The organism is Staphylococcus sp. acrmy (assembly GCF_022690565.1).
Taxonomy (GTDB): Bacteria; Bacillota; Bacilli; order Staphylococcales; family Staphylococcaceae; genus Staphylococcus; species Staphylococcus caledonicus.
In genome coordinates this window covers 1-57,671 of sequence record NZ_JALCVE010000011.1, presented here as the reverse complement: position 1 = coordinate 57,671, position 57,671 = coordinate 1, and the positions used below count along the sequence as shown (strand labels likewise).

64 protein-coding genes, 2 tRNA genes and 1 riboswitch (1 of these 67 running past the window's edge) are annotated in these 57,671 nt (G+C 33.6%); of the genes, 60 read left to right on the top strand and 6 right to left on the bottom strand.

The features are described 5' to 3' along the window. Both ldmS and FH144_RS10590 read left to right on the top strand, forming a co-directional pair. Positions 1-412, top strand: partial view of an L-aspartate--L-methionine ligase LdmS gene (gene ldmS, locus FH144_RS10595; protein ID WP_242315745.1) — the end only. 779 nt of this gene lie to the left of the window's left edge; the window shows 412 of its 1,191 coding nt (coding positions 780-1,191); the start codon falls outside the window, past its left edge; its stop codon occupies positions 410-412. A gap of 253 nt (positions 413-665) precedes the next feature. Next, positions 666-1,331 carry a DUF2750 domain-containing protein gene (locus FH144_RS10590; RefSeq protein ID WP_107508489.1) on the top strand — a complete coding sequence of 222 codons (666 nt, stop codon included), beginning with the start codon at positions 666-668 and terminating at the stop codon, positions 1,329-1,331. Between the two features lie 131 nt (positions 1,332-1,462). Here the strand turns inward: FH144_RS10590 and coaW are convergent, their stop codons facing one another. Continuing rightward, complete coding sequence (coaW, locus tag FH144_RS10585) at positions 1,463-2,263, bottom strand: type II pantothenate kinase (RefSeq protein WP_242315743.1); 801 nt, start codon at positions 2,261-2,263, stop codon at positions 1,463-1,465. Between the two features lie 190 nt (positions 2,264-2,453). On the opposite strand from coaW, the gene FH144_RS10580 reads away from it, so the two are divergent. The 3 genes from FH144_RS10580 to FH144_RS10570 all read left to right on the top strand — a co-directional run bounded on the left by FH144_RS10580 (position 2,454) and on the right by FH144_RS10570 (position 5,770). Continuing rightward, positions 2,454-3,314 (top strand): GNAT family N-acetyltransferase, encoded by an 861-nt coding sequence (locus FH144_RS10580; protein WP_198612438.1) that lies wholly within the window; start codon positions 2,454-2,456, stop codon positions 3,312-3,314. Positions 3,315-3,428: 114 nt separating this feature from the next. Further along, the gene (rpoE, locus tag FH144_RS10575; protein ID WP_242315741.1) at positions 3,429-3,965 is read left to right on the top strand and encodes a DNA-directed RNA polymerase subunit delta; all 537 of its coding nucleotides are present in this window, start codon (positions 3,429-3,431) and stop codon (positions 3,963-3,965) included. Between the two features lie 197 nt (positions 3,966-4,162). Continuing rightward, the gene (locus FH144_RS10570; RefSeq protein ID WP_242315739.1) at positions 4,163-5,770 is read left to right on the top strand and encodes a CTP synthase; all 1,608 of its coding nucleotides are present in this window, start codon (positions 4,163-4,165) and stop codon (positions 5,768-5,770) included. A gap of 74 nt (positions 5,771-5,844) precedes the next feature. Here the strand turns inward: FH144_RS10570 and FH144_RS10565 are convergent, their stop codons facing one another. Continuing rightward, on the bottom strand, positions 5,845-6,366 hold the full coding sequence (locus tag FH144_RS10565; RefSeq protein ID WP_107508007.1) for a DUF2529 family protein: 522 nt from the start codon (positions 6,364-6,366) through the stop codon (positions 5,845-5,847). A gap of 204 nt (positions 6,367-6,570) precedes the next feature. On the opposite strand from FH144_RS10565, the gene fdaB reads away from it, so the two are divergent. The 27 genes from fdaB (at position 6,571) to fabZ (ending at position 30,486) form a co-directional block, all read left to right on the top strand. Then, positions 6,571-7,428 (top strand): class IIb fructose-bisphosphate aldolase FdaB, encoded by an 858-nt coding sequence (fdaB, locus tag FH144_RS10560; RefSeq protein WP_242315737.1) that lies wholly within the window; start codon positions 6,571-6,573, stop codon positions 7,426-7,428. Positions 7,429-7,806: 378 nt separating this feature from the next. After that, complete coding sequence (locus tag FH144_RS10555) at positions 7,807-9,078, top strand: UDP-N-acetylglucosamine 1-carboxyvinyltransferase (RefSeq protein WP_107508006.1); 1,272 nt, start codon at positions 7,807-7,809, stop codon at positions 9,076-9,078. Positions 9,079-9,206: 128 nt separating this feature from the next. Further along, on the top strand, positions 9,207-9,542 hold the full coding sequence (locus FH144_RS10550) for a winged helix-turn-helix transcriptional regulator (RefSeq protein WP_107508005.1): 336 nt from the start codon (positions 9,207-9,209) through the stop codon (positions 9,540-9,542). Positions 9,543-9,762: 220 nt separating this feature from the next. Beyond that, positions 9,763-11,190 carry an aldehyde dehydrogenase family protein gene (locus FH144_RS10545; protein WP_242315736.1) on the top strand — a complete coding sequence of 476 codons (1,428 nt, stop codon included), beginning with the start codon at positions 9,763-9,765 and terminating at the stop codon, positions 11,188-11,190. Positions 11,191-11,454: 264 nt separating this feature from the next. After that, complete coding sequence (gene rho, locus FH144_RS10540; RefSeq protein WP_103166224.1) at positions 11,455-12,771, top strand: transcription termination factor Rho; 1,317 nt, start codon at positions 11,455-11,457, stop codon at positions 12,769-12,771. Positions 12,772-12,891: 120 nt separating this feature from the next. Next, the gene (locus tag FH144_RS10535) at positions 12,892-13,149 is read left to right on the top strand and encodes a type B 50S ribosomal protein L31 (RefSeq protein ID WP_103166223.1); all 258 of its coding nucleotides are present in this window, start codon (positions 12,892-12,894) and stop codon (positions 13,147-13,149) included. A gap of 232 nt (positions 13,150-13,381) precedes the next feature. Continuing rightward, a complete protein-coding gene (locus FH144_RS10530) occupies positions 13,382-13,981 on the top strand; it encodes a thymidine kinase (protein WP_242315734.1) in 600 nt (199 codons plus the stop codon). After that, positions 13,981-15,057: a peptide chain release factor 1 gene (gene prfA / locus FH144_RS10525; RefSeq protein WP_242315732.1), complete on the top strand. Its 1,077-nt coding sequence runs from the start codon at positions 13,981-13,983 to the stop codon at positions 15,055-15,057. The genes FH144_RS10530 and prfA overlap by 1 nt, the downstream gene beginning before the upstream one ends. Next, complete coding sequence (gene prmC / locus FH144_RS10520) at positions 15,044-15,880, top strand: peptide chain release factor N(5)-glutamine methyltransferase (protein ID WP_242315730.1); 837 nt, start codon at positions 15,044-15,046, stop codon at positions 15,878-15,880. Before prfA ends, prmC begins: the two co-directional genes overlap by 14 nt. A 91-nt stretch (positions 15,881-15,971) precedes the next feature. Continuing rightward, positions 15,972-17,015: an L-threonylcarbamoyladenylate synthase gene (locus tag FH144_RS10515; RefSeq protein WP_242315728.1), complete on the top strand. Its 1,044-nt coding sequence runs from the start codon at positions 15,972-15,974 to the stop codon at positions 17,013-17,015. After that, complete coding sequence (locus FH144_RS10510) at positions 17,012-17,428, top strand: low molecular weight protein arginine phosphatase (RefSeq protein ID WP_107507999.1); 417 nt, start codon at positions 17,012-17,014, stop codon at positions 17,426-17,428. Before FH144_RS10515 ends, FH144_RS10510 begins: the two co-directional genes overlap by 4 nt. 109 nt (positions 17,429-17,537) lie before the next feature. Next, positions 17,538-18,062, top strand: coding sequence for a TIGR01440 family protein (locus FH144_RS10505; protein ID WP_107507998.1), 525 nt, complete (start codon positions 17,538-17,540; stop codon positions 18,060-18,062). 24 nt (positions 18,063-18,086) lie between these two features. Beyond that, the gene (glyA, locus tag FH144_RS10500; RefSeq protein WP_242315726.1) at positions 18,087-19,325 is read left to right on the top strand and encodes a serine hydroxymethyltransferase; all 1,239 of its coding nucleotides are present in this window, start codon (positions 18,087-18,089) and stop codon (positions 19,323-19,325) included. Positions 19,326-19,353: 28 nt separating this feature from the next. Continuing rightward, the gene (upp, locus tag FH144_RS10495; RefSeq protein WP_242315724.1) at positions 19,354-19,983 is read left to right on the top strand and encodes a uracil phosphoribosyltransferase; all 630 of its coding nucleotides are present in this window, start codon (positions 19,354-19,356) and stop codon (positions 19,981-19,983) included. An 18-nt stretch (positions 19,984-20,001) separates the two neighbouring features. Further along, on the top strand, positions 20,002-21,135 hold the full coding sequence (wecB, locus tag FH144_RS10490) for a non-hydrolyzing UDP-N-acetylglucosamine 2-epimerase (RefSeq protein ID WP_242315722.1): 1,134 nt from the start codon (positions 20,002-20,004) through the stop codon (positions 21,133-21,135). A 158-nt stretch (positions 21,136-21,293) separates the two neighbouring features. Continuing rightward, positions 21,294-21,644 (top strand): ATP synthase subunit I, encoded by a 351-nt coding sequence (locus tag FH144_RS10485; protein WP_107507994.1) that lies wholly within the window; start codon positions 21,294-21,296, stop codon positions 21,642-21,644. A gap of 26 nt (positions 21,645-21,670) precedes the next feature. Then, a complete protein-coding gene (gene atpB, locus FH144_RS10480; RefSeq protein ID WP_242315720.1) occupies positions 21,671-22,393 on the top strand; it encodes a F0F1 ATP synthase subunit A in 723 nt (240 codons plus the stop codon). 29 nt (positions 22,394-22,422) lie between these two features. Further along, a complete protein-coding gene (gene atpE, locus FH144_RS10475) occupies positions 22,423-22,635 on the top strand; it encodes a F0F1 ATP synthase subunit C (RefSeq protein WP_011275238.1) in 213 nt (70 codons plus the stop codon). Positions 22,636-22,721: 86 nt separating this feature from the next. Next, positions 22,722-23,252 carry a F0F1 ATP synthase subunit B gene (locus tag FH144_RS10470; RefSeq protein ID WP_242315780.1) on the top strand — a complete coding sequence of 177 codons (531 nt, stop codon included), beginning with the start codon at positions 22,722-22,724 and terminating at the stop codon, positions 23,250-23,252. Continuing rightward, on the top strand, positions 23,252-23,791 hold the full coding sequence (locus FH144_RS10465; RefSeq protein ID WP_242315718.1) for a F0F1 ATP synthase subunit delta: 540 nt from the start codon (positions 23,252-23,254) through the stop codon (positions 23,789-23,791). Before FH144_RS10470 ends, FH144_RS10465 begins: the two co-directional genes overlap by 1 nt. A gap of 21 nt (positions 23,792-23,812) precedes the next feature. Then, entirely contained in the window at positions 23,813-25,321 is a 1,509-nt protein-coding gene (gene atpA, locus FH144_RS10460; RefSeq protein WP_107507991.1) for a F0F1 ATP synthase subunit alpha, read from the top strand. A 31-nt stretch (positions 25,322-25,352) separates the two neighbouring features. Next, positions 25,353-26,219, top strand: a complete 867-nt coding sequence (atpG, locus tag FH144_RS10455; protein WP_198612450.1) for an ATP synthase F1 subunit gamma — start codon at positions 25,353-25,355, stop codon at positions 26,217-26,219. Positions 26,220-26,239: 20 nt separating this feature from the next. Then, positions 26,240-27,652 (top strand): F0F1 ATP synthase subunit beta, encoded by a 1,413-nt coding sequence (gene atpD / locus FH144_RS10450; protein ID WP_242315716.1) that lies wholly within the window; start codon positions 26,240-26,242, stop codon positions 27,650-27,652. Positions 27,653-27,673: 21 nt separating this feature from the next. Next, a complete protein-coding gene (locus tag FH144_RS10445; protein WP_242315714.1) occupies positions 27,674-28,075 on the top strand; it encodes a F0F1 ATP synthase subunit epsilon in 402 nt (133 codons plus the stop codon). A gap of 263 nt (positions 28,076-28,338) precedes the next feature. Then, positions 28,339-28,569 carry a DUF1146 family protein gene (locus FH144_RS10440; RefSeq protein WP_103166205.1) on the top strand — a complete coding sequence of 77 codons (231 nt, stop codon included), beginning with the start codon at positions 28,339-28,341 and terminating at the stop codon, positions 28,567-28,569. A gap of 98 nt (positions 28,570-28,667) precedes the next feature. Further along, positions 28,668-29,933 (top strand): UDP-N-acetylglucosamine 1-carboxyvinyltransferase, encoded by a 1,266-nt coding sequence (gene murA / locus FH144_RS10435; protein ID WP_107507987.1) that lies wholly within the window; start codon positions 28,668-28,670, stop codon positions 29,931-29,933. A gap of 115 nt (positions 29,934-30,048) precedes the next feature. Then, positions 30,049-30,486, top strand: coding sequence for a 3-hydroxyacyl-ACP dehydratase FabZ (gene fabZ, locus FH144_RS10430; RefSeq protein WP_242315712.1), 438 nt, complete (start codon positions 30,049-30,051; stop codon positions 30,484-30,486). Positions 30,487-30,586: 100 nt separating this feature from the next. Here fabZ and FH144_RS10425 read toward each other — a convergent pair whose 3' ends face one another. Beyond that, positions 30,587-31,030, bottom strand: a complete 444-nt coding sequence (locus tag FH144_RS10425) for a YwpF-like family protein (RefSeq protein WP_107507986.1) — start codon at positions 31,028-31,030, stop codon at positions 30,587-30,589. 187 nt (positions 31,031-31,217) lie between these two features. On the opposite strand from FH144_RS10425, the gene FH144_RS10420 reads away from it, so the two are divergent. The 7 genes from FH144_RS10420 (at position 31,218) to yidC (ending at position 36,886) form a co-directional block, all read left to right on the top strand. Next, positions 31,218-31,616 carry a single-stranded DNA-binding protein gene (locus FH144_RS10420; RefSeq protein WP_242315711.1) on the top strand — a complete coding sequence of 133 codons (399 nt, stop codon included), beginning with the start codon at positions 31,218-31,220 and terminating at the stop codon, positions 31,614-31,616. A gap of 355 nt (positions 31,617-31,971) precedes the next feature. Continuing rightward, complete coding sequence (locus tag FH144_RS10415; protein WP_242315709.1) at positions 31,972-32,721, top strand: transglycosylase family protein; 750 nt, start codon at positions 31,972-31,974, stop codon at positions 32,719-32,721. 100 nt (positions 32,722-32,821) lie between these two features. After that, positions 32,822-32,923, top strand: a riboswitch (TPP riboswitch). Between the two features lie 75 nt (positions 32,924-32,998). Continuing rightward, a complete protein-coding gene (tenA, locus tag FH144_RS10410) occupies positions 32,999-33,688 on the top strand; it encodes a thiaminase II (RefSeq protein WP_107507983.1) in 690 nt (229 codons plus the stop codon). Further along, a complete protein-coding gene (gene thiD, locus FH144_RS10405) occupies positions 33,681-34,502 on the top strand; it encodes a bifunctional hydroxymethylpyrimidine kinase/phosphomethylpyrimidine kinase (protein ID WP_198612453.1) in 822 nt (273 codons plus the stop codon). The genes tenA and thiD overlap by 8 nt, the downstream gene beginning before the upstream one ends. Further along, entirely contained in the window at positions 34,495-35,286 is a 792-nt protein-coding gene (gene thiM / locus FH144_RS10400) for a hydroxyethylthiazole kinase (protein WP_242315707.1), read from the top strand. Before thiD ends, thiM begins: the two co-directional genes overlap by 8 nt. Before the next feature lies 1 nt (position 35,287). Next, on the top strand, positions 35,288-35,926 hold the full coding sequence (thiE, locus tag FH144_RS10395) for a thiamine phosphate synthase (RefSeq protein ID WP_242315705.1): 639 nt from the start codon (positions 35,288-35,290) through the stop codon (positions 35,924-35,926). 87 nt (positions 35,927-36,013) lie between these two features. Continuing rightward, positions 36,014-36,886 (top strand): membrane protein insertase YidC, encoded by an 873-nt coding sequence (gene yidC / locus FH144_RS10390; RefSeq protein WP_198612456.1) that lies wholly within the window; start codon positions 36,014-36,016, stop codon positions 36,884-36,886. Between the two features lie 69 nt (positions 36,887-36,955). On the opposite strand, the gene FH144_RS10385 is transcribed toward yidC, so the two are convergent. Both FH144_RS10385 and cls read right to left on the bottom strand, forming a co-directional pair. Next, a complete protein-coding gene (locus FH144_RS10385; protein WP_242315703.1) occupies positions 36,956-37,597 on the bottom strand; it encodes an HD domain-containing protein in 642 nt (213 codons plus the stop codon). Between the two features lie 132 nt (positions 37,598-37,729). Further along, a complete protein-coding gene (gene cls, locus FH144_RS10380) occupies positions 37,730-39,214 on the bottom strand; it encodes a cardiolipin synthase (RefSeq protein WP_242315701.1) in 1,485 nt (494 codons plus the stop codon). 186 nt (positions 39,215-39,400) lie between these two features. Here cls and csoR point away from each other — a divergent pair, with 186 nt between their 5' ends. The 3 genes from csoR to FH144_RS10365 all read left to right on the top strand — a co-directional run bounded on the left by csoR (position 39,401) and on the right by FH144_RS10365 (position 40,139). Beyond that, a complete protein-coding gene (gene csoR / locus FH144_RS10375; RefSeq protein WP_107507977.1) occupies positions 39,401-39,694 on the top strand; it encodes a copper-sensing transcriptional repressor CsoR in 294 nt (97 codons plus the stop codon). 12 nt (positions 39,695-39,706) lie between these two features. Next, positions 39,707-39,913, top strand: a complete 207-nt coding sequence (gene csoZ / locus FH144_RS10370) for a putative copper chaperone CsoZ (protein WP_242315700.1) — start codon at positions 39,707-39,709, stop codon at positions 39,911-39,913. A gap of 88 nt (positions 39,914-40,001) precedes the next feature. After that, positions 40,002-40,139, top strand: a complete 138-nt coding sequence (locus tag FH144_RS10365) for an Lmo0850 family protein (protein WP_107507975.1) — start codon at positions 40,002-40,004, stop codon at positions 40,137-40,139. Between the two features lie 179 nt (positions 40,140-40,318). Here the strand turns inward: FH144_RS10365 and FH144_RS10360 are convergent, their stop codons facing one another. Next, positions 40,319-41,509 carry an FtsW/RodA/SpoVE family cell cycle protein gene (locus tag FH144_RS10360; RefSeq protein WP_107507974.1) on the bottom strand — a complete coding sequence of 397 codons (1,191 nt, stop codon included), beginning with the start codon at positions 41,507-41,509 and terminating at the stop codon, positions 40,319-40,321. Positions 41,510-42,183: 674 nt separating this feature from the next. Here FH144_RS10360 and FH144_RS10355 point away from each other — a divergent pair. The 18 genes from FH144_RS10355 (at position 42,184) to FH144_RS10270 (ending at position 57,670) form a co-directional block, all read left to right on the top strand. Next, entirely contained in the window at positions 42,184-43,254 is a 1,071-nt protein-coding gene (locus FH144_RS10355) for a D-alanine--D-alanine ligase (protein WP_198612461.1), read from the top strand. A 15-nt stretch (positions 43,255-43,269) separates the two neighbouring features. After that, positions 43,270-44,625, top strand: a complete 1,356-nt coding sequence (locus FH144_RS10350; protein ID WP_242315698.1) for a UDP-N-acetylmuramoyl-tripeptide--D-alanyl-D-alanine ligase — start codon at positions 43,270-43,272, stop codon at positions 44,623-44,625. A gap of 261 nt (positions 44,626-44,886) precedes the next feature. After that, on the top strand, positions 44,887-46,401 hold the full coding sequence (gene cshA, locus FH144_RS10345; RefSeq protein ID WP_242315696.1) for a degradosome RNA helicase CshA: 1,515 nt from the start codon (positions 44,887-44,889) through the stop codon (positions 46,399-46,401). A 183-nt stretch (positions 46,402-46,584) separates the two neighbouring features. Further along, positions 46,585-47,064, top strand: coding sequence for a PH domain-containing protein (locus FH144_RS10340; RefSeq protein WP_242315694.1), 480 nt, complete (start codon positions 46,585-46,587; stop codon positions 47,062-47,064). Next, a complete protein-coding gene (locus tag FH144_RS10335; RefSeq protein ID WP_242315691.1) occupies positions 47,057-48,580 on the top strand; it encodes a PH domain-containing protein in 1,524 nt (507 codons plus the stop codon). Before FH144_RS10340 ends, FH144_RS10335 begins: the two co-directional genes overlap by 8 nt. Next, entirely contained in the window at positions 48,573-49,088 is a 516-nt protein-coding gene (locus tag FH144_RS10330) for a PH domain-containing protein (RefSeq protein ID WP_242315689.1), read from the top strand. The genes FH144_RS10335 and FH144_RS10330 overlap by 8 nt, the downstream gene beginning before the upstream one ends. A gap of 22 nt (positions 49,089-49,110) precedes the next feature. Further along, complete coding sequence (acpS, locus tag FH144_RS10325; protein WP_107507967.1) at positions 49,111-49,470, top strand: holo-ACP synthase; 360 nt, start codon at positions 49,111-49,113, stop codon at positions 49,468-49,470. A gap of 109 nt (positions 49,471-49,579) precedes the next feature. Beyond that, positions 49,580-50,728, top strand: coding sequence for an alanine racemase (gene alr / locus FH144_RS10320; RefSeq protein WP_242315687.1), 1,149 nt, complete (start codon positions 49,580-49,582; stop codon positions 50,726-50,728). Positions 50,729-50,814: 86 nt separating this feature from the next. After that, positions 50,815-50,985 carry a type II toxin-antitoxin system antitoxin MazE gene (gene mazE, locus FH144_RS10315; protein WP_107507965.1) on the top strand — a complete coding sequence of 57 codons (171 nt, stop codon included), beginning with the start codon at positions 50,815-50,817 and terminating at the stop codon, positions 50,983-50,985. Then, a complete protein-coding gene (locus FH144_RS10310) occupies positions 50,982-51,347 on the top strand; it encodes a type II toxin-antitoxin system PemK/MazF family toxin (RefSeq protein ID WP_107507964.1) in 366 nt (121 codons plus the stop codon). The genes mazE and FH144_RS10310 overlap by 4 nt, the downstream gene beginning before the upstream one ends. A 270-nt stretch (positions 51,348-51,617) precedes the next feature. Continuing rightward, on the top strand, positions 51,618-52,619 hold the full coding sequence (locus tag FH144_RS10305) for a SpoIIE family protein phosphatase (RefSeq protein WP_107507963.1): 1,002 nt from the start codon (positions 51,618-51,620) through the stop codon (positions 52,617-52,619). Positions 52,620-52,713: 94 nt separating this feature from the next. Then, a complete protein-coding gene (locus FH144_RS10300; RefSeq protein ID WP_107507962.1) occupies positions 52,714-53,040 on the top strand; it encodes an anti-sigma factor antagonist in 327 nt (108 codons plus the stop codon). A gap of 28 nt (positions 53,041-53,068) precedes the next feature. Further along, positions 53,069-53,521: an anti-sigma B factor RsbW gene (gene rsbW, locus FH144_RS10295; protein ID WP_232806184.1), complete on the top strand. Its 453-nt coding sequence runs from the start codon at positions 53,069-53,071 to the stop codon at positions 53,519-53,521. Beyond that, positions 53,496-54,266, top strand: a complete 771-nt coding sequence (gene sigB, locus FH144_RS10290; protein ID WP_242315685.1) for an RNA polymerase sigma factor SigB — start codon at positions 53,496-53,498, stop codon at positions 54,264-54,266. Before rsbW ends, sigB begins: the two co-directional genes overlap by 26 nt. Positions 54,267-54,419: 153 nt before the next feature. Next, positions 54,420-56,567 (top strand): Tex family protein, encoded by a 2,148-nt coding sequence (locus FH144_RS10285; RefSeq protein WP_242315683.1) that lies wholly within the window; start codon positions 54,420-54,422, stop codon positions 56,565-56,567. Then, positions 56,560-57,015 (top strand): SprT family protein, encoded by a 456-nt coding sequence (locus tag FH144_RS10280; RefSeq protein ID WP_242315681.1) that lies wholly within the window; start codon positions 56,560-56,562, stop codon positions 57,013-57,015. The genes FH144_RS10285 and FH144_RS10280 overlap by 8 nt, the downstream gene beginning before the upstream one ends. A gap of 473 nt (positions 57,016-57,488) precedes the next feature. Then, a tRNA-Leu gene (locus FH144_RS10275) sits at positions 57,489-57,574 on the top strand. 22 nt (positions 57,575-57,596) lie between these two features. Further along, positions 57,597-57,670, top strand: a tRNA-Gly gene (locus tag FH144_RS10270). The last annotated feature ends 1 nt before the right edge of the window (position 57,671 follow it).

The window sequence follows — 57,671 nt, the reverse complement described above, 5'->3', positions numbered from 1 at the left end:
TGTTCCTCAACAAGTGATAGATGCTGGCAGAGAAATTATGGAAAATGGGGTAAAATTGGGATTCTTCGGTGTCGCAGGTTTTGATTTACTTTTAGATGAACACGGAGACGTGTTTGCAATTGATTTAAACTTTAGACAAAATGGTTCAACTAGTATGTTGCTCCTACAAGATGAACTAAATCCAAATTATCAAAAGTTTTATAGCTACTTTTCAAAAGGAGATAATGAAAAGTTCTTTAATACCATTCTAAAATACGTAAAACAGGGAGTACTTTATCCACTTTCTTATTATGACGGTGATTGGTATGGTAAGAATGAAGTTAACTCTCGTTTCGGTTGTATCTGGCATGCTAATTCGAAAGAAGAGGTTGAACAGTTAGAACAAGCATTTATTTCCGAACTTGAAAAATAAGAGTGAGCCATTAATAAAAAAATGGTTTAGCCTATAGTTATGGCAGTAGTTGGCTGAAATGAAGATGCGTTCGAGCCTCACTTTCTTCATTCCTAGTCAACCTTGCCGGGGCGGGACTACGAAATCTTTGAAATTACATTAGATTTCTGCCCCGCTCCCTTAATATTTCGCTATCCTGTATAATTCATTTGACGATAAATAGTTATTAATTTAGTATTTTAAGTGATAAAAATACAGGAATAGAGGGTTGAACATGTCTTATAAAAATACTGACTACTTTAGAGATATATTAATCAATGAGGTCATTTATGTAGCGAGTAAGAATAAAAAGTTAGTACGTCTTCAAGTAGAGGATAATGAATATATCGCCGTTTGGACACAAAAAGAACAAGCAGAAAGCTATTTGAAGAATTCAGAGATTTCTTATGATCGAGTTATTGAAATCGACATAGACACTTTTGTAACCTATGAATTAGACGATATATTTGATGAAAATGATCAAGTGATTATTAATTCAACATCTGAAGAAAATGGAACGCTTGTCAACGTAGTGGATATGAGTAATCAATTGATGTCTGAACTTGATAAAATTCGTACTAAAGAATTTGTAAAAGATGTAGCTAAAGATGACCAAGTATTCGGTTTAACGCGTCAAGGAGAGAAACACTTCATTTTAATTAGTGACGATAAACATCAAAAACCTCATATCATGCCAGTTTGGAGCTTGAAAAGTCGTGCCCGTAAAGTACGCGATGAAGACTTCGAAGAATGTGATTTAATTGAAATTGAAGGTAGTGTATTTAGTGACTGGCTTGATAAATTGCGTGACAATGATCAAGCTGTAGCTATTGATTTAAAACCTGGAGTTGTAGGAACAGTGATTTCAGCTCAAAGACTTTCCGATGAACTTACTTTTTAAAAGCATATGATTAATAAAACCTGGAGCATTCACAATGAAATGCTCCAGGTTATTTTAGTTCGTAATAGATTATGAAATAGATGTTACTTAATCCTACTTAACTAGCTATTTATGCTAACGGTAGTTTGTAATTAACTTAAATAAATAGCACCTAATGCACCAGAAAATGCGCCATTTTCAATACAGAATGGTTTGAATCCTCTTAAAACGGTATAATCTTCAATTACTTCACGGAGTAACGGGTTATTGTTGAAAGATGAACCAATGTATACAACGTTCTCAGTGTGATTTTCGCGGGCTACTGTAATAGCCATAGTCGTAATAACTTCTCCGACTACGCCAACAACAGATGCTAATTTATTGGCAGGTGTAAAATCAACATCTAAATGATGAAGTACATTACCAAAGTTAGCTGCAGTTAGTTCGCCAGGAATAGGGGGTTCAGTATCTTTGTATATGTGTTTTACTTTTAAATCAATGGTATCTCTATCACCAGATTGCGCTAAGTTTGTTAAGTCTTCGTAGTTTGAAATTTGTGTGAGTAGGAAACCAAGTCCTTGAATCATGCCGCCACCAGTGCCAATCCCTCCGACACGACGTTGTTGCTCACCATCAAAGAAGTGTAAAGAAGTGCCTGTCCCTACATTTGCAAAGATATATTCAGTAATGTCATGTCCTTGCTCTTTAAGTAATATACTTAAACCTTTCGATGAAGCATCAAATTCAACAAATGTTTGAGTGGTTGTGTTAAGATTTTCAGCAATAACGCCTGCATTTCCTCCTGTTAAGCTGATAGATTCAAAAGAATCTTCATTCAACCATTGAATTACTTTATGTATATCAGTCGTTAATTCAGTATGGTACGTACGTTCATTTTTAGATTCTTGCACGATTTTGATTAAAGTGCCTCCCGCGTCAATACCGACTTTCATTCTTATTCACCTCTAGATTTTATATGTCATATTTATAGTAAAGGAAATTGATTGAATTACAATAGATTAATTTTAAAAAGCAGAAAATTTTTCACGCAAGATTAATTATGAGTGAATTATAATTTGATAAGTGTAAAAAAACAATTATAATATTAACTAAATAACTTTAAAAGTATAGGGGATAACTTTTATGACTGTAAAACAACAATATGATAATATTACTATTCAAGAATTTGAAGAACAATATAGACAAGATGTTTTAAATTTTCAATTAAGTGAGCGTCAACAAATCTATTCTTCATTACCTAAATCTGTTTTAGAGGAAGCACTTAATGATGAGGATAGAATTGCTAATATTGCAATTAATGAAGAGGGGGACGTAGTAGGGTTCTTTGTACTACATCAATATTATCAACATGAAGGCTATGATACACCTGAAAATGTCGTTTATGTAAGATCATTATCTATTAATGAGAAGTTTCAAGGGAATGGCTATGGCACTACGATGATGATGCATTTACCACAATATGTACAAGAAGTCTTTCCAACATTCAATCATCTATATTTAGTAGTAGATGCTGAAAATAAAGGTGCCTGGAATGTATATGAACGTGCAGGTTTTATGCATGCAGCTACAAAAGAAGAAGGACCGATAGGTAAAGAACGCTTATACTATTTAGATTTAGACTTAAAGCACGTATCTTCATTGCAATTAGTTGAGAATTCGCCTTCTAGTATTGCATCATACAATATTGTAGATTTGTTAAAAGACAATAACAAAGTAGGCTTTATAGCACTTGAACAACATAGCAATAAAGTTAATATAGCAGCAATTGAAGTTTATAAAGAACAACGAAAAGAAGGTATCGCTGAAAGTGCATTAAGACAATTAGCAACCTATGTACGTAAACATTTTAAACAAGTCAACACATTAAGAATTACGTTATTTGGTGAAAATAATGAACTTAAATCATTATGCATTAATAGTGGATTTGTAGAAATTGATCAATCAGATGATTTAATTATTTTCGAAAAATATCTAAATTACTAATGTAATAGCAATTGCGAAATCACCTATTGTCCTTTATAATTTATCTTTGTTATTATTAATTAATGAAATTTAGCGATATATTAAGAAAATCCTTTGAAAGGAAGTATAAATATAATGAAGATCCAAGATTATACTAAAGAAATGGTCGATGAGAAATCATTTATCGACATGGCTTATACTTTATTAAATGATAAAGGCACTACTATGAATTTATACGATATTATCGATGAATTTAGAAACCTTGGTCATTATGAATACGAAGAAATTGAAAACCGTGTGGTTCAATTCTACACAGACTTAAATACTGATGGACGTTTTTTAAATGTTGGAGAGAACCAATGGGGATTACGTGATTGGTATTCAGTTGATGATATTGAAGAAAAAATCGCACCAACTATCCAAAAGTTTGATATTCTTGATGACGAAGATGAAGAAGATAAAAACCTTAAATTATTAGGCGAAGATGAGATGGATGATGATACTGATATTCCAGCTCAAACAGATGATCAAGAAACGTTAGATGATAGTGAAGATGATCAAGTAGAAGATGAAATTGCTGAATCTGATCTTGTTATTCAAGAAGACGACGAAGATCTCGATGATGACGAAGATGAACTTGACGAAGAAGAAGATAAAGATTTTAATAACTAAAATTTAGTTTTGATTGACTTTTATTAAAAAGATGATAGAATTTTATTTGGGCTCCTTTAAATAGGACACGTGTATAAATTCTATACGCTCCCCTTACAGTTATGTGAGAGGGAGCGATTTTTTTATTTAATAAATCTTAAAAATATAAATAATTGTTGAGCAAGGAAGCATCCCTTTATAAACTAGGAGGTCAAGAAATGACAAAATTTATTTTTGTAACAGGTGGAGTAGTGTCGTCATTAGGTAAAGGTATTACTGCCGCTTCTCTAGGAAGATTATTAAAAGATAGAGGTCTTAAAGTAACAATTCAAAAATTCGACCCATATTTAAACGTTGATCCAGGTACGATGAGTCCATATCAACATGGTGAAGTATTTGTTACAGACGATGGCGCTGAAACTGATTTAGACTTAGGACATTATGAACGTTTTATCGATATTAATTTAAATAAATACTCTAATGTGACAGCTGGTAAAGTGTACTCACATGTTTTAAAGAAAGAACGTCGTGGCGATTATTTAGGTGGAACAGTGCAAGTTATCCCACACATTACTAATGAAATTAAAGAGCGTTTATTATTAGCTGGTGAAAGTACAAATGCCGACGTGGTTATCACTGAAATTGGTGGGACAACTGGAGATATTGAATCTTTACCGTTCATAGAAGCGATTCGTCAAATTAGAAGTGACCTTGGTCGTGAAAATGTGATGTATGTACACTGTACATTATTACCATACATAAAAGCGGCTGGTGAAATGAAGACTAAACCAACACAACACAGTGTTAAAGAATTACGTGGCTTAGGTATTCAACCAGATTTAATTGTTGTACGTACAGAATATGAAATGACTCAAGACTTAAAAGATAAAATTGCGTTATTCTGTGATATTAAAAAAGAAAGTGTTATTGAGTGTAGAGATGCATCTTCTTTATATGAAATTCCATTACAATTAAGCGCTCAAGACATGGATGACATTGTTATTCGACGTTTAGATTTAGATGCCAAATATGATACGCAATTAGATGAATGGCAATACTTATTAGACACAGTGAATTCATTAGATGGCACGATTACTATTGGTTTAGTAGGTAAATACGTCAGCTTGCAAGATGCGTATTTATCAGTAGTTGAATCATTAAAACACGCTGGTTATCCATTGAAAAAAGATGTAGTTGTAAAATGGATTGATTCAAGTGAAGTGACTGATGAAAATGTCGCTGAATACTTAAGCGATGTTGATGGTATTTTAGTGCCAGGTGGTTTTGGCTTTAGAGCAAGTGAAGGTAAAATTTCTGCGATAAAATATGCTCGTGAAAATAATGTACCTTACTTCGGTATTTGTTTAGGTATGCAATTAGCAACGGTTGAATTTGCACGTAATGTATTAGGTTTAGAAGGTGCACATTCAGCAGAATTAGATTCAAATACACCGTATCCAATTATAGATTTACTTCCTGAACAGAAAGACATCGAAGATTTAGGTGGTACGTTACGTCTTGGATTATATCCATGTGCCATTAAAGAGGGTACGTTAGCACATCGAATTTATGGCGAAACAAGCATTGAAGAAAGACACCGTCATCGTTATGAATTTAATAACGAATTTAGAGAACAATTAGAAGAGAATGGTATGGTCTTCTCAGGTACTAGCCCAGATGGTCGATTGATTGAAATGGTAGAAATTCCTGAAAATGATTTCTATCTAGCTTGTCAATTCCACCCAGAATTCTTATCAAGACCTAATAGAGCACAACCTATTTTCAAAGCATTTGTAGAAGCAGCTTATAAACATCAAAATAAATAAAATATAAGAGGTTGGAACAAAACGTTTATGATTTGTACATAAACGGCTAATGTTCCAACCTCTATTTTGTTATGTTATAAATCTAAATCACGCGTCATTTCTATCATCTGTGTATATATCTCATAGTAAATATAATTAAATGCCATTGTATGAGGTTGCACAATTTTATCATAGTCTTCCGTATAAACAATCGGACGTGGCGTTGATAAATTAACGAAATGCATAAATTGCTCAGGAAAATCATCTTCCTTAGGATGATTACATATTAATACAAAATCTATGTCATTAGCGATTAACGCTTTGACATCTTGAGCAACGTCATCCGTATAAAATGGTGAAAATAGAAAAACACGATCAGTTGAATCAATCTCACTAAAAGACTGAAGTGATGATAATTGCTTACTAGATTTGAGTTTTTCTTCGCTCTCTAAAATAAACGATTCAAAGAATTTTAAATCACCATAACCTTTAACATAGACATAGCCTTCGCCACCAATCGCTTGCATTAAACACTGACCGGCCATTTGTATATCAAGTGCTTGATTTTCTAAACGGTTAAAGACACCGATAAGTTGAGTATGTAATATTTTAGACATGATTATCCTCCATTTCATAAGTATTGTAATGAAACATGACATTTAATGCAATGTCCTACTATTACCTAAATAATTAATATTTTTGCCTAATACGCTCTATATAACTTAAGTTTAATTTTTTAAATGGGTATAAACATGCAATTAAAAAAATTTTCTGATATAATGATTTAAAAATCGTGCACTTGCACACAAGGAGGAACTTTCATGCCATTAGTTTCAATGAAAGAAATGTTAATCGACGCGAAAGAAAATGGTTATGCGGTTGGTCAATACAATTTAAATAACTTAGAATTTACACAAGCTATTTTAGAAGCTTCTCAAGAAGAGAACGCTCCAGTTATCTTAGGTGTATCTGAAGGTGCTGCACGTTATATGAGTGGCTTCTACACAGTAGTTAAAATGGTTGAAGGTTTAATGCATGACTTAAACATTACTGTACCAGTAGCTATTCATTTAGATCATGGTTCAAGCTTTGACAAATGTAAAGAAGCTATCGATGCTGGTTTCACATCAGTAATGATTGACGCTTCACATAGTCCATTTGAAGAAAATATTGAAATTACTTCAAAAGTAGTTGAATATGCACATCAACATGGCGTATCTGTAGAAGCTGAATTAGGAACAGTAGGCGGACAAGAAGATGACGTAGTTGGCGGTATTATTTACGCTGATCCAAAAGAATGCCAAGAATTAGTTGAAAGAACTGGTATCGACACATTAGCACCTGCTTTAGGTTCAGTTCATGGTCCATACAAAGGCGAACCTAAATTAGGATTTAAAGAAATGGAAGAAATCGGTGCATCAACTGGTTTACCATTAGTATTACACGGTGGTACTGGTATCCCAACTAAAGATATCCAAAAAGCTATTCCTTATGGTACAGCTAAAATCAACGTCAACACTGAAAACCAAATTGCTTCTGCTAAAGCAGTAAGAGACATTTTAAATAACGATCAAGATGTATACGATCCACGTAAATATTTAGGACCTGCTCGTGAAGCAATCAAAGAAACAGTTAAAGGTAAAATTAGAGAATTTGGTACTTCAAACCGCGCTAAATAAGTATCATTAAATAAATCTTTTAGTATTAGCCTAGGACATAAATAGATGTCTTAGGCTTTTTTGTTGCAGTAAAAACTCAGATAAAGTTTTTATAGTATAAAATAATTTTGAAAGAAAGATACAAGATTTTAATCTACCATTAAGATTTAATCTATATTTTTTAACAATCCAAGAACTCTTGATTAATTATTTTCTAAAAATGTTTTATAATATTTATATATCTTGTTTTATTAGCGTTCAATAGAATTTTTCCGTTAAATTTAAAAGCTAAATGCATCTACGTGTCGACATGATTAACATTTTACAAATAAAGATTTTTTATCTTATAATGCTAATAATATATAATTTTAAAAATGAGAAACAAAGGAGAAAAGACTTATGACTCAAGAGGTAATAAAAATCCGAGGTGGTCAGACGCTTGAAGGAGAAGTCACAATCAGTGGTGCTAAAAATAGTGCTGTAGCGATTATTCCGGCAACGTTACTAGCTCAAGGTCAAGTGAAGTTAGATGGCTTACCACAAATTTCTGATGTAGAGACACTAGTCAGTTTGTTAGAGGATTTAAATATAAAAGCGCGTTTAGATGGCAAACAGTTAGAAGTCGATACTACCGAAATTCAAAATGCGCCACTACCTAATAATAAAGTAGAATCCTTACGTGCATCATATTATATGATGGGAGCGATGTTAGGACGCTTTAAAAAATGTGTGATTGGTTTGCCTGGCGGTTGCCCATTAGGACCTCGTCCAATTGATCAACACATTAAAGGGTTTAAAGCTTTAGGTGCTGAAATTGATGAGTCAAGCGAGACATCTATGAAGATTGAGGCTAAAGAATTACATGGCGCTAATATATTCCTTGATATGGTAAGCGTAGGTGCCACAATCAATATTATGCTTGCTGCTGTCCATGCTAAAGGTCAAACAATTATTGAAAATGCAGCGAAAGAGCCAGAAGTTGTAGATGTTGCTAACTTTTTAAATAGTATAGGTGCAGAAATTAAAGGTGCAGGAACAAGTTCATTAAAAATTAATGGAGTAGAAGAGTTGCACGGCACTGAATATAGTGTCATCCCTGATCGTATTGAAGCAGGAACATATATGTGTATCGCTGCTGCGGTAGGTAAAGAGATATCAATTAATAATATTGTGCCAAAACATGTCGAAGCGCTAACGATGAAATTGAAAGAACTAGGTGCTGACATTGAAATTGATAGCGATGCTGAAAAAGTAATTATTAAACGTCAATCATCATATAAAAACGTTGATATTAAAACATTAGTTTATCCTGGCTTCGCTACAGATTTACAACAACCAATCACGCCGTTATTATTTATGACAGACGGGCCATCATTTGTAACAGAAACAATTTATCCTGCACGTTTCAGACACGTAGATGAATTGAAAAAAATGGGTGCAGATATTGAAGCGGACATGACTGTAGGAACGGCTACTATTAAACCTTCGAAATTACATGGCGCAGAAGTTTATGCAAGTGATTTACGTGCAGGTGCATGTTTAATCACGGCCGGTTTATTAGCTGAAGGTATTACTACAGTATACAATGTTAAACATATTTACAGAGGATATACTGATATAGTTAAAAATTTAAAAACATTAGGCGCAGATATCTGGACTGAACAAATATAAAGATATCTGGTATAATAATTATATTAGATACTAAAAGAGGTTGGCGAATGGTAGTTAAACGCGTGTAACTATGGCTAACCTCTGTAGTACCTACCATGTTTAAGATGTTTTGAATAGAGGTGAAGACAATGGAAATCTGTCCATATCTTGAAGAAACCTTTAAAATTGTTGGTAGAAGTTGGAACGGTTTAATCATTAATTATCTATCTCGATGCACTGATTATACTGCGCACTTTTCCGATATGAAAAGGGATTTGAAGACGATTACCCCACGTGCATTAAGCATAAAATTAACTGATTTAGGTGAATGGGGATTAGTAGAAAAGAAAGTAGTTTCAACTAGTCCAGTATCCATCATTTATGAATTAACTGATAAAGGTAAGGCATTAGCTGAAGCTTTAGCGCCTATGGAAGAATGGGCTAGAAAATACGTTACTCTTGAAGAAGAAGTAAATTCTAAATAATAGAGTATTGAGACTGAGACATTTTTTGTGAAATGTCTCAGTTTTCTGTTGTGTTAGTAGTTGATTGAAAGAAATGAAAGTTCGAATTTCACTTTCTTTATTTCTGTCATCACTCCCTAAGTTTCTACCCTGTTTTTTATTTCTTATTAAAGTGCTATGTTTAATTTTCAACAAAAAGGATACACATAGTATATAACGATTCTTAAGGAGTGAAGAATTGATGAGAAATTATACTCAACAATATATAAATGGCGAATGGATTGATAGTGAGAGCGGAGAAACAATTGACGTTATTAATCCCGCTACTGAAGAAGTTATCGGCAAAGTAGCTAAAGGTAATGAAAAAGACGTTGATAAAGCAGTAGAAGCTGCTAATGACGTATATTTAGAATTTCGCCATAGCTCAGTAAAAGAAAGAAAAGAACTATTAGATAAAATCGTAGAAGAATATAAAAATAGAAAACAAGATATTATTGAAGCCATTACAGATGAATTAGGTGCACCACTTACTATTTCTGAGAATGTGCACTATCAAATGGGCTTAAATCATTTCCAAGAAGCTAGTAGAGCTCTAGAGTCATTTGAATTTGAAGAACGACGTGGAGATGCGCTAGTAACTAAAGAAGCTATTGGAGTAGCAGGTTTAGTTACACCTTGGAACTTCCCAACTAACCAAACATCATTAAAACTTGCAGCGGCATTTGCAGCAGGTAGTCCGGTTGTACTTAAACCTTCTGAAGAAACACCATTTGCAGCGGTAATCTTAGCTGAAATCTTTGATAAAGTAGGCGTACCTAAAGGCGTATTTAACTTAGTTAATGGTGACGGTGAAGGTGTAGGCAATCCTTTAAGTGAACATCCTAAAGTAAGAATGATGTCATTTACTGGTTCAGGCCGTACAGGTTCTAAGATTATGGAAAAAGCTTCTAAAGACTTCAAGAAAGTTTCACTTGAATTAGGTGGTAAATCTCCATATATCGTATTAGATGATGTAGATGTTAAAGAAGCAGCGAAAGCAACTACTGGTAAAGTAGTTAATAATACTGGACAAGTTTGTACAGCTGGTACACGTATTTTAGTTCCAGAAAGTAAAAAAGAAGAATTCTTATCTGCATTAAAAGAAGAATTTAGTAATGTCAAAGTTGGTAACCCTCGTGAAGAAGGTACACAAGTAGGACCAATTATAAGTAAAAAACAATTCGACACAGTGCAATCTTATATCGATAAAGGTATTGAAGAAGGTGCCGAATTACTTTACGGTGGTCCAGGTAAACCAGAAGGCTTAGATACTGGTTACTTCGCAAGACCAACAATCTTTATCAATGTAGATAATGATATGACAATTGCGCGAGAAGAAATTTTCGGACCAGTTGCTTCAGTCATTACTTATAACGATTTAGACGAAGCAATTAAAATCGCTAATGATACTGAATATGGCTTAGCTGGTTATGTCATTGGTAAAGATAAAGACACACTTCAAAAAGTGGCACGTTCAATTGAAGCTGGCAGAATAGAAATTAATGAAGCTGGCGCTCAACCTGACTTACCATTTGGTGGTTATAAACAATCAGGTATCGGTCGTGAATGGGGCGACTACGGTATTGAAGAATTCTTAGAAGTGAAATCAATAGCTGGTTATTTTAAATAATTTAAGCAATTAATTAATATATCAAATATAACAGTGCATGGGACCTATTTAGTTCCATGTGCTGTTTTATTTTTTGAAATTTATTAAAATCATTTTGTATTTAAATTGAAAATTTGCTATATTAATTCTAGTATTTAAGACTTTTAATAATTAAAAAATTGTACTGTGCGTTATTCGATTTTGCATTTTCATAAAAAGACAATTAGAATAAACACTTACATTATCAATAAGTCTTTAGAAAAATTTAAGAAATGGGTGCAGTTTATGCCTGAAAAAGAACGTACATCTCCACAATATGAATCGTTTCATGAATTATATAAAAACTACACAACTAAAGAACTGACACAAAAAGCAAAATCGCTCAAGCTTACAAATTATAGCAAATTGAATAAAAGTGAACTCGTTCTAGCTATTATGGAAGCTCAAATGGAAAAAGATGGCAATTACTATATGGAAGGCGTATTAGATGATATTCAACCTGATGGCTACGGATTCTTAAGAACCGTAAACTATTCAAAAGGTGAAAAAGATATCTATATTTCCGCTAGTCAAATCCGTCGTTTCGAAATTAAACGAGGAGATAAAGTGACTGGTAAAGTTCGTAAGCCTAAAGATAATGAGAAATATTACGGTTTACTTCAAGTTGACTTTGTAAATGACGAAAATGCAGAAGTAGTCAAAAAACGTCCTCACTTCCAAGCTTTAACACCTCTTTATCCTGAGGAAAGAATCGTATTAGAAACAGATCCCCAAAATTATTCAACACGTATTATGGATTTAGTAACTCCAATCGGTCTCGGTCAACGTGGACTTATAGTTGCTCCTCCAAAAGCCGGCAAGACATCATTACTTAAAGAAATCGCCAATGCTATTAGTACTAATAAACCAGATGCAAAGTTATTTATTCTATTAGTTGGTGAACGTCCTGAAGAGGTGACTGATATTGAACGTTCAGTAGAATCAGCTGAAGTTGTGCATTCTACGTTTGATGAGCCACCTCAACATCACGTTAAAGTAGCAGAGTTATTACTTGAAAGAGCTAAACGTCTTGTTGAAATAGGCCAAGATGTAATTATTTTAATGGACTCAATTACACGTTTAGCGCGTGCTTATAACCTTGTTATTCCTCCAAGTGGTAGAACCTTATCAGGAGGATTAGATCCGGCTTCACTACATAAGCCTAAAGCATTCTTTGGGGCTGCTCGTAATATTGAAGCTGGTGGAAGCTTAACTATTTTAGCGACTGCTCTAGTAGAAACTGGTTCTCGTATGGACGATATGATTTATGAAGAATTCAAAGGAACAGGTAACATGGAACTTCATCTTGATCGTAAATTATCAGAACGTCGTATCTTCCCAGCAATTGATATTGGTAGAAGTTCAACACGTAAAGAAGAATTGCTTATTAGTAAATCTGAACTTGAATCACTATGGCAGTTAAGAAACATGTTTACTGATTCTACGGACTTTACTGAACGATTTATTAGAAAATTAAAACGTTCAGAAAACAATAAAGAATTTTTCCAACAGTTACAGAAAGCTGCAAAAGAAAGCACTAAAACGGGCAAGCCGATTATCTAATGAATATCGGTTTGAGGGTTGCGTTTTAAAGTAATAACGATTATAATTACCAAGTATTGGGTGAAAAACTCACAAACAACTCTGTTCCGGATGGTTCAGGGCAAAGGAGCTGAAAATAAAATGAGACAAGGAATTCATCCTGAATACCACAAAGTAATCTTTTTAGATACTACAACTAACTTCAAGTTTTTAAGTGGTTCAACTAAAACATCTTCAGAAACTATGGAATGGGAAGATGGAAATGAATACCCAGTTATTCGTTTAGACGTATCTTCTGATTCACATCCATTCTACACTGGACGTCAAAAATTCGCTGCTGCGGATGGTCGTGTGGAACGTTTCAACAAAAAGTTTGGTCTCAAATCAAACAACAACTAATTGTAAGTTTAAACTGTCTGCCTAATCTATTGTATATAGAATTGTGTAGGCAGTTTTTTTATTTACCATATTTTTATTCGCAAAGTACTACATAACTATAAAAATATGACTAAGTTAAACTATTCAATTTATTATAATTTTCAGTCTGTATGAGTTATACATAAAGTAATTTATAATATATAGAAATATGATATAATTAAGCGATTATGTTTTGATAAAGGTGGAACTTATAATGTATGAAACTTACCATTCTGGTTGGATTGAATGCATTACTGGAAGTATGTTTAGCGGTAAATCTGAAGAGTTAATTCGCAGATTACGTAGAGGAATCTATGCCAAACAGAAAGTAGTAGTGTTTAAACCGGCTATCGACAACCGTTACCATAAAGAAAAAGTAGTCTCACATGATGGTAATGAGCTAGAAGCCATTAATATTTCATCAGCAAGAGATATTTTACTTCATGATTTAGCTCATGTAGATGTTATAGGTATAGATGAAATTCAATTTTTTGATAAAGAAATCGTTAATATTGTTGAAAAGCTCGCAGATGATGGGCATAGAGTGATTGTAGCTGGATTGGATATGGATTTCCGTGGAGAGCCATTTGAACCAATGCCACAAATTATGGCAGTAAGTGAACAAGTTACTAAATTACAAGCCGTATGTGCCGTATGTGGTGTTTCTTCAAGCAGAACTCAACGTTTAATCAATGGAGAACCTGCTAAAATAGACGATCCAACAATTTTAGTTGGTGCTAATGAAAGTTATGAGTCTAGATGTAGAGCACATCATATTGTTGCACCAAGTACTAACGATGAGGAGGAATTATAGTGTTTGATCAATTAGATATTGTTGAAGAAAGATATGAACAATTAAATGAAATGTTAAGTGATCCAGAGATCGTTAATGATTCTGATAAATTACGTAAATATTCTAAAGAACAAGCTGATCTTCAAAAAACAGTAGATGTTTATAGAGATTATAAAAGTAAAAAAGAAGAGCTTGAAGAAATAGAAGAAATGTTAAATGAAACAGACGATAAAGAAGAAATCGATATGTTAAAAGAAGAAAGCTCAAGTTTGAAATCAGCTATTCCAGAACTTGAAGAAGAGCTTAAATTCTTATTAATCCCTAAAGATCCAAATGATGACAAAGATGTTATCGTTGAAATTAGAGCAGCAGCAGGTGGAGACGAAGCGGCCATCTTTGCTGGAGATTTATTAAGAATGTACACAAAATATGCCGAGTCTCAAAATTTCAAAACTGAAATTGTAGAAGCAGCTGAAAGTGACCATGGCGGTTACAAAGAAATTAGTTTCTCAGTTTCTGGAAACGGCGCTTATAGTAAGTTGAAGTTTGAAAATGGCGCACATCGTGTACAACGTGTACCTGAAACTGAATCTGGTGGTCGTATTCATACGTCAACTGCTACAGTAGCAGTATTACCTGAAGTTGAAGACGTTGAAATTGAAATTCGTAATGAAGATTTAAAAGTTGATACGTATCGTTCAAGTGGTGCGGGTGGTCAGCACGTCAATACAACAGACTCTGCTGTACGTATTACCCACATACCAACGGGTGTTATTGCGACGTCATCTGAAAAATCTCAAATTCAAAACCGTGAAAAAGCGTTAAAAGTATTAAAAGCACGTTTATATGACATGAAATTACAAGAAGAACAACAAAAATATGCGGCACAACGTAAGTCAGCTGTAGGTACAGGTGACCGTTCTGAACGTGTAAGAACATACAACTATCCACAAAGTCGTGTCACAGACCACCGTATTGGATTAACATTACAAAAGTTAGATCAAATTATGGAAGGTAAGTTAGATGAAATTATTGATGCATTAACACTTTCAGAACAAACTGATAAATTGAAAGAATTAAATAATGGCGAGCTTTAAAGATAAACTGCATCAAGCCATTGGTTTAGCAACTGAAAAAGGTTACGAGCAAGCTCGGGCAGAATGGTTAATGCTAGATTTATTTGGATGGTCAAGAACGGACTATTTAATTCATATGTATGATGAAATGACAAAAGCTGAAGAAGCGAAGTTTTCACTTGCTTTAGAACGCATGTTAACAGGTGAACCGATACAATATATTGTTGGATTTCAATCGTTTTATGGCTATCGATTTCAAGTAAACCAGCATTGTTTAATTCCTCGTCCAGAAACTGAAGAAGTGATGCTTCACTTTTTGGAAAATTGCAAAGATCAAGCGACTATAGCTGATATAGGGACAGGAAGTGGCGCAATAGCGCTTACTTTAAAAAAATTGAACCCTAGTTTAAACGTTATTGCTACAGACTTAGTTCAAGAGACGTTAGACTTAGCAATAGATAACGCCTATGATTTAAATGTAGATGTTGATTTTTTAAAGGGAGATGCTTTGAAACCACTGATTAAACGTAATATTAAATTAGATGGTTTAATTTCAAATCCACCTTATATTAATTTTGATGACAAAGATGATATGGTAGATACAGTAGTTAAATATGAACCACACGTGGCTTTATTCGCGAAAAATAAAGGCTATGCTATTTATGAAGCTATACTTGATGATTTACCAAAAGTATTAAATGACAATGCATACGTAACATTTGAGATTGGTTACAATCAAGGCGAGAGATTAAAGGAAATCATTTTAAATAAATATCCGAATATTACTGTGAACGTGATTAAAGATATTAATGGCATTGATAGAATTGTGTCATTTAAATGGTAAACAGAGTGAAGTTACTTATCTAATTGAAAATGTTGGGTGAGTAACTTCTTGTTATATTAAATAATAATATGGGAGGAAAGGAGCACAGGTTATGCAAACAACGATTTGGGATATGCGCGAATATAAAGAAATGCCATTGACATTCTCCGGATTAAAACGCATAAAAGAAATTTATGAGCAGGGCGGTTTAGTTGCGATTCCCACTGAAACTGTATACGGACTGGGAGCCAATGCGAGAGATGAGCAAGCAGTGACACGTATTTATGAAGCGAAAGGGCGACCATCAGATAATCCATTAATTGTACATATACATAGTCAACAACAATTAAAAGATTTTGTGGCTGATGTTACTGAAGAAGTGAAAAAATTTATGGATGTATTTTGGCCTGGACCTATTTCATTTATTTTACCGCTGAAAAAAGGTTATTTGTGCGAGAAAGTCACAGGAGGATTAGACTCTATAGCAGTGCGCATGCCTAGTCATCCTATTGGGCGAGCTATTTTACAATATGTTAACCTGCCTATCGCTGCTCCTAGTGCTAACTTAAGTGGCCGACCATCACCTACGACGTTCCAACATGTATATAATGATTTAAATGGAAAGATAGAGGGGATAGTTAATGGTGATCAAAGTGAAGAGGGATTAGAAAGTACTGTGCTTGATTGTACTCGTTATCCATTTAAAATCGCGCGTCCTGGTGCTATTACTCAAACTATGTTAAACGAAGTCATACCTGATAGTGTTATTTATTACAATTATAATTCTATCGATAAACCAATTGCACCGGGCATGAAGTATAAGCATTATTCTCCAGAGACACCTATTTCTATGGTGACTAATTTAACCCAACCTATTGGAAATGATAAAGATTGGACTAATGTAGCTTTTATTTTGCCAAAAACATTGAAACAATTTATGCCACAGGATGCGATTTTTATCCCTTTATGCGAAGATGAGAATGACATTAAAGGCGCTAATCATAATTTATATCATATCCTTCATATTATTGATGAGGATCCTTCAATTCATAAGGCATTTGTTTATGCTTTTAATGATGAAAATGACTCAGAAGCAATTATGAATCGTATGACTAAAGCTACAGGTAATCATATAGTTAGAGGTGAAGATTTATGAAAATAACATTTGTATGTACCGGTAATACATGTCGCAGTCCGATTGCAGAAAGTATAGCAAAGCGATTATTGAAGAATGACGAAGTTAATTCTAGAGGACTATTTGCTTCTAATGGACAAGCAATCACGCCTGAAGCATTAGAAGTTATTTTAGAAAATGATTTACCAGAACCTTCAACAGCACAACAATTTAGTGAAGAAGATTTGCAAAGTGATTTAATTCTTACAATGACAGAAAATCATAAACAACAATTGAAAAATCTCTATGGAAACCAAGCGCATATATATCAACTAAGTGAATATGTCGGCGAAACAATGGACATTGATGACCCATTCGGAGGCAGTATTGATACGTATCGTGAAACCTTCAATCAATTATATTACTTAATTGATAAATTAACTCATGTTTCATAAAGCGAAATATTATACAAATAGTATATGTCACGTTCTAAATACGTTATAATGAAGAAGTATAGTTAGTTTGCTATGCTTCTTTTAATATGTAATCAAGGGAGAGATGAATATGCAAGAACTTACAACTTTGTTAAATGAATTGAAAGAACAATCATTTTTTAAAGAAGGTGAAATTTGCCTAATTGGATGTTCGACTTCTGAAGTAATAGGTGAAAAGATTGGTTCAGTTGGTTCAATGGATATTGCTAAAGATATTTTTACTTCTCTAGAAGAGGTGAAACAAGACACAGGTGTCTCTTTTGCATTCCAAGGTTGTGAACATATCAATCGATCAATCACTATTGAACGAGAAGATTTCAATCCGTTAACGATGGAAGAAGTCACAGTTGTACCAGATGTGCATGCAGGTGGAAGTCTTGCAACATACGCGTATCAACATATGAAAGATCCAGTAGTTGTTGAGCATATCACTGTTCCTAAGGGTATTGATATAGGCCAAACATTGATTGGAATGCATATTAAACACGTTTGTGTACCGATTAGAACTAGTGTTAAACAAGTAGGCGAAGCTATCGTTACTATTGCCACTTCTAGACCTAAAAAAGTCGGTGGTGAGCGAGCTAAATATGAGTAGTTTATAAAAATAGGGGGAATTTTTATGTCATATATCAAAGATCAAGATAAAGTTATTTATGAGGCCATTCAAAATGAGTACAATAGACAAAACAATAATATCGAACTTATAGCATCTGAAAACTTTGTTTCTGAAGCGGTTATGGAAGCACAAGGTTCTGTAATGACTAATAAATACGCTGAAGGCTATCCTGGACGTCGTTACTATGGTGGTTGTGGCTATATCGATGTTTCTGAAACAATTGCGATTGAACGTGCTAAAGCTTTATTTGGAGCTGAACATGTCAACGTACAACCCCATTCAGGGTCTCAAGCTAATATGGCAGTTTACTTAGTAGCATTAGAAATGGGCGATACAGTACTTGGTATGAATTTAAGCCATGGAGGCCATTTAACACATGGTTCACCAGTAAATTTTAGTGGTAAATTTTATAATTTTGTAGAGTACGGTGTAGATAAAGAAACAGAGAAAATTGACTATGAAGAAGTTCGTAAATTAGCACAACAACACAAACCTAAATTAATTGTTGCCGGTACTTCAGCTTATTCTAGAGAATTAGACTTTAAAAAGTTTAAAGAAATCGCTGATGAAGTTGGTGCTAAATTAATGGTCGATATGGCACATATCGCTGGTTTAGTAGCTGCTGGTTTACATCCTAATCCAGTTGAATATGCTGACTTTGTGACAACGACTACTCATAAAACGTTAAGAGGACCTCGTGGAGGCTTAATTCTTTGTAAAGAAGAATATAAGAAAGAAATTGATAAAACAATTTTCCCTGGTATCCAAGGCGGGCCTTTAGAACATGTTATAGCTGCTAAGGCAGTAGCGTTTGGTGAAGCGTTAGAACAAGATTTCAAAGCCTACCAAGAACAAGTTATTAAAAATGCTCAAGTTTTAGCCAAAACATTACAAGAAGAAGGCTTTAGAATTGTTTCTGGTGGAACTGAGAACCATCTATTGTTAGTTGACGTTAAAAACTCTGTGAATGTAACAGGGAAAGAAGCAGAAGCTACGTTAGATTCTATCGGTATTACGTGTAATAAAAATACTATTCCATTTGATCAAGAAAAAGCTTTCGTTACAAGTGGTATCCGATTAGGTACGCCAGCTGCAACTACTAGAGGCTTTGATGAAGAAGCATTTAAAGAAGTTGGACGTATCATTAGTTTAGCATTGAAAAACCCAAATGATGAGTCAAAATTAAAAGAAGCTAGAGAAAGAGTAACTAGTTTAACTTCGAAACACCCATTATATGAATAAGTGTATTTAAATTGGAGGAAAAGTAATAATGAGCAAAGTACATGTATTTGATCACCCATTAATTCAACACAAATTAAGTTACATTCGCGACGTAAATACTGGGACTAAAGTATTTAGAGAACTTGTCGACGAAGTAGGCATGCTAATGGCTTACGAAGTAACTAGAGATTTAGAACTACAAGACGTTGAAGTTAAAACCCCTGTAACTACTATGACTGCTAAAAGATTAGCAGGTAAAAAACTCGCTATCGTACCTATCCTTAGAGCAGGATTAGGAATGACAGATGGTGTTTTAAGCTTAGTTCCAGCAGCACGTGTTGGCCATATCGGTTTATATCGTGACCCTGAAACTTTAAAAGCCGTTGAATATTTTGTGAAACTTCCACAAGATATTGACGAAAGACAAATCATTGTAGTTGATCCTATGTTAGCAACTGGAGCATCAGCTATTGAAGCGATTAATTCACTAAAAAAACGTGGCGCTAAAAACATTAGATTTATGTGCCTAATTGCAGCATCTGAAGGCGTAGAAAAAATGAAAGAAGCTCATGATGATGTAGATATTTATATAGCAGCATTAGATGAGAAACTTGATGATAAAGCATACATTACACCTGGATTAGGTGATGCTGGAGACAGACTATTCGGCACTAAATAGTGTTAGGAGAATTAAGATATGAGAAAGATTATGACAGTCTTTGGTACAAGACCAGAAGCAATTAAAATGGCACCATTGGTAAAAGCACTAGAAAATGATTCAGTGTTGGAACCAATGATTGTTGTAACTGCTCAACATCGAGAAATGTTAGACTCTGTACTTCAAACTTTTGATATCAAGCCACATTATGATTTAGATGTTATGAAAGAAGGACAAACACTTTCAGAAATTACATCTAGAGCGATGAATCAACTTGAACTAATTATCAAAGATGAACAACCAGATATGGTATTGGTACATGGAGATACAACGACTACATTTTCTGGAGCACTTGCTGCATTTTATAATCAAGTCTCAGTAGGGCATGTGGAAGCAGGATTAAGAACACGTGATAAGTACGCACCTTTTCCTGAAGAGATTAATCGCCAAATGGTAAGTAACATCGCTGACTTACATTTTGCTCCAACTGCTCGTGCAGCAATGAATTTAATTAATGAACAAAAACGTCAAGATTCAATCATTGTTACTGGCAATACAGCTATCGACACCTTAAATCTGACAATTAAAGATGATTATACATCTGAAGTATTGGATGAACATAAGGATAAACGGATTGTCCTATTAACAGTACATCGCAGAGAAAACATTGGACAACCAATGATTAATGTTTTTCGAGCAATTCGAAAATTAGTAGATGATTATGAGGATATAGTGGTAGTTTATCCTATTCATTTAAATCCTAAAGTAAGAGAATTATCTAAAGAATTCCTTGGAGAACATCCACGTATTAAGTTAATTGAACCTTTAGATGTCGTTGATTTTCATAATTTTGCCAGTAAAGCATATCTAATTTTAACGGATTCAGGTGGAGTTCAAGAAGAAGCACCATCATTAAATAAGCCGGTACTTGTTCTTCGAGATGTAACTGAAAGACCTGAAGGGGTAGAAGCGGGCACATTAAAAGTAATTGGTACCAACTTAGATAACGTCTATTCTGAAACTAAGAAATTACTAGACGATTCAACTACGTACCAAACTATGGCCATGACTCAGAACCCTTACGGTGATGGAGAAGCTTCAATTAGAATATGTGATAGTATTAAATATTATTTAGGCCTCTCAAATAAACAACCTAAAGAATTTAAAGGATAAAAGTTAACCTAAAATAAGAACATCTTGTGACGAAATAGCTTTTAAATTGTGCAATAACTTGAATAAAATTGACACACTATATCCCCTATATTATTATTGAAATTGTATGAGTGGAACGGTTTACGTGGTTGTCATAAGTAAATTTGGAGGCATAAATAATGGGGCGTTTCAGCATCATATTTAAACAATTCATTCAATACTATATTTACTTTATTATATTATTGGCTGTTTTGTACGTTATTATTCCTAATCCTTTCATATTGGGGTTAATAATAGGATCATTAGGCTCTTTAATTAATACATACATCTTTGAGCTTTACTTATCTCGGGCTAAACAACCTGATAATCTACATATTTCTACGGGTAATATTTGGAGATACTTAGTCGCTATTATTGCGTGCTTAATATGGTTTTTCTTTAAAGATGATGTGAATATTATTGGAATAATTATTGGTCTCATGATTTCTTATGTAATAATCATTGTACGGCCCTTATTACACAGGGAGTAAAATTCTATGAAGAAAGAGGTGAGTATATGGATCACAAATCACCACTCACAAGTTTTAATTTGTTCGGGTTTGATATTGTTTTCAACATGGCAAGTATCCTAATGTTAGTCATTACTGCAGTTATAGTCTTTTTAATCGCTATTATTTGTACGCGTAATTTGCAAAAGAGACCTTCAGGTAAACAAAACTTTATTGAATGGATCTTTGACTTTGTAAGAGGAATTATTGAAAGTAATATGGCTTGGAAAAAGGGTGGTCAGTTCCACTTTTTAGCAGTCACATTGATTCTGTTCATTTTTGTAGCTAATATGTTAGGTTTACCATTTGCTATAGTGAATGACCATTATTTATGGTGGAAATCACCGACCGCTGATGCGACGGTAACATTAACACTATCAACAATGATGATCTTGCTAACACATTATTACGGTGTGAAAATGCGTGGTACTAAAGCATATGTAGGAAATTACTTTAAACCTTTCTGGCCATTAGCAATTATTAATGTATTTGAAGAGTTTTCTTCAACATTAACGCTTGGTCTACGTTTATACGGTAATATTTTTGCCGGCGAATTATTACTTTCATTACTAGCAGGCTTGTTTTTCCAAAGCGGCTGGGGTTGGATAATTAGTATCCCAGGTTTATTAGTATGGCAAGGTTTCTCAATCTTCGTCGGTTCAATCCAAGCATATATCTTTATTATGCTTTCAATGGTTTACATGTCCCACAAAGTAGCGGACACACATTAATTTAAAAAAATTTAGGAGGAATTATTAATATGGGTTTAATAGCAGCAGCAATTGCAATCGGTTTATCAGCACTAGGCGCAGGTATCGGTAACGGTCTTATCGTATCTAGAACAGTTGAAGGTGTAGCACGTCAACCAGAAGCACGTGGTCAATTAATGAGTATTATGTTCATTGGTATTGGTTTAGTTGAGGCACTTCCAATCATCGGTGTTGTAATCGCATTCATGACACTTTTCCAATAAGAAAATTTCATGGCGAAGTCTCTCGGACCTTCGCCGTTCGTTTTATTTAATGACAAAGTGATGATTAATAATGAAAGGAGTGTCATATACCAGTGAATGCATTAACTAATTCATTCGTTTTAGGCGCAGCAAGTGGTGGCGTTGAGTGGGGTACAGCATTAGTTACTTTTGTTACCTTTATTATTCTATTAGCGTTATTGAAGAAATTTGCTTGGGGTCCATTAAAAGAAGTAATGGATAAACGTGAACGCGATATTAATAGAGATATTGACGAAGCTGAAGAAGCAAAACTTAACGCTCAAAAACTTGAAGAAGAAAATAAAAAGACACTTAAAGAAACACAAGATGAAGTTCAACGTATTCTCGAAGATGCTAGAGTGCAAGCACATAAACAACAAGAAGATATTATTCATGAGGCTAACATTCGTGCTAACGGCATGATTGAAACAGCACAGAGTGAAATCAATAGTGAAAAAGAACGAGCACTTACAGATATCAATAACCAAGTTTCTGAATTATCAGTATTGATTGCTTCTAAAGTCTTACAAAAAGAAATTTCTGAACAAGATCAAAAAGCACTAGTTGATAAGTATCTTAAAGAGGCAGGCGATAAATAATGGCAAACGTAGCAAACAAATACGCTAAAGCATTATTTGACGTATCGCTTAAGAAAGAAAACTTAGATTTAATGTATGAAGAATTAGAAGTAGTAAATCGTGCTACTCAAGAGTATAGTAAAGATTTAAAAGCCATTGATTCAAATCCTAATCAACCGGCATCTCAAAGACGTCAGTTTGTTGAGCAAGTATTTGGTGAGGCGAATGACTATTTAAAAAATATGTTAATGATTCTTGCAAACAACCGTCATTTAGAACTTATTAGTTCGATTTTCAAAGAGTTTAAAAGTTTATACAACGAACATTACAATCAAGACTCAGCTGTCGTTGAATCAGTTTATCAATTAAGCGACGAAGAACTTGAAAGAATTAAAGCATTAATCATTAATAAAACAAAATTATCACAAGTACATATTACGACTAAAATCAATCCAGACTTAATCGGTGGATTTAGAGTGAAAGTCGGCACAACTGTACTAGATGGTAGTGTTAAAAAAGATTTAGAACAAATTGAACGTAAATTTAAAAGAGTTAACTAAAATAAAAGAGGAGTGACATAGATGGCCATAAAAGCTGAAGAAATCAGTGCTTTACTGCGCTCACAAATTGAAAATTATGAGTCTGAAATGTCTGTAACTGATGTTGGTACCGTTCTTCAAATTGGTGACGGTATTGCATTAATTCACGGATTAAATGACTGTATGGCTGGTGAGCTTGTAGAGTTCTCAAATGGTGTTCTTGGTTTAGCACAAAACCTTGAAGAATCAAATGTGGGTGTAGTTATTTTAGGACCATATAGTGAAATTACTGAAGGCGACGAAGTTAGACGTACTGGACGTATTATGGAAGTTCCAGTAGGTGAAGAACTTATCGGTCGTGTAGTGAACCCACTTGGTCAACCTATTGATGGTCAAGGACCTATCAATACAACTAAAACACGTCCAGTTGAACAAAAAGCAACTGGAGTAATGGCTCGTAAATCAGTAGATGAACCATTACAAACAGGTATTAAAGCGATCGATGCCTTAGTACCAATTGGTCGTGGTCAACGTGAGTTAATCATTGGCGATAGACAAACTGGTAAAACAACAATCGGTATTGATACTATCTTAAACCAAAAAGGCTTAGATACAATCTGTATTTATGTTGCGATTGGTCAAAAAGATTCTACAGTTAGAGCGAATGTTGAAAAGTTACGTCAAGCTGGTGCGCTTGATTATACAATTATTGTATCTGCATCAGCATCAGAACCATCACCATTACTTTATATCGCTCCATATTCAGGAGTAACAATGGGTGAAGAATTTATGTTTAACGGTAAACATGTTCTTGTGGTTTATGATGATTTAACTAAACAAGCAGCTGCTTACCGTGAATTATCATTATTATTACGTAGACCACCAGGTCGTGAAGCTTACCCAGGTGACGTATTCTACTTACATAGTAGATTATTAGAAAGAGCGGCTAAATTGAACGATTCTTTAGGTGGCGGTTCAATTACTGCATTACCTATCATTGAAACGCAAGCCGGAGACATTTCAGCTTACGTTCCTACTAACGTTATTTCTATCACTGACGGTCAAATTTTCTTACAATCTGATTTATTCTTCTCTGGTGTAAGACCAGCCATTAACGCAGGTCAATCTGTATCACGTGTAGGTGGTTCAGCACAAATTAAAGCTATGAAGAAAGTAGCCGGTACGCTACGTTTAGATTTAGCCTCCTACAGAGAATTAGAATCATTTGCGCAGTTCGGTTCAGACTTAGATGAATTTACTGCTAAGAAATTAGAACGTGGTAAACGTACGGTTGAAGTCTTAAAACAAGACCAAAACAAACCATTACCGGTTGAGAACCAAGTTTTAATTATTTATGCATTAACTAAAGGTTACTTAGACGATATCCCAGTAGAAGATATCACTCGTTTCGAAGAAGAACTAAATAGTTGGGCTAAATCAAATGGTTCAGAATTATTAAGTGAAATCAGAGAAACTGGTGGCTTACCATCTGACGATAAATTTGATGCAACGCTTAGTGAATTCAAGAAAAGTTTTAGCAAATCTGAATAATTAAACTTTAAATCGAAAAGGTGGTGAGATAATGGCTTCTCTAAAAGAAATTGATGGTCGTATTAAATCGACTAAAAAAATGAAACAAATTACCAAAGCAATGAACATGGTATCAAGTTCAAAATTACGTCGAGCTGAAAAGAATACGCATCAATTTGAACCATATATGGAAAAGATGCAAGATGCTATTACAGCTATAGCTGGAGCAAGTAAAAACTCTAGCCATCCAATGTTAAGACCTAGACAAGTTCAACGTAGTGGCTACTTAGTTATTACAAGTGACAAAGGTTTAGCAGGTGCATATAGTTCAAATGTGCTTAAACGACTCATCGAAGATATTAAAGAAAAACATACAAGCAGTGATGAATATAGCATTATTGTGCTTGGTCAAACTGGTGTTGATTTCCTTAAAAATAGAGGTTATGAAATAGAGAATTCACTTGTTGATGTTCCTGATCAACCTTCATTTAAATCAATACAAGCTGTTGCAAAACATGCAGTTGACCTTTTCAGTGAAGAACATATTGATGAATTGAAGATTTACTACAGTCATTATGTTAGTGTTCTTGAAAATAAACCGTCTACTAAACAAGTTCTTCCATTATCTCAAGAAGATTCTAGCCAAGGTAAAGGTCAAATGTCTTCATATGAATTTGAACCAGACAAAGAATCAATCCTAAGTGTTATTCTTCCTCAATATGTTGAAAGTTTAATTTATGGAACGATTCTTGACGCAAAAGCTAGTGAACATGCAGCTCGTATGACTGCTATGAAAAATGCTTCTGATAATGCAACTGAACTTATTGATGACTTATCATTACAATACAATAGAGCAAGACAAGCCGAAATCACACAACAAATTACTGAAATTGTGAGTGGTTCCGCAGCATTTGATTAATATTTAAAGGAGGAAACAACATGGGTATTGGCCGTGTAACTCAGGTTATGGGTCCTGTAATTGACGTTCGCTTTGAACATAATGAAATACCTGAAATAAACAACGCCCTAATCATTGACGTAACTAAAGAAGATGGCACTTTCGAATTAACATTGGAAGTTGCATTACAATTAGGTGACGACGTGGTACGTACGATTGCCATGGATTCAACAGACGGCGTTCAACGTGGTATGGAAGTTAAAAACACTGGTGAAGATATCAGTGTCCCTGTGGGCGAAGTAACATTAGGACGCGTATTTAATGTTTTAGGAGATACTATTGATTTAGATGGAGAATTAGATAGTACAGTTAGACGTGATCCTATTCACCGTCCTTCACCAAATTTTGATGAATTATCTACAGAAGTAGAAATTCTTGAAACAGGTATTAAAGTTGTAGATTTATTAGCACCTTACATTAAAGGTGGTAAAATTGGTCTCTTCGGTGGTGCCGGAGTAGGTAAAACCGTTTTAATCCAAGAATTAATTAATAACATCGCCCAAGAACATGGTGGTATTTCAGTATTCGCAGGTGTCGGAGAACGTACACGTGAAGGTAATGACTTATACTACGAAATGAAAGATAGTGGCGTAATCAAGAAAACAGCAATGGTCTTCGGCCAAATGAACGAACCACCAGGTGCTCGTATGCGTGTAGCTTTATCAGCATTAACTATGGCTGAATATTTCCGTGATGAACAAGGCCAAGACGTACTATTATTTATCGATAATATTTTCAGATTTACTCAAGCCGGTTCTGAGGTTTCAGCTTTACTAGGTCGTATGCCTTCAGCCGTAGGTTACCAACCAACATTGGCAACTGAAATGGGTCAATTACAAGAACGTATTACATCAACTAATAAAGGTTCTGTAACGTCTATTCAAGCAGTATTCGTACCAGCGGATGACTATACTGACCCAGCGCCAGCGACTGCATTCGCCCACTTAGATGCGACTACTAACTTAGAGCGTAAATTAACTGAAATGGGTATTTATCCAGCGGTAGATCCGTTAGCATCAACTTCAAGAGCTTTAGAACCATCAATTGTTGGTCAAGAACATTATGAAGTTGCTCGTGACGTTCAATCTACACTTCAAAAATATAGAGAATTACAAGATATCATTGCTATTCTTGGTATGGACGAGTTATCTGAAGAAGATAAACTTACAGTAAGTCGTGCACGTAGAATTCAATTCTTCTTATCTCAAAACTTCCACGTTGCTGAACAGTTTACTGGTCAAAAAGGTTCATACGTACCAGTTAAAACTACAGTAGCTAATTTCAAAGATATTTTAGATGGTAGATATGACCATATTCCAGAAGATGCGTTCCGTTTAGTAGGAAGCATGGACGACGTAATTGCTAAAGCAAAAGATATGGGTGTTGAAGTCTAAAATAATTAGGAGGTATAGATAATGAGTACATTAAATCTTGATATTGTCACTCCTAATGGTTCAGTCTACGAAAAAGATGAAGTTGAACTAGTTGTCTTTCAAACAACAGCTGGTGAAATAGGTATCATGAGTGGACACATCCCGACAGTTGGCGCATTAAAAACAGGCCATGTAAAAGTTAATTTTAGAAATGGCACTGAATATATAGCTGTTAGTGGTGGCTTTGTTGAAATTAGACATCATAAAGTAAGTGTTATTGTCCAAACAGCTGAAACAGCTAGTGAGATTGATGTTGAAAGAGCGAAATTAGCGCGTCAAAGAGCAGAATCTCATTTGGAAGACGAAGATAACAGTGATATTTACCGTGCTCAGCGAGCATTAGCAAGAGCTGAAAATCGCTTACGTGTAGCTGAATTAAAATAAATTAAAAATAAAGAGACTAAGCTATTTTTATATGAATGGCTTAGTCTTTTTTTGTATGAAAGTAATTGTATGAAATGCATGTGTATAGAAGCTCCATTAAATCTCTCTGTGAAGAAAAACCACTAAGATTAAACTACAAAATCTAAGAAAAGATAATAGATATTATCTCACTTCTTTTTTGTAGGTTTGATGGTTATCATTAGTATCATTCTCCACCTATTTAAGGTACAATATAATACAGTAATCTCTAAGGAGAGTAAGATATGGATTATATTGGACAATTTGCAGTTATACGTTTAATTTTATATGTGATTTGTATTTGTATTGCTTATTGGGCATTAAACTCTCTTAAGTTGGATAATCTCTTTAAAAAAGGGTATACTACTCAAGTTCAAGTTTGCCTGATTTTTTTAGCAATCTTATTAGGAACAGCAGTAACCAACTTTTTAGTTGATTTATTACAGTATTCTACGCAAGTAAAATATTTATTTTGATAACTGTAATTTAATTTAAAAAATGGATATAATTAGTAAATAATTATTTGAAAAATGGGAAATGGTAGAAGTAATAGGAGTTAAAGTGGAGGATTAAAATGGATAAAATAGTAATAAATGGAGGCAATCGCCTTACTGGAGAAGTTAAAGTCGAAGGTGCAAAGAATGCAGTATTACCTGTTTTAACTGCATCATTATTAGCATCAGAAGGAAAAAGTAAATTAACAAACGTTCCAGATTTAAGCGATGTCGTAACAATTAATAATGTATTAAAAACTTTGAATGCTGAAGTTGAATACAATAAAGAAGATGGCGCTGTAACAGTAGACGCATCTTCAACACTTAACGAGCAAGCACCATATGAATATGTTAGTAAAATGAGAGCTAGTGTATTAGTAATGGGACCTTTATTAGCTCGTTTAGGTCACGCTATCGTTGCGCTTCCTGGAGGTTGTGCAATTGGTGCCCGTCCTATTGAACAACATATTAAAGGGTTTGAAGCGTTAGGCGCAGAAATTCATTTAGAAAATGGAAATATCTATGCTAGCACTAAAGATGGCTTACAAGGTGCAGATATTCATTTAGATTTCCCTAGTGTGGGTGCTACCCAAAATATTATTATGGCTGCATCATTAGCTAAAGGTAAAACAGTTATTGAAAACGTTGCTAAAGAACCTGAAATTGTTGATTTAGCAAACTACATTAATGAAATGGGCGGTAAAGTGACTGGTGCTGGTACTGATACGATTACCATTCATGGTGTAGAAAAATTAAAAGGTGTTGAACATTCTATTATTCCAGATAGAATTGAAGCCGGAACATTAATTATTGCAGCAGCAATTACAAGAGGCGATGTATTTGTACGTGACGCTGTTAAAGAACATATGACAAGTCTAATTTATAAATTAGAAGAAATGGGCGTTAATTTAGATTTTCAAGAGGAAGGCGTACGTGTAACGGTTGATGACGAATTGAAACCTGTAGATGTTAAGACACTTCCTCATCCAGGATTTCCAACTGATATGCAATCACAAATGATGGCTTTATTACTTACAGCTGAAGGTCATAAAGTGATTACGGAAACAGTCTTTGAAAATCGTTTCATGCATGTTGCTGAATTCAGACGTATGAATGCTAATATTACTGTTGAAGGTCGAAGCGCTAAAATTGAAGGTAAAAGTCAACTTCAAGGTGCGCAAGTAAAAGCGACAGATTTAAGAGCAGCCGCTGCCCTTATCTTAGCTGGATTAGTAGCTGAAGGTACTACTCAAGTAACTGAATTAAAGCATTTAGATCGTGGTTATGTTAATTTCCATGAAAAATTAAAATCACTAGGTGCCGATATTCAAAGAGTAAATGATTAATTATAATGAGCATAATGCTTAAATATATGATTTAAAAGAAGGTTGGGGCAAGATGAATCGACTCCTAGAGTATGATTTTAAATGTCTCACCCTCTACTTTTGGAGGTAATTATTTATGGAAACAATTTTCGATTATAATCAAATCAAACAAATCATCCCGCATAGACAGCCTTTTTTATTAATCGATCGAGTTGTTGAGTATGAAGAAGGAAAACGCTGTGTTGGTTTAAAACAAGTTTCAGGTAACGAACCATTCTTCCAAGGTCATTTTCCTGACTATGCAGTAATGCCCGGCGTTTTAATTACAGAAGCATTAGCTCAAACAGGCGCTGTAGCGATGCTTAATAGAGAAGAGAATAAAGGTAAAATCGCTTTATTTGCTGGAATTGATAAATGTCGTTTTAAAAGACAAGTTACTCCAGGCGATACTTTAATGTTAGAAGTTGAAATAACTAAAATTAAAGGTCCTATAGGTAAGGGTACAGCTAAAGCAACAGTCGATGGACAACTAGCATGTAGTTGTGAACTTACATTCGCTATTCAAGACGCATAAGTTTATAGTTCTAGTGGTTTTAACTACTTTTTACTTTAATTAGTTATAAGCCAAAAATAAGCCTTAGCCATTTTAAAAAATGACTAAGGCTTAATTTATGTTATTCTCGTTCAAATTTTTCTTCTTTTAACTTAGGTTTAGATTGCATCATGCGATTGAAAGTAACTTTTAATTCTTCACCTGATAAGCCTTCATCAATTAATTGCTCTAATAAACTTTCAGCATAAACTTGTCGTAAAGTATAAATATGACATTCAAAGACAATCGACATTGTCTTCTCATAAGTTGAGATATTTTTAATCGTAGCGTCAAATAAGGCAGGATCATTAGAAGGTCTTGTGATAACTACTCGAATATCTAATAACGTTTGTTCATCATAGTATGTCTTCATTGTTTCATAATGAGCGTTAGAAATTACAATTTCTAATAGCCACCCAGTGCCACTATTTTCTTTATTGATAATAACGCCATCTTCTAATTCAAATTCAGTTATTCCACCATTTTCATTTATGATTTGGAAGCGTACCGCTTTAAACGTCTTCACTTTCTCACATCCCCAAATTATTTTAAATTATACAAAAATTTATGAATTACCAAATTTAGCAGTAATTTATTAACTATTTTCTTTAAATATATCAAATTTTGAGTATCAATAGTAAAGATTTTATTAAAAATAGGATTTTGACGAGAAACAAACTAATGAATAATATAGAGATAGAAGGAGGTGAGATATGCTAAATAAGATAGTCATAGTTGGCCGTATGACCAAAGACGCACAAATTTATGATAAAGAGGAGGTGAAAATCGCTACCTTCAGTGTTGCTACTGAACGTAATTATAAAGATGAAAACAATGAAATAGCTTGTGATTATATTTTTTGCAAAGCATTTGGCAAAACTGCAAGTAATATTGAAAAGTACACTAGTCAAGGATCACTTGTAGGTATAACGGGGCATATGCGCTCTCGTAAATATGAAAAAGACGGGCAAACTCACTTTGTAACGGAATTATACGTTGAAACAATTAAATTTATGTCTCCCAAATCTAAGAATAATGAACTACTCTCTTCCCTCACATATGATGAAGACACTTATCCCTTAAATAATCTTGAGATAACCAATATCAATTAAATTTCTATATTTTAACTCCAATTCTATCTATTCTATATATAACATCTTTCAATTATACTCAGAACCTCTCTTATTTCTTCCCAACAAAGTAAGGGAGGTTCCTAATTTTTGGGTTTAATTATCTGAAAGATTTCAATCGTATTACATAACAAAAGTATAAGATAATATCTTAAACACTGTCATGGAAGTTTTAAATTACTAAATTTAATTAATTTGTACCATTATTCAATGTAATTTGTATGTAAAAAAGACCTTCCTTTTTTTATTTCACTGTAACCTACACTGCTTTTATGGATGTTAAAGTGTAACTTGTAAAATAATTTATGAACAAATTACGTAGGAGGATTTTTATACTATGAAAAAGACTATTATTGCTTCATCATTAGCAGTAGGCTTAGGAGTAGTAGCTGGTAATGCAGGTCAAGCTGATGCGAGTGAATCTCAAATTAACAAGGCAGAGTTAGCACAATTAGCAGAATCAAATGATCAATCATTAAACCAAGGTCCTATTCAAGAGGGCGCTTATGATTATCAATTCAACTTAAATGGTAAATCTTATCATTTCTGGTCAGATGGCACTTATTTCCAATGGGAATATCATCCATCTAATGGTGCAACAGTAGATAACACTGCTCAACAACAAACATCAACTCAAGCAACTGGACAACAAGCTAGCACACAAGACACATCTTCTTACAATCAAGAAGCACCACAACAAACTAGTAACCAACAACAATCAAATACAACACAACCAACACAAACACAACAAGCACCACAAACTGAGCAAACTCAACAACCACAACAAGCTACTTCAAGCACTAGTCAATCTAGTCAATCAAGTAGCGAAGCTTCAAGTGGTTCATCAGTAAATGTTAATAGCCATTTACAACAAATTGCTCAACGTGAATCAGGCGGCGACATCAAAGCTGTTAACCCAAGTTCAGGTGCAGCAGGTAAGTATCAATTCTTACAATCTACTTGGGACTCAGTAGCACCTGCTGAATATAAAGGTGTATCTCCAACACAAGCTCCTGAACACGTTCAAGATGCTGCAGCTGTTAAATTATACAACACTGCTGGCGCATCTCAATGGGTAACTGCATAATTTAAATATATAATATATTTTAGCTAAGGCATCTTTTAAAGGTGTCTTGGCTTTTTTATTTGCTAATTAATTACCAATTTGATATGGTGAAAGAAATAATAAAAGCTACTAGGGGAGCCTTATTGATGGCTGAGATGAATGATTCGGACCCTTATAACCTGACTTGGTTAGTACCAACGTAGGAAAGTAGTGATGTGAACGTTTCATTCATGTTCTAAGAATGAAAGCTACATTTCTACGTTGAAATGTAGCTTTTTATTTTTAAGGAGGAAATGAAATGACTTTTTCAACTGAATTAAAAGAAGCTTCACAACCTATTATTGAGAAGATTTATAATGATGGGTTTATTCAAGATTTATTAAAAGGTAGTCTATCAAAGCAAGCGGTACGTCAATATCTACGTGCTGATGCTTCATATTTAAAAGAGTTTACTAACTTATATGCACTTTTAATACCTAAAGCACCAACTATGAAAGACGTTAAATTCTTAGTTGAACAAATCGAATTTATGCTTGATGGTGAAGTAGAAGCGCATGAAATTTTAGCTGACTATATTAATGAACCTTATGAAGAAATCGTTAAAGAAAAAGTTTGGCCTCCAAGTGGCGACCATTATATTAAGCATATGTATTATCACGCTTATGCGCATGAAAATGCAGCGTATACCATCGCAGCTATGGCTCCGTGTCCATACGTATATGAAGTTGTGGCTAAAATGGCATTAGAAGATGACAATTTAAATAGAGATTCAATCACAGCTAAGTGGTTTGATTTTTATAGTACTGAGATGCGTCCACTTATAGAAGTGTTTGATCGCTTATTAGATGAACTAACTGAAAATTGTACAGAACAAGAAAAAGCAGATATTAAAGAAAGTTTCTTACAAAGTACAATACACGAACGTAACTTCTTTAATATGGCATATATAGATGAACAATGGAACTTTGGAGGCGCTAACCATGAATAAACCTAAGATTGCTTTAACTATTGCTGGAACAGACCCTACAGGTGGAGCAGGAGTAATGGCGGATTTAAAATCATTCCACGCGTGTGGTGTGTATGGAATGGCAGCTATTACGAGTATAGTGGCTCAAAATACAAAAGGCGTACAACATATTCACAACCTTGAAACGAGCTGGGTAAAAGAACAACTTGAAAGCGTCTTTGATGACGAGTTACCGCATGCAATTAAAACAGGTATGATTGCCACAAAAGAAACAATGGAATTAATTCAAGGATTTTTAAAAGAACATTCAGATATCCCTTATGTTATTGATCCAGTTATGCTAGCTAAAAGTGGCGATTCATTAATGGATGATGATACTAAAACACATTTACAAAATACATTGTTACCTTTAGCAGACGTGGTTACGCCTAATATACCTGAAGCTGAAGAAATCACAGGTTTGAAAATTGATACTGAAGAAAATATTTATAAAGCTGGGGACATCTTTATTAATGAGATTGGTAGTAAAGGCGTTGTAATTAAAGGCGGCCATTCTGCTGATTTAAATAACGCTAAAGATTTCTTATTCACTAAAGATGGCGTTTATACTTTCGAAGACCAACGTTTTGATACAAAACATACGCATGGTACAGGTTGTACATTTTCAGCAGTTATTACTGCAGAACTTGCGAAAGGTAAGTCAATTTATGATGCAGTGAAAAAAGCCAAAGATTTTATTTCAATGAGTATTCAATATACACCTGAAATTGGTCAAGGACGTGGCCCTGTAAATCATTTCGCTTATATGAAGAAAGTGGGATTAGATGATGAATAATTTAGAAAAATTAAGACAAGATAATCCATTAGTTGTATGTTATACAAACAATGTAGTTAAAAATTTTACTGCAAATGGTTTACTTAGCATTGGTGCAAGCCCTGCAATGAGTGAAGCCCCAGAGGAAGCTGAAGAATTTTACAAAGTAGCGGGCGCTTTATTAATTAATATAGGTACTTTAACTAAAGCCAATGAAGAAGATATACTTGCAATCGGTAAAATTGCTAATAAACAAGGTACGCCTATCGTTTTTGACCCAGTAGCAGTAGGCGCTTCAACTTATCGTAAACAATTTTGCCAAAGATTTTTATCAGAAGTAGAAGTTTCAGTTATTAAAGGAAACGCCTCTGAAATTCTTACATTAGTTGATACGAATACAACTATGAAAGGTACAGACGGTGATACGAACCTTGATCCAGTGACTATTGCTAAGAAGGCTTATGAGAAATTAAATACAGCCATCGTCTTAACAGGAAAAGACGATGTGATTGTTCAAGATAACAAAGTTGTTAAATTATCTAACGGGTCTGCTTTATTGGCTAAGATTACAGGAGCAGGTTGTCTATTAGGTGGTATAGTAGCAGGTTTCTTATTTAGAGAAACACATCCATCAATACAAGTGTTGGAAGAAGCGGTAAGTTTCTATAATATTGCTGCTGAAATTGCTGAAAATGATGCTCAAGTTAAAGGACCAGGCACATTTTTACCCCAATTACTTGATCAAATGTATTTAATGAACTATGAAACATATGAACGAGATGTTAAACGTGAAGAGGTAGAATAATATGTTTAAAGCGAACGATTTGAATGTCTATTTTATTTGTGGAACTCAAGACATACCACAAGGTTCTGATATTAAAGATATTTTAAAACAAGCATTAGAAACTGGAATTACATTATTTCAATTTCGTGAAAAGGGGCCAGATTCATTAAAAGGAGAGGCTAAAGAGACATTAGCTAGAGAGTTAATGACGTTATGTCATGAATATCATATTCCTTTTCTAGTTAATGACGATGTTGAGTTAGCTTTAGCCATTGATGCTGATGGGATTCATGTAGGGCAAGATGATGAAGAAGTCACTTCTTTTAGAGATGATTTTAAAGATAAAATTATTGGGTTAAGTGTAGGAAATGAAGAAGAATATCAAGGTTCTGATTTAACCGATGTTGATTATATAGGAGTAGGGCCAATGTATGCTACACCGTCTAAAGCAGATGCTAGTGCACCAGTAGGTCCTGAAATGATTAGCACTTTAAAAAATCTTAACCCGTCATTACCAATGGTAGCTATTGGCGGTATTAATGAAGATAACATTGAACCAATTGCTCAAGCAGGCGCTGATGGTGTGTCTGTGATTTCAGCGATTGCACGTAGTCATAATATTGACAAGACTGTTACCAAATTACAAAGTTATTTCAAATAAATGATAGTTTTTTTCTTTTTTGTTTTCTAGTACACTGTGATTATGATAAAATAAGCCCTATGTGAATATATCAATAGAGGTGTAAAAATGAAGAAGAAAGCGTTACTACCTTTGTTATTAGGGGTAATGGTCTTTTTAGCCGGGTGTGATTATTCTAAATCTAGTAATAGAGATGGATTTTTCTACAACACATTCGTCGAACCAATGTCTAAAGTATTACATTGGTTAGGCCATTCAGTTTTTAATGATGATTATGGTATTGCAATCATTGTATTAGTTTTAGTCATTCGTATTGTGTTATTACCTTTCATGCTTTCAAACTATAAAAATAGTCATATGATGCGTGAAAAGATGAAAGTTGCTAAACCAGAAGTTGACGGCGTACAAGAAAAAGTTAAACGTGCACGTACTCAAGAAGAAAAAATGGCAGCTAACCAAGAAATGATGGAAGTATATAAAAAATATGATATTAACCCTATGAAGAGTGCTTTAGGTTGTTTACCAGTACTTATTCAAATGCCAGTCGTTATGGGCTTATATTTCGTATTACGTTATCGTATTGGTGGCGGAATTACTGAACATCCACATTTCCTATGGTTCAATTTAATACATCCTGACATTTGGATTACAATTATTGCCGGTGTACTTTACTTTATCCAAGCATGGGTTTCAAGTAAACAAATGCCACAAGAACAACGTCAAATGACATATATGATGATGATTGTATCACCAATCATGATTATTTGGATTTCGTTAAGTTCAGCTTCAGCATTAGGTTTATACTGGTCAGTCAGTGCAGCATTCTTAATTGTACAAACTTACTTCGCTAATATATACTATGAAAAAGTAGCTAAAAGAGAAGTTGCACCAATGCTCGAAAAATTTGAGAAAAATAAAGACTCAAATGCTAAAGGTAAAAATACTCAAGTAGTTTCTAAAAATAATAAAAAGAAAAAATAGAATATAAATTTACTTCTGTATATTAAAAGCATCGATATCATGTAATGGTATCGATGCTTTTTTGACTATTTATAAATGCCATTCAGAGTAAAATTGAGTTAAAAACTGTTTCATAAAGTCATGTCGTTCTTGAGCAAGTTTACGACCAGTAGAGGTATGCATTAAATCTTTTAATTTAAGTAATTTATCATAAAAATGGCGAATTGCAGAAGGTGATAGGGTGACGATATCTTCAGGAGTGGGAGGGTTAGAATGAGGTGATTCTGTCCACATCGGTTCATTAAAATGACCAGCAAATTGGAAGGTTCTGGCGATACCGATAGCACCAATGGCATCTAAACGATCAGCATCTCTAACTATTTGTCCTTCAATTGATAATTCCACGTTATTATTGTTTCCCTTGCGATAACTCAAATTTTGAATGATAAATAAAATATGCTGTTGTTCATCTTTAGACAATTCAATTCTATTTAGAAAGTTTTTTAATTGATCTAAAGCTTGTTCTTTATTTGTCAATTTATCATCGATGACGTCATGTAAGAGGGCTGAGAGAATAATAATTGATTCATTGCCTTGTTGTTCAGATTGGTAAATAGCACGTACAAGTGATGTTACTCGCTCTACATGGGCTATATCATGACCAGAATAGTCATTTTCATGAAAACGATACATATAATCATGTGCTAACTTTATTTGTTGAGATTGTTCCATAATGTGCTCCTTTATAAATTGATAATGAAGGCGAAATAAGATTTGGAGCAGGATAGAAATCAATAGTTCCAAAGATTTCATCATCCCGCTCCAATGTATAAATTGTATATAGTTAAGTCATATCTCAGTTGATTATAAAATAGGCGATAATAATTGAGAAATACCTTCTTTAAATTTCACCCATGTACCACGTTGGTTATATAGTTCTTGTGTTAAACGATAAGATAATTTCATATCATCTATAAAGACTTGTTTAAGCTGACAAGCAATATCTTCATCGTATATAAAAGCATTTACCTCAAAGTTAAGAGTAAAGCTACGATTATCCATATTAGTAGTACCAACCGTTGCAATTTCATCATCAATGATTAACGTCTTAGAATGTAAAAAACCATTATCATACTTATAAATTTTTACTCCAGCCTCTAATAAAGAAGCGGCGTTTTTTAATGTCGCCCAATAGACAAAAGGATGGTCTGGCATATTAGGAATCATTAAATTAACTTCTACGCCTCCCAAAGCTGCTATCTTAATAGCATCTAAAAAGGCTTGGTCTGGAATAAAATAAGGTGATTGTATGTAAATTGAATGTTTGGCAGATGAAATCATCTTCAAATAACCATATTTAATTTGTTCCCATTCTTCATCAGGTCCACTTGAAGCAATTTGAACACCAATCGTGCCACCTGAATCAACATCAGGGAAATAGCGTTCGTCATACTCGATAAAGTCACGACTAGATTGAGAGTTCCAATCTAAAATAAATCTAAGTTCTAAAGCATTTACTGAGTCACCTTCAAGACGTAAATGGGTGTCACGCCAGTAGCCAAATTTTTTATCTTGACCGAGATACTCATCTCCTACGTTAAACCCGCCAACGTATCCGATTTTGCCATCTATGATAACAATCTTTCTATGGTTACGGTTATTCATTCGTAGGTTGATCAGTGGGAGTTTAGAAGGGAAGAAGGATTCAACGTGCGCGCCTTTCTCACGGAATCGTTTCAAGTCTTTCTTTCTTAGTAGTCTTGACCCCATATCATCGTATAGCATTTTAACTTCAAGATCTTCATCTAGTTTCTTCTCTAAAGCTGCTAAAATTCGACGTCCAAGATTATCACTTTTGAAAATGTAATACTGGATATGTATATAATCTTGCGCGCTTTTAATATCTTCAATTAAGGAATTGAATTTTGCATTTCCATCTGTAAAAATTTTAATGTTATTATCTGTCGTTAAAAAAGCTGCATTGTTAAATAATAGCATGCGAATCATTTCTTTAAACTTAACTATTTGATGATTACCTTTAGAGAAATCATCACTTTCTAATGCTTCAATTTGTTCATCAACTATCATCTCAAGACCTTTACGATCTTCTTTTTTTAATTTGAAAATTTGATCGCGTTGAATTTGGCGTCCAAGAAGTAGATATAGTATGAAACCTATAACTGGGAGAAAAACTAAAACTAATAGCCATGCCCAAATTGAACCAGCACTACGGCGTTCCATAAAGATAATGACAAACGCAAAAATCAAGTTTAATAGAAAGGCAACGATAAATACGATATTAATTAACAATGAGGAATGTGAAAATGACAAGGAAAATAAATCTATCATATACTGCCTCCTACCTTATATAAAATTCTTGCATGTAAATTGAGATTGTAATTTAATACTTAAATATAATTGTATCACGGTAAATAAGAAATAGCATGACCATTTTCACAGAATACGAGTATCTGAGATTGACGGATGTAAAGGGAAATTATACGATAAAGTAGAATGAAAGAAGGGGTGACCACCTTGGAAAATCAAGATAACGCACATCATTCTGAACAGACAAAAATAAATTTAAAATCAAGATTAAATCGTATTGAAGGTCAAGTTAGAGCGATTAATAGAATGATTGAAGAAGATGTCTATTGTGATGATGTTTTAACGCAAATTAGAGCGACACGTTCTGCGTTAAATAGTGTAGCAACGAAATTATTAGATCATCACATGAAAAGTTGTATTATGGAAAAAGTAAATAATGGTGCTCAAGAAGAGGCCATGGAAGAATTATTGGTGACTTTTCAAAAGTTAATGAAAGATTAGAGGTAAGTAGTAATGACAGTAAATAAAGTGAAAATCGATGGGCTTAAAACGCAACAACAATTAGAAGCACTAAAACAACGATTGTTAAAAATGATTGGCGTAAGCAGTGTAGAGATAGATTTAGACAAGCAGCAAGTAAGTATCGAATTTGAAACACCGACCAATTTAAACAGTATAGAAAAAGAAATTTATGATGATGGTTATAAAGTATTAAATTAAAAATCGAAATTTATTTTTAAAAATGAGTAGTAATTGTATTTTAATTAGGGTAGTATATCCATGAAAGTCAAAAAACGAGGTGATTACTATGAGTAAACAGGATAAGTTACAAAATGTAGTCAAATTATTATCGTCTTTAGGTGTAAATATTAAAAAAACAAAATCTCGTTTAGACATTATTAACACTTTGCCCTCATCAACGCCAGCTCGTCCAGAAGTTAAATAACCTCATCACAATATCTAGATAATGTTATTTAAAGGAACACAAAGAGAATGATACATTTATCGTTTTTGTTCTTCGACATTGATTAGCGGTACACTAAAGCAATAATTTTTCAAACGAAAAAACAGGCTACTGAATTCTCAAATCAGAGAGTTTAGTAGCCTAAATTTATATTACGAAAGTTATTTGTCTTTTATTGGCATAGTTTGGCGCTGATGGAAATGTATTGATAACACAACGCCAATACCTACCATTAGACTCCATAATGAACTACCGCCATAACTAATAAATGGTAGTGGAATACCTGTGATTGGCAATAGTTGAATTGTCATACCTATATTTTGCAAGATATGAAATACTAATAATGAAACATAACCAATAATAAATATTTTACTAAATGAAGACTCAACCTTTGTAGCTAGTCTAATTAAATGGAAGATTAGAGCTAAAAAGATAAGTAAAAGAACCACTGCTCCAAGGAATCCCATTTCTTCACCAACTACTGAAAAGATAAAGTCGGTATGATTTTCAGGTATGTAAACCTCTCCGTGATTGAATCCCTTACCAAATAATTGTCCTGAACCAATAGCTTTTAAAGATTCGGTTAAGTGATAACCATCTCCAGCACTGTATGAATATGGATCTAACCATGAATTAATACGTCCCATTTGATACATTTTTACGCCAAGAAGGTTCTCAATTAATGATGGTTTATAGATAATAGCTAAAATAATGCTACTGCCAATAATGAAAGCGGCAATAAATAGGGGCGCAAGGATACGCCATGTAATACCACTTACTAGCATGATACCTACAATTACTGCACAAATTACAAGCGTTGTACCTAAATCATTCTGTAGTAAAATTAAGGCCATTGGAACAATAGAGATACCAATGATTTTAAAGAATAATACTAAGTCAGTTTGAAAAGACTTGTTAAAAGTAAAACGATTATGATTAGCTACTGCCTTGGCTAAAGCGATAATAAGTATAACCTTCATAAACTCAGAAGGTTGAATACTTACTGGACCAAACGTGTACCAACTTTTTGCACCATTAATGACTGGTGTGATTGGTGTTTCTGGAATAATAAGTAAGCCAATAAGTAGAATACAGAAGAATATGTATAATAAATAAGTATTGTTTTTAATTTTTTTAGGTGAAAAGAGCATAATGATAAATGCTAATATAGCTCCTAAAATATAATATATAATTTGGCGAACGCTAAAATTAGCGCTATATTGACCCCCACCCATTGCTGAGCTAATAGTAGTTACACTAATAATAGCCAAAACTGCTAACAATGCTATGAGTATCCAGTCGATTTTACGTAGCCAATGTTTTGAAGGCTGTTGACGGGATGAATATTTCATGAGAAAACTCCTTAAATTCCATAATCTAACGATTAATATTATATATAGATTTTACATGACTTTATGTGAATATGCTAGAAAATAACTGAGAGTTCTTTAAAATCACAGTTAAGAGAAAATAATATTTTTATAAGACAAAGATGTATATATAAAATAAAGGGGAATTTACGAGATGATGAATGCAAAATAGTTGAATACTGTGATAATATTGTCTTTTAGAAAGCATACATTACACTAATCAAAATTATACAAGAGGTTGGGACAAAAGCGTTTAGGATTTGAGCAGAACCGAACGATGAGCAAAAAATATTATCTCCTAATCTATGTGTTTAGGCAGTAGTTGTCTGAAATGAAGATGCGTTCAAGTCTCACTTTCTTCATTTCTAGTCAACTTTGCCGGGGCGGGACTACGAAATCTTCGAAATTTCATTAGATTTCTGTACCGCTCCCTTTGTCGAATCGTGACGGTATCTGCCGAGAATCCTGCTTTTGGGACACCGTTTATCGGTTTCCCAGCGCACAAACGATCAATGTCTCAGTCTCAGAATGAAGTAACTATTAATTTAAAGAAAGTGCTATAACACAGAAGTTGGAATACCGTTATTGATATTCAAATATATAAATTAGTAGCGATCAACTTCTCGTGTCGCATTTCTTAACGGAGGCAACTAAATATGGTAAAAGAAAATATTTGTATCGTATATGGTGGTAAAAGCGCAGAACACGATGTATCAAAACTGACTGCACAAAACGTTTTAAACGCGATTAACAAAGACAAATACCTTGTTGATATCATTTACATTACTAATGATGGACAATGGAAGAAAAAGAATAACATTGCTTCAGAAATTAAATCTGTCGAAGAACTTAGTTTAGAAGACGTTGAAGCTGGAGAAATTACATTATTACTTAAAGAAAGTAGTGAAGGTAATAAATATGACGCTATTTTCCCATTATTACATGGGCCTAACGGAGAAGATGGAACGATTCAAGGACTATTCGAAGTACTTGATTTACCATACGTAGGTAATGGTGTACTAGCCGCTTCTAGTTCAATGGATAAATTAGTGATGAAACAACTGTTTGAACATAGAGGCCTACCACAATTACCATATATTAGCTTTTTAAGAAGTGAATATGAGAAATATGAAGGTAACATCATTAAACTTGTAAAAGACAAACTTACATATCCAGTCTTTGTCAAACCAGCTAACCTTGGTTCAAGTGTAGGAATTAGTAAATGTAACAATGAAGAAGAATTAAAAGCAGGTATCGAAGAAGCATTCCAATTTGACCGTAAATTAGTTATTGAACAAGGTATCGATGCACGTGAAGTTGAAGTAGCGGTATTAGGTAATGACTATCCAGAAACAACATGGCCAGGTGAAGTCATTAAAGATGTAGCATTTTATGATTATAAATCTAAATACAAAGATGGCAAAATTAGTCTACAAATTCCAGCAGAATTAGATGAAGAGGTTCAAATGACATTACGCAATATGGCACTTGAAGCTTTTAAAGCTACAGACTGCTCTGGTTTAGTTCGCGCAGATTTCTTTGTTACAGAAGATAATCAAATTTTCATTAACGAAACAAATGCTATGCCTGGATTTACTGCCTTTAGCATGTATCCAAGCCTTTGGGAAAATATGGGTCTTTCATATTCTGAATTAATTACGAAATTAATTGATTTAGCCAAAGAACGTCATGAAGACAAAAAGAAAAATAAATATACTATTGATTAAGAGAGGGATTCAACTATGATTGAAGTATCATTAAGTCAGATACAAACTTGGATACCTTGCGATATTGATGAACAATATTTAGAGAATACAATTAAAGGCGTTACGATTGATTCACGTGCGATTACTGAGGGTATGCTATTTATCCCATTCAAAGGTGAGAACGTCGATGGACACCGTTTTGTTAATCAAGCCTTGAAAGATGGTGCAGGTGCTTCTTTTTATGAAAAAGGCCACCTCATTGACGATGACATAAATGGTCCAATCATTTGGGTAGAAGACACACTTACCGCACTTCAAGACCTTGCTAAGGCATACTTACACCATGTCAATCCTAAGGTCATTGGGGTAACAGGTTCTAACGGTAAAACTACTACAAAAGATATGATTGAGAGCGTCTTACACACCGAATTTAAAGTGAAAAAGACACAAGGTAATTACAATAATGAAATTGGACTACCATTAACTATTTTAGATCTTGACGAAGATACGGATATTTCCATTCTTGAAATGGGGATGTCAGGTTTTCACGAAATTGAATTATTATCAACGATCGCTCAACCCGATATTGCAGTGATTACAAATATAGGTGAATCACATATGCAAGATTTAGGTTCTCGCGAAGGTATTGCTCAAGCAAAATCAGAAATTACAATTGGTTTAAAAGCAAATGGAACGTTTATCTATGATGGCGATGAACCATTATTACAACCACACGTTAAAAAATTAAAACAAGTAAAATTATTAGGTGTAGGATTAAATCATGATAATGCATTAGTATGTGAAGTTGAAAATAGTAAAAATGACGGAATTGCATTTAAAATAAATGATGAAGAACACTATGAATTACCTATTTTAGGTATTCATAATATGAAAAATGCAGCCATGGCTATCGCAATTGGCCATGAACTCGGTCTAGACTATGCTACGATTCAGCGAAATATTAATCACGTTCAACTAACAGGCATGCGCATGGAACGTCATGTAACTGACGAACAGATTACAGTTATTAATGACGCATATAATGCTAGCCCAACAAGTATGAAAGCCGCTATTGATACGTTAAGTCATATGGATGGTCGCAAGATTATTGTTCTTGCTGATTCACTAGAATTAGGAGAAAATAGTCGTCAAATGCATGAAGAGGTAGGGGCTCATTTAGAAGGCAAGAACATTCACACCTTATTAACTTATGGGAATGATGCTAAATTTATAAGTGACGTAGGTGGCCAATTTGTAGAAAATGTCGCTTACTTCATCGATAAAGAAAAATTAACTAAGTATTTAAAAGGTTATTTAGTACCACAAGATAAATTACTAATCAAAGGTTCTCGAGGAAATAAACTCGAAGAAGTCGTCAACGAACTTATTTAAAATTTTCAATAAAATAATTTTGTATATAATAAGTCATTGTGTGTGAGTAAAATCCGGCAATGGCTTGTTTTTTATGCCCTTTTCCAAAGAAAAATATAAACACCATTATCCCTCAAATAATAAGATATTAGGCTATGCTAACGAATTGCTTTATTGCGATATATATTTTTAGGTGGTACTATATAGAAGTTGACGTAATAAGAGGACCTTATATACACAGACGTATATTAATTAAATAAGAAAGTTTAAAGGAGAATTATATTGCAAAATTTTAAAGAACTAGGGATTTCGGATAAAACAGTTGAGACCCTTGAAGCAATGGGTTTTAAGGAACCAACACCTATCCAAACAGAAAGTATCCCTTACACATTAGAGGGGAAAGACGTCCTAGGACAAGCTCAAACTGGTACAGGTAAAACAGGAGCTTTCGGGATTCCTTTAATTGAAAAAGTTGTTGGCAGATCAGGCGTTCAAGCCTTAATCTTAGCACCGACTAGAGAATTAGCTATGCAAGTAGCTGAACAGTTACGTGAATTCAGTCACGGACAAAATGTTCAAGTAGTTACTGTATTCGGTGGTATGCCAATCGACAGACAAATCAAAGCATTGAAACGTGGACCGCAAATTGTAGTAGGTACGCCTGGACGAGTTATCGACCACTTAAATCGTCGTACTTTAAAAACTCAAGACATCCATACATTAATCTTGGATGAAGCGGATGAAATGATGAACATGGGATTCATCGATGATATGAGATTTATTATGGATAAAATTCCAGCTGAACAAAGACAAACTATGTTATTCTCAGCAACAATGCCTAAAACTATCCAAAGCTTAGTGCAACAATTTATGAAATCACCACAAATTGTTAAAACAATGAATAATGAAATGTCAGATCCTCATATCGACGAGTATTATACAATTGTGAAAGAACTTGAAAAATTCGATACATTCACAAACTTCCTAGACGTTCACCAACCTGAATTAGCAATCGTATTTGGTAGAACAAAACGTCGTGTCGACGAACTAACAAGTGCGTTATTATCTAAAGGTTATAAAGCAGAAGGTTTACACGGTGATATTACTCAAGCTAAACGTTTAGAAGTCTTAAAGAAATTTAAAAATGATCAATTAGACATTTTAGTAGCTACAGACGTAGCAGCGCGTGGTTTAGATATCTCAGGCGTTAGTCACGTATATAACTTTGATATTCCTCAAGATACTGAAAGCTATACTCATAGAATTGGACGTACAGGCCGTGCCGGTAAAGAAGGTATTGCTGTAACATTTGTTAATCCAATTGAAATGGATTATATTCGCCAAATTGAAGAAGCAAATAACAGAAGAATGAGCGCTTTAAGACCTCCACATAGAAAAGAAGTACTTAAAGCCCGTGAAGAAGATATTAAAGATAAAGTTAAAAACTGGATGTCACGTGAAAGTGAAGACCGTTTAAAACGCATTTCAAGTGAATTATTAGAAGAATATGATAGCACAGAACTCGTTGCATCATTATTACAAGAACTTGTAGAAGCTAATGATGAAGTTGAAGTACAATTAACTTTTGAAAAACCTTTAGCACGTAAAAATCGTCAACAAGGTAAAGGTAATAACTCACGTCGTAGCGGTAAACGCAACAATAAATTCGACAATAAAAACAAACGTTCAAAAGGTAACTTCAACAAGAAAAAAGGTAAAAAACCTGAACGTCGCGACAACCAAAACAAAGGTAGATCATCTATGAAAGGTCGCACATTTGCCGACTTACAAAAATAATTAATATGAATTCATTTTTTACGAGACTGAGCCATGTCTACATTAATGGCTTAGCCTCGTTTTTTATTTTTAATGTGAAATAAAAATTTACTTTAAAATTAATAAATATAAATTTCATTTTATGAGCTCATGAAAATAATAGTGAATATGATATAATGTAGAAAAATTGCGAAGGAGTTTATTATGAAGTTAGAGAACTCATTTCATAAAAGTCCTAAAAATGCATACACTTACCACTGGATAAGTAGTGGTATTTCCTTTTTAATAGAGCTTCTTATACTTGGTGCCTTATATGTAATGTGGAAGTATTTTACTTGGTACCAGTTTATTATCTACATTTTAGTCGGCTTACTAGTTCTATCTATAATCCGTTTAGTGATCCAACCATACATACGCTTTAATTATAGGTATTATCGAGTGGAAAATAATAATTTAGAAACTAAAGCCTTTTTTATTTTTAAAAATTATAAAATTATAAAAATTGAGCGACTACAATATTTGGAGTTAAAAACTAACTCGATATTGAAGAAATTAAAATTAAATAAAATTGTAGCTGTAACTGCTGGTCATGAAATAACACTACCAATGGTTACAGAGCAAGAAGCCGAAAAGTTAGCGAATGATATCTTTATAGAATTGAGAGGTGCAGATACTGATGTATAGCCCTCAGAAGTTACATCCCATTTCCTATCTGACTGCTTTAATTAAAGTAATAAAACAAAATATTTTAACTTTTATAGTCTTTATAGGCTTTAATGTTTGGAATTTTGATTTCACTGAAATTAGACATTATATTGGACCAGCTATTTTCATAGTCATTGTTCTATTTGCCTCTATTAGTAAATTCATAGATGTGCGCGTTACACGTTATTGGATTGAAGACGAGCATTTTATCATCACGTCCGGTTGGTTTAATAAAAAACGTAAAGAATTAAATATTAGTAGAATTCAATCGTTAGATACGACACAAGGATTAATCAATCAAATCGTTGGCGGAGTGAGTTTACAAATTAAAACACCGAGTGATGGGGTTGAACTATCTACCATTTCTAAATCACAAAGTGATTTAATTGAACAAGCCATTCGTAAAAGACAATTAGAATTAAAAGGTGAAGTTGAAGTTGATTCTCAAGATAATATAAGAGAGGAAGCATTAGCTCATTCCGATGACATTAATGAAACTACGCCAAATCAACACCTTGAGAGTAAGCCTATTTTTAAGATGTCCTTTGGTTCTTTATTATTGATGGCGATGACAAGTGGTGCTATAGGCGTGGCATTCGCTACCATATCCCCAATTATCGGTGCTTTTCAAGATGTCATTCCGTGGAGTAAATGGACAGAGAACTTATGGCATTGGATAGACTCCGTATCATTAATTGTAATCACATGCCTAGCTTTTATTTTAATCATTAGTTATATCGTCGGGACACTCATAACATTAATCCGTTATCACAATTACACTGTTAGCCAACAAGATAGCCAACTTAAAATTAGTTATGGTTTATTAAATGTTAAAAATATTACAGTGCCAACTAATCGACTCCAAGCAGTGTTAGAGAAACAATCATTTTTAAGAAGATTATTTGGATACACATCTATTCATTTTATCATCACTAGTGATCTAGACGTAGAATCCGAAGATGATGTCAGTAATAATGGAAAGATTATGATATTACCGTTTATTAAACGTAAAGAAGCTTATAACATCATTGAAAGTCTTGTTCCTGAAATGCAATTTAGCAAAGTACATAAAGGGATGCCATGGCGTGGTTACCATCGTCATTTCTTCATTCCAAGCTTAATTTTAATCATTGCTACTTGCTTTGCTACATACTATTGGAGTGCTTGGAGCATCTTAATCACAGTGGCTATCATTGTACTTATGGCGATTCATGCATTAATTTATGTTCGTTCCTCAGGCCTTCATTTTGAAAATGAGGAAATAGCACTGCGACAAGTAAGCTTATTCGGATTTAATACGTATTATTTTAAAACGGATAAGATAATAGGAATGGAAACTAACCAACATCCATTACTAGAAAGAAGTCAATTATCAAACTTACATTTTATACTTGCTAAAGGTTCGATATTTAAAGACATTCATTTGAAATTTATTTCTGAAACCACAGCAAACTACTATATTAATGCATATTTAAGAGGTGAGTATAATGAATGATTATAAGTATATGCATCCACAAGGACCAAAAGTAATAAGAATCGCTTCTTTAATTACGTTTGCGGTATTATTATTAATCTTAATTATCACAAATATAGTAGATATATATTTTATGCATCTAACGAAACCAATTTGGAGTATAACTATTAGTATAGGTATATTAGTGTTGTTTTTAGTGATTTTTACTGTTATAACGCCAATCTTAAGATTTAAAAACTTTCGTTATTATTATAAAGACCATGAGATTTATATAAGAACAGGCATCATCTTTATTAATACAAAAATTATCCCATTTTACCGCATACAAAATATTGATGTTGTAGAAGGATATCTTATGAGAAAATATCAACTAGCGACATTATATCTTTCAACTGCGGGTGGTAATTCAGAAATTCAATTAATTAATAAGCAAGATGCCTATGAGTTAAAGAAGATTCTTCAGATTAAGAAAAGTAATCATCAAGATCAAATAACTGAAGAACCAACCGAAGAACAAATAAGTGAATGACTTGATGAGTGAGGTTACGTTTATGATTTATGGAATTGGTAGTGATTTAATAGAAATAGAGCGTATTACTAAAGTTTATTTAAAACAAAAGAGTAAGTTAGTAGAACGTATATTAACAGAGCAAGAACAAGAAAAATTTCATTCTTTCACAAGTGAAAAAAGAAAAATAGAATTTTTATCAGGACGTTTTGCGACTAAAGAAGCTTTTAGTAAAGCACTAGGCACTGGCTTGGGCAAAACAGTATCATTTAACGATATTAATTGCTATAACGATGACAAAGGTAAACCCTGTATAGATTATGCCGGTTTTATAGTACATGTCACAATTACACATACAGATAATTATGCGATGAGCCAGGTAATATTAGAAAAAGAAGATTAACAAGCTTATAATTATAACTATGTATATGAGGACTGTAACGAGATTTAAATAGCTTCTGATTAAAAAGTAAGCTAAAACAGTTAATCTCAAATTTTGAGGAGGACGTCTTATGTCAGACAAATTTTATAGAGCAACTTACTTAAACGTAGACTTAGAGGCTATTAAAGAGAATTACACTACTTTTACAAATCTTCATAAAGACAAAGTGATTATACCTGTAGTAAAAGCTAATAGTTATGGATTAGGTAGCGTAAAAGTAGCTCAATATTTGATGAGACATGGTGCAGAATTTTTTGCAGTAGCCACATTAGACGAAGCAATTGAACTAAGAATGCATGGAGTTAATGCACAAATACTCATATTAGGCGTTATTCCGCTAGAAGATATTAATAAAGCCATTCAACATAGAGTAGCCATTACAGTACCTTCTAAACAATGGCTAGAAGAAGCTATTAAGCTAATCGATGAGGATAATGAGAAAAATTTATGGTTACATGTAAAACTCGATACTGGTATGGGCAGACTTGGGATAAAAACGATTGAAGAATACAAAGAAGTTGTCGATTTAATTCATTCTTATCAACATCTCGTGTTTGAAGGCGTTTATACTCATTTTGCAAATGCAGATGAGCCAGGAGATTCAATTGAACAACAATATGCTTTGTTTGAAACTTTAGTCACACAGGTTGAACAACCAAAATATATTCACTCACAAAATTCGGCGGGTGCATTATTAAAAGATTATGAACTATGTAATGCTTTAAGAGTAGGTATATCACTGTATGGTTATTACCCTTCAGAATTTGTCAGAGAAAATGTACAGACTGAACTGAAACCAAGTGCACAATTAATCACTCAAGTCGTTCAAACTAAATACTTAAAAACAGGCGAATCTGTAAGCTATGGTAGTACGTACACTGCTCCAGAAGATATGAGGATTGCTATTTTACCAATAGGCTATGCAGACGGCTACTTAAGATCAATGCAAGGTAGCTATGTAGATATTAATGGTCAACAATGTGAAATCATTGGTCGCGTATGTATGGATCAAACAATTGTAAAAATTCCAGAGACTATTAAAGAAGGCGACGCAGTTATTCTTTTAGATAATCACATCGATTCGCCCCAATCCGCAGAAGCATTAGCCAAACAACAACATACGATAAGTTATGAAGTGTTATGCAATTTAGGAAGACGTGTGCCACGTGTCTATAATATAGACGACCAAACGTATGTTACCAATGAATTACTAAAATAGTATAGTCACTTGATACAAAATTTGTTATTATTAACTTAACTTAAGGTTTATAGTGTTTATTTGGTACCAAATGGAGGTTCATAAGTATGTTAACTTTTAATCAGAATAGAAGCCACAGTCTTGAACAGTCTTTAAAAGAGGGCTATGTACAAATGGCCGATCTAAACCTCTCCCTAGCAACAGAAGCTTTCCCTCTTGAATGTGAAGCTTGTGATTGCAATGAAACATATATCATTTCTAATTATAAGAGTGAATGATTAGAAGAGGAGATGTATATTTAGCTGATTTGTCACCAGTACAGGGCTCAGAACAAGGGGGAGTCAGACCTGTAGTAATCATTCAAAATGATACTGGTAATAAATATAGTCCTACCGTAATTGTTGCGGCAATTACAGGTAGGATTAATAAAGCCAAAATACCAACCCACGTCGAAATAGAAAAACATAAGTATAGACTAGACAAAGACTCAGTAATTCTACTAGAACAAATTCGAACACTTGATAAAAAGAGATTGAAAGAAAAATTAACCTATTTATCAGAAGAGAAAATGAAAGAAGTAGATGGGGCTCTAGATATTAGTTTAGGTTTACACGATGAGGTGAAACCTCAAAAAACTTAATGTTTTCCATGTATAAACCAAATATAAGCAAAACTAACTATGAAAGACAATGTTTTCCTGTTGTTGATTATTTTGTAATCAATAAATGAGAAAAAGATGCTTATACATATAAATTAGTATTATTCTACAATAGTCTTACTATTTAGTCATTGTCTCTAGTTGCTGACTTTAGGTTATCCTAAAGTCTTTTTTAGATATAAGTATTATTTGTAATATAAATTAAGCTAATGAAACGTAAGTATTGTAACTGCGAAGTAAGGAGGCAGATTCGTGGAAGAATTTAAAAAACACTATAAACAACTTATAGATGAAAGTTTAGTTGCTAAAAATAAAAAGCAATTTTTAGAAAAATGTGATGAATTTACTAATGAAGTAATCAAAAAAGATATTTTGCCTGAAGATGTTGTTGAAATACATAAAACATATATCACTTCTTTAAATTTAAATGAAACACAGGTGCTCGAAACCTTAGATGTCTTGCAAGAAATAGTTAAAGGTTTTGGCTATAGTTATAGAGATTATCAAAAGCTCGTTGATAAAATGCAATTCCACGATAAAGAGATAGACTTAGCTTCCAGACTTCAACAAACGATGTTAAAAACGGATATACCTCAATTTGATAGTATACAAATCGGCGTAATATCAGTAGCTGCTCAAAAAGTGAGTGGAGATTACTTTAACCTTATTGATCATAGAGATGGAACGATGAGTTTTGCTGTGGCAGATGTCATTGGTAAAGGTATACCAGCTGCCTTAGCTATGAGTATGATTAAATTTGGAATGGACTCTTATGGACATTCTCAATTACCAAGTGACGGATTAAAGAGGCTTAACCGCGTAGTCGAAAAAAACGTTAACCAAAATATGTTCGTGACCATGTTCTATGGTTTATATGAAGAGATGAATCATTTACTTTATTGTAGTTCAGCTGGGCATGAACCTGGATATGTATATCGAGCAGAGACAGAATCATTTGAAGAAATTGATGTAAGAGGCCGAGTTCTAGGAGTTAATCAACATACTCGATATAGTCAGCAAGAAATTCAAATTAATTTAGAGGACTTAGTCATTATCTTTACTGATGGTGTAACAGAAGCAAGAAATACAGATGGAGAATTTATTGATAAAGATACATTGCTTAATTTGATTCACAAATATAAACATATGCATCCTCAAGATATCGTACAGATTTTGTATGAAGCTATTTTAAAAATTCAGAATCCAAATAAACGTGACGATATGACCATTTTAATCATAAAAAGAGTAAATTAAATATTAAATTTTTTGATTATATAATTACAACAATGGGTATACTTGTATAGTATACATATTATTGAATAAGAAAATACTAGGAGTGTAAAAAACTATGAATCTTAATATTGAAACGGTAACTCACGATGACTATTATGAAGTTATTGTAGCCGGAGAGTTGGACGTTTATACAGTACCCGAATTAGAAGAAGTACTTGTACCAATGCGTCAAGAGGGTACACATGATATCCATGTAAATTTATCTAATGTAAGTTATATGGATTCAACGGGCTTAGGATTGTTCGTAGGTACATTAAAAGCATTGAACCAAAATGATAAAGAACTTTATATATTAGGTGTATCAGATAGAATTGGACGATTATTTGATATTACTGGTCTTAAAGATTTAATGCATGTTAATGAAGGAACGGAGGTAGAGTAACTTGCCAATTAAAAATGACTATATCGAAATGAAATTACCTGCCTCTGCGGAATATGTGAGTTTAATACGTTTGACGTTGTCAGGTGTATTTTCTAGAGCCGGCGCTTCGTATGATGATATTGAAGATTCTAAAATTGCTGTCAGTGAAGCAGTGACTAATGCTGTAAAACATGCCTATAAACATGAATCAACAAATGGTATGATAAACTTATGTTTTGAACTATTTGATGATAAAATTAAAATTGTTATTTCAGACCAAGGTGAAAGCTTTGATTATGAAACAACTAAAGCACAATTAGGACCTTATAACGATAATGAAAATATTGATTTCTTACGTGAAGGTGGATTAGGTCTATTCTTAATTGAATCCTTAATGGATGAAGTAAAAGTGTTTAAAGAGTCTGGTGTAACCATCAGCATGATTAAGTATATAAAAAAAGAGCAGGTGCCAAATAATGACGAAAGAGTCGAAATCAGTTAATGATGTATCACCTGAACAAATAAACCAATGGATTAAAGAACATCAAGAAAATGCGAATACTGATGCTCAAGATAGACTAGTTACTCACTATCGTAAATTAATCGAGTCTTTAGCCTATAAATATTCTAAAGGACAATCACATCACGAAGATTTAGTTCAAGTTGGTATGGTTGGTTTAATAGGTGCTATTAACAGATTTGATATATCTTTTGATCGCAAATTTGAAGCATTTCTAGTGCCAACTGTTATTGGTGAAATTAAAAGATATTTAAGAGATAAAACATGGAGTGTTCATGTTCCTAGAAGAATCAAGGAGATTGGACCACGAATAAAAAAGGTGAGCGACGAGCTAACCAATGAGTTAGAACGTTCACCATCAATTGCAGAAATTGCTAAACGTTTAGAAGTCACAGAAGAAGAAGTACTTGAAGCCATGGAAATGGGACAAAGTTATAACGCTTTAAGTGTAGACCATTCCATTGAAGCGGATAAAGACGGTTCGACAGTAACATTATTAGATATTATGGGACAACAAGATGATAACTATGATTTAACGGAAAAACGCATGATCTTAGAACGCATCTTGCCAATCTTATCTGATAGAGAAAGAGAAATCATTCAATGCACATTTATTGAAGGATTAAGTCAAAAAGAAACTGGCGAACGTATAGGTTTAAGTCAAATGCATGTTTCAAGATTACAAAGGACAGCAATTAAAAAATTACAACAAGCTGCAAAACAATAATAAAATAGCTGATAGCCTATAAACCTAGAATATTTCATTAAGAAATGTTCTGGGTTGTTTAATTTTATTAGAATTGTAAGATGGAGCTAGATAAAATCATATATTAAAACATGCTAAAATTAGATAGAAATATTGGAAAAGTGTGGTTAGATAATGGATAAAAAACTCATTGATGAAATTGCGACAAAGTATCAATTTTCAGAAAAACAAATAAAAGCAGTATTGGATCTATTAGAAGAAAATAATACTGTACCTTTCATTGCACGATACAGAAAAGAAGCTATTGGTGGCTTAGATGAAGTACAGATTAAACAAATTTCCGATGAATATCAATATGTAGTGAATTTACAAAAACGAAAAGAAGAAGTTATACATAATATTGAGCAACAAGGTTTATTAACTGATGAACTACGTCAAGAGATATTAAAACAAAATAAATTACAGCGTGTTGAAGATTTATATAGACCTTATAAACAGAAAAAGAAAACTAGAGCAACAGAAGCTAAAAGAAAAGGGTTAGAACCGTTAGCGACATTTATTCTGTTAGGAAAAGACAAAAATATACAAGAAGAAGCACAACGCTATTTATCTGAGGAAATTAAGACAGAGGAAGCGGCTATTCAAGGCGCACAAGATATTATTGCAGAACAAATTTCTGATAACCCTAAATATCGTAGCAAATTATTAAAAGATGTTTATCAACAAGGGCAAGTTGTGACTTCTAAGAAAAAGAAAGCAGAAGATGAAAAAGAAATCTATGCCATGTACTATGATTACTCTGAGCCAGTGAAAAGAATAGCTAATCATAGAGTATTGGCTATGAACCGTGGAGAAAAAGAAAAAGTATTATCTGTCAAAATTGAGTTTGATACTTCACAAATTGAGAACTTTATTGAAAAGAGAGAAGTTCAAAACTCAAACGTTCATCTGAGTTATATACGTGAAGCCATTCAAGATAGTTTGAAACGTTTAATTATGCCTTCAATTGAAAGAGAAATTCGTGGTGATTTAACTGAAAAAGCAGAAGCACACGCAATTGAAGTCTTCAGCGAGAATTTAAAGAATTTACTACTGCAACCACCTATGAAAGGTAAACAAATTCTAGGGGTTGACCCAGCATTTAGAACTGGATGTAAACTTGCGGTGATTAATCCTTTTGGAAAGTTTATTGCTAAAAGTGTGATTTATCCGCACCCACCTAAATCTCATGTTGATGCTGCGGAGAAAGAATTAGTGAAGATTATCCGAGACAATAATGTGGAACTCATCGCTATAGGTAATGGCACGGCTAGCCGTGAAACTGAGCAATTTGTCGCCAATGTCATTAATAAATATAAGCTCAATGCGCAATTTATCATTGTTAATGAAGCGGGGGCTTCTGTATATTCAGCTTCAGAAATTGCAAGAGCAGAATTTCCTGATTTTCAAGTGGAAGAGAGAAGTGCAGTATCCATTGGTCGACGCGTTCAAGATCCATTAAGTGAATTAGTGAAAATAGATCCTAAATCAATTGGAGTCGGACAATACCAACACGATGTGAATCAAAAAGAATTAGAACAAGCCTTAACGTTTGTTGTAGAAACAGCTGTTAACCAAGTTGGTGTCGATGTAAACACAGCTTCTAAATCATTATTGCAACATGTTTCAGGATTGTCTGGTGCTATCGCTCAAAATATTATTAATTATCGCGAAGAAAATGGAGCAATAAAACACAATAAAGAAATTAGCAAAGTCAAAAGACTAGGTGCTAAAACATTTGAACAAAGTATCGGCTTCTTAAGAATTGTCAATGGCACAGAACCACTCGACAACACATCAATTCACCCTGAAAGTTACCGAGTAACTTATCAACTCCTCAATAAATTAAATTTAACTATTGAAGATTTAGGTTCTGAAAAGCTAAAACAAACCTTAGCCAAAGCAGATATTGAAGTATTATCTAATGAGTTAGAAGTAGGACTGCCAACCTTAGAAGATATTATTAAATCATTAATGGCCCCTAACCGTGACCCTCGAGATGAATACGAAACACCAATCCTTAAATCTGATGTATTATCGATTGAAGATTTATCTGAAGGAATGAAATTAAGTGGTACGGTTAGAAATGTAGTTGATTTTGGTGCATTCGTTGATATAGGTGTAAAACAAGATGGATTAGTACATGTCTCTAAACTTTCCAAGAAATTTGTGAAAAATCCAATGGATATTGTAAGTGTTGGAGACATAGTTGACGTATGGATTCTAAGTATTGATAAAAATAAAGACAAAGTTTCATTAACAATGATTAATCCAAATGAATAATAGAGAGTTACAACAATTAGTAGAAGAGATCTCGTTAGAGGCATTTGATAGGACTTTTGAACATGAAGCGTTATTCAATAATCGGTTAAGAACTACTGGTGGACGTTATTTACTGGGCTCACATAATATTGAAATCAATCCTAAACAATATGAGACTTATGGTAATGATGCATTAGTAGATATTATAAAGCATGAACTTTGTCATTATCATTTACATTTATTGGGAAAAGGATATAAGCATAGAGATCGAGATTTTAAAATATTGAGTAAACAAGTTAATGCACCTAGGTTTTGTACTCCAATAGATAGTTATGAACAACGAGCTAATTATATTTACCAATGTACTAAATGTAATCATGAATATCTCAGAATTAGGAAAGTTAACATAAAAAAGATGAGATGCGGTCATTGTGGTGGAAAGCTAAAACTCAAAAAATTAATAAAATAAAATTTTAGGTTATAGTTTTAATAAGCTATATAAATATGTAATCATACCAAGAATAGCTATGGAAGTAGTATTCAATAAAGTTATACTTCTTTCGTGGCTATTCTTTTATTATATAGTGAGAAAAGTAGAAAGGTAATAGCGTGTATCTATTTAATAAGGTCTAAATAATTAATGTTCTACTTATGAATTTAGATATAAAATATCGGTAGGCTAAGAATAAGAGAGAATGGGACCGGTAATCTTTGCTTAGTATATAAGTTCTTAGTGGCTCAGTTACTTTTTTAAAATTATAATGTTGACTTTAATAATATAAACATGTATTATGGATATCGTTGCGTTAATAAATGACCAAACATTAAGTGTTTGTAAAACATTATTAAAAAAGTATTAAAAAGTTATTGACTTTTCATTACATAGCATTTACAATTGATAATGTTCTCGATAATGATTTAAATAATTATTGCGTTTTGCCAGCGGTCGTGGCGGAATGGCAGACGCGCTAGGTTGAGGGCCTAGTGGGAGAAATCCCGTGGAGGTTCAAGTCCTCTCGGCCGCACCAAATAATCTTTCTAATTAAATATGCGGGTGTAGTTTAATGGCAAAACCTCAGCCTTCCAAGCTGATGTTGTGGGTTCGATTCCCATCACCCGCTCCAT

What these genes read in the sequence shown, in the direction of transcription:
- csoZ (WP_242315700.1), top strand. Translation starts at nt 39,707, where the DNA reads ATGACAGTAAATAAAGTGAAAATCGATGGGCTTAAAACGCAACAACAA.
- FH144_RS10385 (WP_242315703.1), bottom strand. Translation starts at nt 37,597, where the DNA reads ATGGAACAATCTCAACAAATAAAGTTAGCACATGATTATATGTATCGT.
- FH144_RS10530 (WP_242315734.1), top strand. Translation starts at nt 13,382, where the DNA reads ATGTATGAAACTTACCATTCTGGTTGGATTGAATGCATTACTGGAAGT.
- FH144_RS10565 (WP_107508007.1), bottom strand. Translation starts at nt 6,366, where the DNA reads ATGTCTAAAATATTACATACTCAACTTATCGGTGTCTTTAACCGTTTA.
- FH144_RS10360 (WP_107507974.1), bottom strand. Translation starts at nt 41,509, where the DNA reads ATGAAATATTCATCCCGTCAACAGCCTTCAAAACATTGGCTACGTAAA.
- FH144_RS10545 (WP_242315736.1), top strand. Translation starts at nt 9,763, where the DNA reads ATGAGAAATTATACTCAACAATATATAAATGGCGAATGGATTGATAGT.
- FH144_RS10415 (WP_242315709.1), top strand. Translation starts at nt 31,972, where the DNA reads ATGAAAAAGACTATTATTGCTTCATCATTAGCAGTAGGCTTAGGAGTA.
- FH144_RS10445 (WP_242315714.1), top strand. Translation starts at nt 27,674, where the DNA reads ATGAGTACATTAAATCTTGATATTGTCACTCCTAATGGTTCAGTCTAC.
- FH144_RS10285 (WP_242315683.1), top strand. Translation starts at nt 54,420, where the DNA reads ATGGATAAAAAACTCATTGATGAAATTGCGACAAAGTATCAATTTTCA.
- FH144_RS10535 (WP_103166223.1), top strand. Translation starts at nt 12,892, where the DNA reads ATGAGACAAGGAATTCATCCTGAATACCACAAAGTAATCTTTTTAGAT.
- rpoE (WP_242315741.1), top strand. Translation starts at nt 3,429, where the DNA reads ATGAAGATCCAAGATTATACTAAAGAAATGGTCGATGAGAAATCATTT.
- fdaB (WP_242315737.1), top strand. Translation starts at nt 6,571, where the DNA reads ATGCCATTAGTTTCAATGAAAGAAATGTTAATCGACGCGAAAGAAAAT.
- FH144_RS10355 (WP_198612461.1), top strand. Translation starts at nt 42,184, where the DNA reads ATGGTAAAAGAAAATATTTGTATCGTATATGGTGGTAAAAGCGCAGAA.
- upp (WP_242315724.1), top strand. Translation starts at nt 19,354, where the DNA reads ATGAGCAAAGTACATGTATTTGATCACCCATTAATTCAACACAAATTA.
- FH144_RS10505 (WP_107507998.1), top strand. Translation starts at nt 17,538, where the DNA reads ATGCAAGAACTTACAACTTTGTTAAATGAATTGAAAGAACAATCATTT.
- mazE (WP_107507965.1), top strand. Translation starts at nt 50,815, where the DNA reads ATGTTAACTTTTAATCAGAATAGAAGCCACAGTCTTGAACAGTCTTTA.
- FH144_RS10515 (WP_242315728.1), top strand. Translation starts at nt 15,972, where the DNA reads ATGCAAACAACGATTTGGGATATGCGCGAATATAAAGAAATGCCATTG.
- FH144_RS10335 (WP_242315691.1), top strand. Translation starts at nt 47,057, where the DNA reads ATGTATAGCCCTCAGAAGTTACATCCCATTTCCTATCTGACTGCTTTA.
- atpB (WP_242315720.1), top strand. Translation starts at nt 21,671, where the DNA reads ATGGATCACAAATCACCACTCACAAGTTTTAATTTGTTCGGGTTTGAT.
- FH144_RS10310 (WP_107507964.1), top strand. Translation starts at nt 50,982, where the DNA reads ATGATTAGAAGAGGAGATGTATATTTAGCTGATTTGTCACCAGTACAG.
- sigB (WP_242315685.1), top strand. Translation starts at nt 53,496, where the DNA reads ATGACGAAAGAGTCGAAATCAGTTAATGATGTATCACCTGAACAAATA.
- FH144_RS10280 (WP_242315681.1), top strand. Translation starts at nt 56,560, where the DNA reads ATGAATAATAGAGAGTTACAACAATTAGTAGAAGAGATCTCGTTAGAG.
- FH144_RS10330 (WP_242315689.1), top strand. Translation starts at nt 48,573, where the DNA reads ATGAATGATTATAAGTATATGCATCCACAAGGACCAAAAGTAATAAGA.
- FH144_RS10300 (WP_107507962.1), top strand. Translation starts at nt 52,714, where the DNA reads ATGAATCTTAATATTGAAACGGTAACTCACGATGACTATTATGAAGTT.
- FH144_RS10365 (WP_107507975.1), top strand. Translation starts at nt 40,002, where the DNA reads ATGAGTAAACAGGATAAGTTACAAAATGTAGTCAAATTATTATCGTCT.
- FH144_RS10510 (WP_107507999.1), top strand. Translation starts at nt 17,012, where the DNA reads ATGAAAATAACATTTGTATGTACCGGTAATACATGTCGCAGTCCGATT.
- FH144_RS10420 (WP_242315711.1), top strand. Translation starts at nt 31,218, where the DNA reads ATGCTAAATAAGATAGTCATAGTTGGCCGTATGACCAAAGACGCACAA.
- atpA (WP_107507991.1), top strand. Translation starts at nt 23,813, where the DNA reads ATGGCCATAAAAGCTGAAGAAATCAGTGCTTTACTGCGCTCACAAATT.
- FH144_RS10465 (WP_242315718.1), top strand. Translation starts at nt 23,252, where the DNA reads ATGGCAAACGTAGCAAACAAATACGCTAAAGCATTATTTGACGTATCG.
- FH144_RS10340 (WP_242315694.1), top strand. Translation starts at nt 46,585, where the DNA reads ATGAAGTTAGAGAACTCATTTCATAAAAGTCCTAAAAATGCATACACT.
- fabZ (WP_242315712.1), top strand. Translation starts at nt 30,049, where the DNA reads ATGGAAACAATTTTCGATTATAATCAAATCAAACAAATCATCCCGCAT.
- prmC (WP_242315730.1), top strand. Translation starts at nt 15,044, where the DNA reads ATGGCGAGCTTTAAAGATAAACTGCATCAAGCCATTGGTTTAGCAACT.
- atpE (WP_011275238.1), top strand. Translation starts at nt 22,423, where the DNA reads ATGGGTTTAATAGCAGCAGCAATTGCAATCGGTTTATCAGCACTAGGC.
- tenA (WP_107507983.1), top strand. Translation starts at nt 32,999, where the DNA reads ATGACTTTTTCAACTGAATTAAAAGAAGCTTCACAACCTATTATTGAG.
- rho (WP_103166224.1), top strand. Translation starts at nt 11,455, where the DNA reads ATGCCTGAAAAAGAACGTACATCTCCACAATATGAATCGTTTCATGAA.
- alr (WP_242315687.1), top strand. Translation starts at nt 49,580, where the DNA reads ATGTCAGACAAATTTTATAGAGCAACTTACTTAAACGTAGACTTAGAG.
- FH144_RS10550 (WP_107508005.1), top strand. Translation starts at nt 9,207, where the DNA reads ATGGAAATCTGTCCATATCTTGAAGAAACCTTTAAAATTGTTGGTAGA.
- acpS (WP_107507967.1), top strand. Translation starts at nt 49,111, where the DNA reads ATGATTTATGGAATTGGTAGTGATTTAATAGAAATAGAGCGTATTACT.
- glyA (WP_242315726.1), top strand. Translation starts at nt 18,087, where the DNA reads ATGTCATATATCAAAGATCAAGATAAAGTTATTTATGAGGCCATTCAA.
- wecB (WP_242315722.1), top strand. Translation starts at nt 20,002, where the DNA reads ATGAGAAAGATTATGACAGTCTTTGGTACAAGACCAGAAGCAATTAAA.
- FH144_RS10485 (WP_107507994.1), top strand. Translation starts at nt 21,294, where the DNA reads ATGGGGCGTTTCAGCATCATATTTAAACAATTCATTCAATACTATATT.
- FH144_RS10440 (WP_103166205.1), top strand. Translation starts at nt 28,339, where the DNA reads ATGGATTATATTGGACAATTTGCAGTTATACGTTTAATTTTATATGTG.
- cls (WP_242315701.1), bottom strand. Translation starts at nt 39,214, where the DNA reads ATGATAGATTTATTTTCCTTGTCATTTTCACATTCCTCATTGTTAATT.
- thiD (WP_198612453.1), top strand. Translation starts at nt 33,681, where the DNA reads ATGAATAAACCTAAGATTGCTTTAACTATTGCTGGAACAGACCCTACA.
- yidC (WP_198612456.1), top strand. Translation starts at nt 36,014, where the DNA reads ATGAAGAAGAAAGCGTTACTACCTTTGTTATTAGGGGTAATGGTCTTT.
- murA (WP_107507987.1), top strand. Translation starts at nt 28,668, where the DNA reads ATGGATAAAATAGTAATAAATGGAGGCAATCGCCTTACTGGAGAAGTT.
- thiE (WP_242315705.1), top strand. Translation starts at nt 35,288, where the DNA reads ATGTTTAAAGCGAACGATTTGAATGTCTATTTTATTTGTGGAACTCAA.
- FH144_RS10350 (WP_242315698.1), top strand. Translation starts at nt 43,270, where the DNA reads ATGATTGAAGTATCATTAAGTCAGATACAAACTTGGATACCTTGCGAT.
- coaW (WP_242315743.1), bottom strand. Translation starts at nt 2,263, where the DNA reads ATGAAAGTCGGTATTGACGCGGGAGGCACTTTAATCAAAATCGTGCAA.
- FH144_RS10555 (WP_107508006.1), top strand. Translation starts at nt 7,807, where the DNA reads ATGACTCAAGAGGTAATAAAAATCCGAGGTGGTCAGACGCTTGAAGGA.
- atpG (WP_198612450.1), top strand. Translation starts at nt 25,353, where the DNA reads ATGGCTTCTCTAAAAGAAATTGATGGTCGTATTAAATCGACTAAAAAA.
- FH144_RS10590 (WP_107508489.1), top strand. Translation starts at nt 666, where the DNA reads ATGTCTTATAAAAATACTGACTACTTTAGAGATATATTAATCAATGAG.
- FH144_RS10570 (WP_242315739.1), top strand. Translation starts at nt 4,163, where the DNA reads ATGACAAAATTTATTTTTGTAACAGGTGGAGTAGTGTCGTCATTAGGT.
- rsbW (WP_232806184.1), top strand. Translation starts at nt 53,069, where the DNA reads ATGAAATTACCTGCCTCTGCGGAATATGTGAGTTTAATACGTTTGACG.
- FH144_RS10580 (WP_198612438.1), top strand. Translation starts at nt 2,454, where the DNA reads ATGACTGTAAAACAACAATATGATAATATTACTATTCAAGAATTTGAA.
- thiM (WP_242315707.1), top strand. Translation starts at nt 34,495, where the DNA reads ATGAATAATTTAGAAAAATTAAGACAAGATAATCCATTAGTTGTATGT.
- atpD (WP_242315716.1), top strand. Translation starts at nt 26,240, where the DNA reads ATGGGTATTGGCCGTGTAACTCAGGTTATGGGTCCTGTAATTGACGTT.